Origin of the sequence: Ensifer canadensis (genome assembly GCF_017488845.2) — a bacterium.
GTDB lineage: Bacteria > Pseudomonadota > Alphaproteobacteria > Rhizobiales > Rhizobiaceae > Ensifer > Ensifer canadensis.
In genome coordinates, this window is the sequence record NZ_CP083374.1 from 905,115 (window position 1) to 946,878 (window position 41,764).

35 protein-coding genes and 6 pseudogenes (1 of these 41 running past the window's edge) are annotated in these 41,764 nt (G+C 56.1%); 28 read left to right on the forward strand and 13 right to left on the reverse strand.

The window, feature by feature from the left end:
- The 8 genes from J3R84_RS37570 to J3R84_RS37605 form a co-directional block, all read left to right on the forward strand.
- Positions 1 to 841 carry the 3' portion of an SGNH/GDSL hydrolase family protein gene (locus J3R84_RS37570; RefSeq protein WP_057224196.1) on the forward strand. Its footprint begins 491 nt before the window's first position, so 841 of the gene's 1,332 nt are visible here — the last part of the coding sequence; the start codon falls outside the window, past its left edge; its stop codon occupies positions 839 to 841.
- Between the two features lie 157 nt (positions 842 to 998).
- The gene (locus J3R84_RS37575) at positions 999 to 1,430 is read left to right on the forward strand and encodes a hypothetical protein (RefSeq protein ID WP_057224198.1); all 432 of its coding nucleotides are present in this window, start codon (positions 999 to 1,001) and stop codon (positions 1,428 to 1,430) included.
- Positions 1,431 to 1,477: 47 nt separating this feature from the next.
- Positions 1,478 to 1,627: a DUF5989 family protein gene (locus J3R84_RS37580; protein ID WP_156612953.1), complete on the forward strand. Its 150-nt coding sequence runs from the start codon at positions 1,478 to 1,480 to the stop codon at positions 1,625 to 1,627.
- 14 nt (positions 1,628 to 1,641) lie between these two features.
- Positions 1,642 to 3,474 (forward strand): carbamoyltransferase family protein, encoded by a 1,833-nt coding sequence (locus J3R84_RS37585; protein ID WP_203529081.1) that lies wholly within the window; start codon positions 1,642 to 1,644, stop codon positions 3,472 to 3,474.
- 203 nt (positions 3,475 to 3,677) lie between these two features.
- Positions 3,678 to 4,823, forward strand: a complete 1,146-nt coding sequence (locus J3R84_RS37590; protein ID WP_203529083.1) for a glycosyltransferase family 4 protein — start codon at positions 3,678 to 3,680, stop codon at positions 4,821 to 4,823.
- Positions 4,801 to 5,775 (forward strand): sulfotransferase family protein, encoded by a 975-nt coding sequence (locus J3R84_RS37595; RefSeq protein WP_057224204.1) that lies wholly within the window; start codon positions 4,801 to 4,803, stop codon positions 5,773 to 5,775. Before J3R84_RS37590 ends, J3R84_RS37595 begins: the two co-directional genes overlap by 23 nt.
- Positions 5,776 to 6,099: 324 nt before the next feature.
- A complete protein-coding gene (locus J3R84_RS37600; RefSeq protein WP_057207732.1) occupies positions 6,100 to 6,309 on the forward strand; it encodes a tautomerase family protein in 210 nt (69 codons plus the stop codon).
- Positions 6,310 to 6,572: 263 nt separating this feature from the next.
- Positions 6,573 to 7,991: a pectate lyase family protein gene (locus J3R84_RS37605; RefSeq protein ID WP_203529085.1), complete on the forward strand. Its 1,419-nt coding sequence runs from the start codon at positions 6,573 to 6,575 to the stop codon at positions 7,989 to 7,991.
- 10 nt (positions 7,992 to 8,001) lie between these two features.
- Here J3R84_RS37605 and J3R84_RS37610 read toward each other — a convergent pair whose 3' ends face one another.
- Positions 8,002 to 9,342 (reverse strand): lipopolysaccharide biosynthesis protein, encoded by a 1,341-nt coding sequence (locus J3R84_RS37610; protein WP_225968645.1) that lies wholly within the window; start codon positions 9,340 to 9,342, stop codon positions 8,002 to 8,004.
- A gap of 244 nt (positions 9,343 to 9,586) precedes the next feature.
- Here J3R84_RS37610 and J3R84_RS37615 point away from each other — a divergent pair, with 244 nt between their 5' ends.
- The 5 genes from J3R84_RS37615 (at position 9,587) to J3R84_RS37635 (ending at position 14,984) form a co-directional block, all read left to right on the forward strand.
- Complete coding sequence (locus J3R84_RS37615) at positions 9,587 to 10,831, forward strand: polysaccharide biosynthesis/export family protein (RefSeq protein ID WP_057224209.1); 1,245 nt, start codon at positions 9,587 to 9,589, stop codon at positions 10,829 to 10,831.
- Positions 10,832 to 10,887: 56 nt separating this feature from the next.
- On the forward strand, positions 10,888 to 11,580 hold the full coding sequence (locus J3R84_RS37620) for a sugar transferase (protein ID WP_225906449.1): 693 nt from the start codon (positions 10,888 to 10,890) through the stop codon (positions 11,578 to 11,580).
- Positions 11,577 to 12,311 (forward strand): PIG-L deacetylase family protein, encoded by a 735-nt coding sequence (locus J3R84_RS37625; protein WP_057224211.1) that lies wholly within the window; start codon positions 11,577 to 11,579, stop codon positions 12,309 to 12,311. The genes J3R84_RS37620 and J3R84_RS37625 overlap by 4 nt, the downstream gene beginning before the upstream one ends.
- A gap of 25 nt (positions 12,312 to 12,336) precedes the next feature.
- A complete protein-coding gene (locus J3R84_RS37630) occupies positions 12,337 to 13,497 on the forward strand; it encodes a DegT/DnrJ/EryC1/StrS aminotransferase family protein (RefSeq protein WP_203529086.1) in 1,161 nt (386 codons plus the stop codon).
- A gap of 335 nt (positions 13,498 to 13,832) precedes the next feature.
- Complete coding sequence (locus J3R84_RS37635; RefSeq protein ID WP_203529088.1) at positions 13,833 to 14,984, forward strand: glycosyltransferase family 4 protein; 1,152 nt, start codon at positions 13,833 to 13,835, stop codon at positions 14,982 to 14,984.
- 44 nt (positions 14,985 to 15,028) lie between these two features.
- Here J3R84_RS37635 and J3R84_RS37640 read toward each other — a convergent pair.
- Positions 15,029 to 15,289, reverse strand: a pseudogene (locus J3R84_RS37640) (IS21 family transposase); the annotation flags it as partial.
- A 421-nt stretch (positions 15,290 to 15,710) separates the two neighbouring features.
- On the opposite strand from J3R84_RS37640, the gene J3R84_RS37645 reads away from it, so the two are divergent.
- Complete coding sequence (locus J3R84_RS37645; protein ID WP_203529090.1) at positions 15,711 to 16,553, forward strand: glycosyl transferase; 843 nt, start codon at positions 15,711 to 15,713, stop codon at positions 16,551 to 16,553.
- Between the two features lie 20 nt (positions 16,554 to 16,573).
- On the opposite strand, the gene J3R84_RS37650 is transcribed toward J3R84_RS37645, so the two are convergent.
- A complete protein-coding gene (locus J3R84_RS37650; protein WP_203529092.1) occupies positions 16,574 to 17,542 on the reverse strand; it encodes a mitochondrial fission ELM1 family protein in 969 nt (322 codons plus the stop codon).
- Between the two features lie 74 nt (positions 17,543 to 17,616).
- Complete coding sequence (locus tag J3R84_RS37655) at positions 17,617 to 18,549, reverse strand: glycosyltransferase family 92 protein (RefSeq protein WP_203529093.1); 933 nt, start codon at positions 18,547 to 18,549, stop codon at positions 17,617 to 17,619.
- A 224-nt stretch (positions 18,550 to 18,773) separates the two neighbouring features.
- Here J3R84_RS37655 and J3R84_RS37660 point away from each other — a divergent pair, with 224 nt between their 5' ends.
- The 3 genes from J3R84_RS37660 to J3R84_RS37670 all read left to right on the forward strand — a co-directional run bounded on the left by J3R84_RS37660 (position 18,774) and on the right by J3R84_RS37670 (position 21,340).
- Positions 18,774 to 19,616 (forward strand): 3-deoxy-manno-octulosonate cytidylyltransferase, encoded by an 843-nt coding sequence (locus J3R84_RS37660; RefSeq protein ID WP_203529094.1) that lies wholly within the window; start codon positions 18,774 to 18,776, stop codon positions 19,614 to 19,616.
- Positions 19,617 to 19,646: 30 nt separating this feature from the next.
- Positions 19,647 to 20,369: a membrane-anchored protein gene (locus J3R84_RS37665; protein ID WP_203529095.1), complete on the forward strand. Its 723-nt coding sequence runs from the start codon at positions 19,647 to 19,649 to the stop codon at positions 20,367 to 20,369.
- 65 nt (positions 20,370 to 20,434) lie between these two features.
- Positions 20,435 to 21,340 carry a glycosyl transferase gene (locus J3R84_RS37670; protein ID WP_203529096.1) on the forward strand — a complete coding sequence of 302 codons (906 nt, stop codon included), beginning with the start codon at positions 20,435 to 20,437 and terminating at the stop codon, positions 21,338 to 21,340.
- A gap of 94 nt (positions 21,341 to 21,434) precedes the next feature.
- Here J3R84_RS37670 and J3R84_RS37675 read toward each other — a convergent pair whose 3' ends face one another.
- Positions 21,435 to 22,124, reverse strand: a complete 690-nt coding sequence (locus tag J3R84_RS37675; protein WP_203529097.1) for a glycosyltransferase family protein — start codon at positions 22,122 to 22,124, stop codon at positions 21,435 to 21,437.
- Positions 22,125 to 22,431: 307 nt separating this feature from the next.
- Between J3R84_RS37675 and J3R84_RS37680 the strand changes: the two genes are divergently transcribed.
- The gene (locus J3R84_RS37680; protein WP_203529098.1) at positions 22,432 to 23,925 is read left to right on the forward strand and encodes a glycosyltransferase family 39 protein; all 1,494 of its coding nucleotides are present in this window, start codon (positions 22,432 to 22,434) and stop codon (positions 23,923 to 23,925) included.
- Here the strand turns inward: J3R84_RS37680 and J3R84_RS37685 are convergent.
- On the reverse strand, positions 23,901 to 24,632 hold the full coding sequence (locus J3R84_RS37685) for a hypothetical protein (protein WP_203529099.1): 732 nt from the start codon (positions 24,630 to 24,632) through the stop codon (positions 23,901 to 23,903). The two genes, J3R84_RS37680 and J3R84_RS37685, sit on opposite strands and share 25 nt — an antisense overlap.
- Before the next feature lie 184 nt (positions 24,633 to 24,816).
- Between J3R84_RS37685 and J3R84_RS37690 the strand changes: the two genes are divergently transcribed.
- From J3R84_RS37690 to J3R84_RS37705, 4 genes are all read left to right on the forward strand, one after another.
- A complete protein-coding gene (locus J3R84_RS37690; protein ID WP_203529100.1) occupies positions 24,817 to 25,800 on the forward strand; it encodes a KpsF/GutQ family sugar-phosphate isomerase in 984 nt (327 codons plus the stop codon).
- A gap of 140 nt (positions 25,801 to 25,940) precedes the next feature.
- Entirely contained in the window at positions 25,941 to 27,974 is a 2,034-nt protein-coding gene (locus J3R84_RS37695; protein WP_203529102.1) for an acyltransferase family protein, read from the forward strand.
- A 1,013-nt stretch (positions 27,975 to 28,987) separates the two neighbouring features.
- Entirely contained in the window at positions 28,988 to 30,061 is a 1,074-nt protein-coding gene (locus tag J3R84_RS37700; protein ID WP_203529104.1) for a polysaccharide pyruvyl transferase family protein, read from the forward strand.
- A gap of 156 nt (positions 30,062 to 30,217) precedes the next feature.
- Positions 30,218 to 32,050, forward strand: coding sequence for an ABC transporter ATP-binding protein (locus J3R84_RS37705; protein ID WP_203529106.1), 1,833 nt, complete (start codon positions 30,218 to 30,220; stop codon positions 32,048 to 32,050).
- 248 nt (positions 32,051 to 32,298) lie between these two features.
- Here the strand turns inward: J3R84_RS37705 and J3R84_RS37710 are convergent, their stop codons facing one another.
- Positions 32,299 to 32,445: a hypothetical protein gene (locus J3R84_RS37710; RefSeq protein WP_203529108.1), complete on the reverse strand. Its 147-nt coding sequence runs from the start codon at positions 32,443 to 32,445 to the stop codon at positions 32,299 to 32,301.
- A gap of 485 nt (positions 32,446 to 32,930) precedes the next feature.
- Here J3R84_RS37710 and J3R84_RS37715 point away from each other — a divergent pair, with 485 nt between their 5' ends.
- Complete coding sequence (locus tag J3R84_RS37715; RefSeq protein WP_203529109.1) at positions 32,931 to 33,329, forward strand: hypothetical protein; 399 nt, start codon at positions 32,931 to 32,933, stop codon at positions 33,327 to 33,329.
- Between the two features lie 68 nt (positions 33,330 to 33,397).
- Here J3R84_RS37715 and J3R84_RS37720 read toward each other — a convergent pair whose 3' ends face one another.
- From J3R84_RS37720 to J3R84_RS38650, 4 genes and pseudogenes are all read right to left on the reverse strand, one after another.
- Positions 33,398 to 33,700, reverse strand: a complete 303-nt coding sequence (locus tag J3R84_RS37720; protein ID WP_207932877.1) for a KUP/HAK/KT family potassium transporter — start codon at positions 33,698 to 33,700, stop codon at positions 33,398 to 33,400.
- 107 nt (positions 33,701 to 33,807) lie between these two features.
- On the reverse strand, positions 33,808 to 34,758 hold the full coding sequence (locus J3R84_RS37725) for an alpha/beta hydrolase family protein (protein ID WP_203529111.1): 951 nt from the start codon (positions 34,756 to 34,758) through the stop codon (positions 33,808 to 33,810).
- Positions 34,759 to 35,144: 386 nt separating this feature from the next.
- A pseudogene (locus J3R84_RS37730) lies at positions 35,145 to 35,334 on the reverse strand (SDR family oxidoreductase); the annotation flags it as partial.
- Positions 35,334 to 35,402, reverse strand: a pseudogene (locus J3R84_RS38650) (adenosine-specific kinase); the annotation flags it as partial. The pseudogenes J3R84_RS38650 and J3R84_RS37730, both read right to left, overlap by 1 nt.
- A 566-nt stretch (positions 35,403 to 35,968) precedes the next feature.
- Between J3R84_RS38650 and J3R84_RS37735 the strand changes: the two are divergent.
- Both J3R84_RS37735 and J3R84_RS37740 read left to right on the forward strand, forming a co-directional pair.
- Complete coding sequence (locus J3R84_RS37735) at positions 35,969 to 36,970, forward strand: IS30 family transposase (protein WP_025428792.1); 1,002 nt, start codon at positions 35,969 to 35,971, stop codon at positions 36,968 to 36,970.
- Positions 36,971 to 37,095: 125 nt separating this feature from the next.
- Positions 37,096 to 37,584 (forward strand): annotated as a pseudogene (locus tag J3R84_RS37740) (helix-turn-helix domain-containing protein); the annotation flags it as partial.
- A 298-nt stretch (positions 37,585 to 37,882) separates the two neighbouring features.
- Here the strand turns inward: J3R84_RS37740 and J3R84_RS37745 are convergent.
- The gene (locus tag J3R84_RS37745) at positions 37,883 to 38,914 is read right to left on the reverse strand and encodes an IS110 family RNA-guided transposase (protein WP_113569836.1); all 1,032 of its coding nucleotides are present in this window, start codon (positions 38,912 to 38,914) and stop codon (positions 37,883 to 37,885) included.
- A gap of 109 nt (positions 38,915 to 39,023) precedes the next feature.
- On the opposite strand from J3R84_RS37745, the pseudogene J3R84_RS37750 reads away from it, so the two are divergent.
- Together J3R84_RS37750 and J3R84_RS37755 are read left to right on the forward strand one after the other, a co-directional pair.
- Positions 39,024 to 39,953 (forward strand): annotated as a pseudogene (locus tag J3R84_RS37750) (ISNCY family transposase); the annotation flags it as partial.
- Between the two features lie 288 nt (positions 39,954 to 40,241).
- A pseudogene (locus J3R84_RS37755) lies at positions 40,242 to 40,682 on the forward strand (transposase); the annotation flags it as partial.
- 170 nt (positions 40,683 to 40,852) lie between these two features.
- Here the strand turns inward: J3R84_RS37755 and J3R84_RS37760 are convergent.
- Positions 40,853 to 41,155 (reverse strand): alkylphosphonate utilization protein, encoded by a 303-nt coding sequence (locus tag J3R84_RS37760; RefSeq protein ID WP_057207743.1) that lies wholly within the window; start codon positions 41,153 to 41,155, stop codon positions 40,853 to 40,855.
- A 253-nt stretch (positions 41,156 to 41,408) separates the two neighbouring features.
- Here J3R84_RS37760 and J3R84_RS37765 point away from each other — a divergent pair, with 253 nt between their 5' ends.
- A complete protein-coding gene (locus J3R84_RS37765) occupies positions 41,409 to 41,681 on the forward strand; it encodes a helix-turn-helix domain-containing protein (protein ID WP_025430787.1) in 273 nt (90 codons plus the stop codon).
- Positions 41,682 to 41,764 lie beyond the last annotated feature (83 nt).

A 41,764-nucleotide genomic window follows, 5' to 3' on the forward strand; every position in this document is an offset into this window, starting at 1 on the left:
CTTCAACAATCCGGACGATGTTTACGACCTACCAATGGACCTGATGCTTTTGGGTGATTCCTTCGTCGAGGGATTTTGCCTCCCGCCAGGCCAGGATCTTGCGTCGCGTCTAAGGGCCAGCGGTTTTGCAACGGCGGGCGCGGGAATTCGCGGCAACGGCCCTTTGCTTGAGCTCGCGACGCTGGGCCGCTTTGGGCCACTCCTTCGACCACGCCACGTGGCGATGGTTTTCTTCGAGGGCAATGACTGGGAGAATTTCGAGAATGAGCTAGGCAAACCTTGGCTGCGCGATGCGCTTTCGCCAACCGCCCACTTTGGCACACAGTCAACCGCACAGCCGGCATCGCTTCAGGCCAGAGTCATTTTGAACCGGAACAACAGCGAGCCCATCAACTACATTGATATCCTGACAAGAACAGCGATGCTTCGAAACTTCCTGGCTCTGCAGCAAACTTTTACCAGGCTCGGATTGATTTACCCGAAGGCTGCTCGTGAAATGCCGGAATTCAGGGAGACCTTGCACCGAGCTAAAACAATAACCGCCTCATGGGGCGGCAGGTTCACCCTTGTATATGTGCCGCGGGTCGACCGCTTCGTCGGCCCATTTTCTACAGACCGCGTATACGATCAGCTCCGCACAATCGTGACCAATGCCGCGGCGGCCGAAGGAATCGAGGTCATTGATCTTCGCGAGGCGCTAGAGGGCCAACCTGACCCGGCGCGCATGTATGCCCCGGACAGCCATTTCAGCCGCGAGGGGGCAGCCTTTGCCGCTGATGTCATCAGCCGACATTTGGAAACCGTCGATAGGTCGTCCAGGATGGTAACGAATATGAGGTGACTGCGCGCAACTGCGAGAAGCAATGTGGGCGACGTCTATATCCTTTGGCATATTGACCGAGACTTTGCACACCTGTTGAATCCCCGCCAGACGTATGAAACCATAATCGAGCTACGCCGTTACCGTCTTCTGTTCCGTACTTTCTGGGCAAGAAACAGTGAGCGAATCGCACGAGCAATTAATCGAGGATATTCCGGAAGGACCATCGAATCGTAATTTTGGTTACACGGTGGGCGGTATTCTCCTTTGCCTTGTTGTGGTGAGATGGATAATCACCGGAACAATGACACCCGCCATGTTGGGCTTTGCGAGCGTCGGTGGCCTTCTGGTCTTGCTGGCTCTTATTTACCCGGCCTCTCTCACACTTCCCAATGAGATTTGGAGCAAGCTCGGCCTGCTCCTGTTCAAGGTCGTCAATCCCGTCGTGATGCTCATCATTTATGTGACAACGTTCGTGCCAATCGGGTTGCTCCTGAGAATGCGAGGTTACGACCCTCTCGCACTGAAATTTGACCGGGCGGCGGTCACCTATTGGGTCAACCATCCAATAGAAGAGGCGGAGCCGTCCACAATGCGAAATCAGTTCTGACGACGCGGTTTTTTTGCTGTGATCGAACGTCGAAGAAGGACCGAAACATGGAAATGGTACGCGAGCTTTTCCACTATATGAGCGTCCGCAAGAAGTTTTGGCTGCTGCCCGTCTTTATCATGGTCACGGTCTTTGGAGCTCTTTTGGTCCTGACCCAGGGCACCGCGGTTGCTCCCTTTATCTACACTCTGTTCTGACGCGGAGAGGGTGAGTGCGAGTTCTTGGAATCTCCGCCTTCTATCATGACAGTGCGGCGGCCTTAGTCGAGGACGGACGTATCGTCGCTGCAGCGCAGGAAGAGCGCTTCACCCGCAGGAAGCACGATGCGTCCTTTCCAATGAGGGCGGTTGAGTACTGCCTTGCCGAGGCAGGCTGCGGCATGAGCGAAATCGACCACGTGGTCTTTTACGAAAAGCCATTCTTGAAGTTCGAGCGATTGCTTGAAACTTATCTCACAACGATCCCGAGAGGCTTTCTCTCGTTCAAGACTGCGATGCCGATATGGATCAAGGAGAAATTGTTTCAAAAGAAAATACTGCGGCAGAAGCTCGGAAAACTGGCTGGTTCGAAAGAGTGGAGTGGCTCGCTCCTGTTCACCGAGCACCATATGGCGCATGCAGCGAGCTCTTACTTTCCGTCTCCTTTTTCGAGTGCAGCCGTGCTGACCATGGACGGCGTGGGCGAATGGTGCACCACATCAATAGGGCATGGTACCGCTGATCGCCTCGCCATTTTCAAGGAGATACACTTTCCCCATTCTCTGGGCCTACTCTATTCCGCTTTCACCTATTACACGGGATTCAAGGTAAACTCAGGCGAATACAAACTTATGGGCTTGGCGCCTTACGGGCAGCCGCGTTTCGCCCAAACTATTCTAGATCATCTGATCGATTTGAAAGAGGATGGCTCGTTTCGCCTTGATCAACAGTATTTCGACTACTGCACTGGCCTTACAATGACTTCCCCGGCCTTCCATCGTCTCTTTGGAGCCGAACCACGAAAGCCGGAATCCGTCTTAACCCAGCGCGAAATGGACCTAGCAGCATCCGTCCAAGCAGTGACCGAAGAGGTAGTTCTGAGGCTCGCACGCTTTGCGCAGATTGAGACGGGCGAAAGAAACCTGTGCCTTGCCGGTGGTGTCGCGCTGAACTGCGTCGCAAACGGTAAGCTCCTTAAGGCGGGCATATTTGAGAATATCTGGATCCAGCCGGCAGCCGGCGACGCCGGAGGTGCTCTTGGCGCGGCCCTTACTGTTTGGCACGGCTTCCTCGGCAATGGTCGGAAGGTCAATGGTCGCGATAGCATGGAGGGCGCCTATCTTGGCCCCGCCTACGGCCAAAAAGAGATCGAACAGCGCCTTGCAGCCGCCGGAGCCATCTACGGCGTTCTTTCAGACAGCGAGGTTACCGAGAGCACCGTCGATGCTCTTGTTCAGGAGAAGGCTGTGGGATGGATGCAAGGGCGCATGGAATTCGGACCCCGCGCGCTCGGGGCGAGATCCATATTGGGCGACCCGCGGTCGCCTACCATGCAGAGAACGCTAAATCTCAAGGTTAAATATCGCGAGAGCTTTCGCCCCTTCGCGCCCTCTGTCAGGCGCGAGGATGTATCGGACTGGTTCGATATCGATGTTGACAGTCCCTACATGTTGCTCGTTGGCGACGTATTGGAAAGTCGAAGACATCAACCGAACACTGATGAGCAGGAATTATTCGGCATCGACCGCCTGAACGTCTCACGATCGGAGATCCCAGCTGTTACTCACGTCGATTATTCGGCCCGAGTGCAGACGGTGCATAGAGAGACCAATCCCCGTTACTGGGACTTGCTGACTGCCTTTAAGGCGCGCACCGGCTGCCCGGTTCTCGTCAATACGAGCTTCAATGTGCGTGGCGAACCGATCGTCTGTACTCCAGAAGACGCTTTCCACTGCTTCATGGGCACCGAGATAGAACGGCTTGTCATTGGAAACTGTGTCCTTCGAAAGGAAGATCAGCCCGACCGCCTCAAGCAGGACTACAAGGAGCACTTTGAACTAGACTAATACCTTGGTTCACATTGCCGCGCTGAAACAGGCATAGGGCCTTTTGGATGAAAATTGGTGCCCCGCGCTCGTCTCGCTTCTGAGGCAACGGTGGAGAATTGGGAGAGCCTTGATCAAGCTGGCAGTACGCCAAAATTTAAGAACGCCCCGATCATTCCCAGCCGAGCAAAACCGACGGTAGCACTGTGCGATTGTGAGGAAGCATGCGACTTGCGTTAGTTGAAGCAGGCCTGGGCGCCGGAGGAACGGAACGGGTCGTCAGCCTCATCGTGAAAGACCGCCACGCGCGCGGCGATGAAGTGCATGTCTTCGCCTTCAGCTCCGATGAGGATGACATTTACTTTTCCTTGCCAAGCGGCGTGACTGTCCACCGATTGCCGGACGCCCGAGAGGGCCCGTTTTCAAGGAGCTCTATCAAAACCGTCAATCGGATTTTACGCCTTCGTGCAGAACTCCGGAAGCTTCGCCCGGATGTCGTGCTTTCGTTTCTGACGAAGATCAACATTGTCTCCCTGCTTTCCACGCGCGGCCTAGGCATTCCGGTGCTCGTTTCGGAACGCAACAATCCCGGTGCTCAACCCAAGCATTTTCTCTGGAACATGATCGAACCTTTGGTACTGAGCCAAGCTCACCGCTTGATCATGCAAACGGAGGCCATTTCCAAGACCCTGCCCACATCGCTGAGGACAAAGGCGGTCGTCATCGGTAATCCTTGTGACCGAAACCGTATCCGTAAACCTACCCGTAGAGCTTTACGTGTCGTGGCAGTTGGGCGGCTGGTGGATCAGAAGGGCTTTGATACGCTTATTGAAGCCTTTGCCAATGTCTGTGCGGAGGTTCCCGAATGGTGCCTGACGATTTACGGCGAAGGTCCAGACCGGCATCAATTGCAAGAGAGGATCCGGGCTCGGCACATGCAGGACAGAATCTCGCTCGCAGGGGTGACGGCAAAGGCCGGCTCCTGGATTGATGACGCCGCCCTATTCGTTCTCAGTTCGCGTTATGAAGGATTTCCCAACGTTCTGATGGAGGCGATGGCGGCAGGGCTGGCGGTTATTTCCACACGGTGCGACTTTGGTCCGGCGGAGATCATTGAGGACGGGGTGTCAGGTCTTCTTGTTCCCGTCGACGACGTCGACAGTTTAGCGGCAGCATTGAAGCTCTTGATGCTGGACGAAAGCCTGCGCGGAAGCTTTGCGGAAGCCGGCTATCAAACCGTCCTCCGCTTTTCGACCGAAACCATCATGGCAAAATGGGATTCCTGCATCAGGCAGGTGACTGCAGCCAACCGGCGGAGCCCAAAGCGCCCGCTGAGAAGGGGGCGAGATGAACTTCGATCGGGTGAATGACAGCGGAGGAACCGCACCCGCGGACGCAGATTTCGCCGACATACTTATCCATATCGGCTATCACAAGACCGGATCGACCTACCTTCAGGACCATTGCTTCCAGCCCATCAATGGCTACTCCAGCAACATAGGCGGGTCGAGAACGCGCATTGTGAAAGACATCGCGTTCCCCGACAATTTCGTCTTCGACCCCTTTGTGTGCCGAAGCCTTTACTTACCCTATATCGACACCGCGCGCGACAATGGCCTGCGCTTCGTCCTTAGCCACGAACGGCTCTCCGGATATCCGCCAAGCGGCGGTTATGATCGCATGCTCATTGCGGACCGGCTCGTGCGTACGTTCCCCGCGGCAAGAATTCTGATCGTGGTGCGAGAGCAGGTATCGCTGATCAGATCGATATATAGCCAGTACATTACCGACGGCGGGGATCTCTCGCTCCAGCGGTTTCTTGAGACGCCTGAACCACAATTAGGACGCATGCCTGGGTTCCGTCTCGAAGTCTACGAGTTCGACCGACTGATCCGGCACTATCAGGATCTCTTTGGCAGCGTTCTAGTGCTACCTTTCGAGATGATGGTGCGGGACTTGGAAAGCTTCGTGGGGCAAATCAGCCAGTTCATGGAAATGCCGCCTCCCGCCTCGATCGCAAAGGTCGTCACTAACAGCAGGCGTCCAGTCACGATGCAGTTCGTTCAACGCTTTGCAAACCGTCTCATGAGCAACAACGAACTCAGCCGCGGCGGGATAGTTCAAATCCCCCGCTTCGCGCGGCGTTTCGCACGAATGAAGCCGGTCTTCGAACGCCTAACTCCGCAATCATTTGACGAACGGCTAAACAGGAAAATTGACCGCAACATACGCGCATTCGTTGCCGGCCATTATCGTGATAGCAACTGCCGTGTTATGGAGCTAACTGGCTTGGATCTTGGAAAATTCGGTTATGCGGTCTGATCACCGTTTGTAATCCAACATTGAATGCCGTCCCAATCGACGGACAACCTCTGCCCACCTTCTATGAGCATCCTGTTTCTACAACATCGACGGGCTTGTAACATGATAATCCGGGAGTGACAGGGGAGGGATAGTTTCGGAGAGTGTAGGATACTGTGGCGTAGGTTTTTCGTAAGCGGTGTCTGCTTACACCTTGACCGAGCTGCCTATTGCAGTGCCGAGTGATGGAGGACAGGACGGGGATGGCAACCATGCGCCAAGACCAGTCATCATAAGAGGCCCCTTTTGAGACAAGAGTCGATCTGGAAACACGGAGGTTAGCCGTTGCCTTACGTAAAAGTTGAGATCGCAAAAGGGATCGCCAGCGTCGATCAGAAGCGCGCTGTCATCCGAAGGATGACAGAGGTTCTTGTCGAAGAGTTGGGCCGCAATCCCGAATATGTCTTTGTCGTGATCGATGAAATAGATACCGATAATTGGGGCAGGAAAGGCGTCACGCTGACCGACTTGTGGCAACAGGCAAAGACGGACTAGCCCGTTGCCCCTTTGGGCCAACTGCAGGCATTTACGCGGCCGGGTGGCGGCATAACTCCGATTGTTGGGTCAAATTCACGGCGCAGTGCGCACCTATGCGCCAGATCCAGTGTTCATGGAAAAAATCGTGAAACTCTTGCACGCTGCGAAAGCGAGTTCGAGGGTAGGCTGGTGCCCTTCGTTGACTTGAGTTAAAACCACTATCGTTCGCCCAGCCTTCTTGTCCCGGCGAACCGATGTGGAGCCTTAGCAGGAGATTTCACATGACAGACGCAGCGAAGGCGGTTTCGAGTTCGAATTGTTTGTTGTTTCGCCTGTCTTTCTTTCGTTGGGGCAGTGCGGTCGCCGGCGCTTTCCTTGCGCTGACGTCGGCGGCGGGACTGTCCCTGGCACAGGAACAGCCGGCATTCCCGGGCGCTGAGGGCTACGGAAAGATGGCAACGGGAGGAAGGGGCGGGGCGATCATCCCGGTCACCAACCTCAACGACGCTGGCCCCGGTAGCCTGCGCGCCTGCATCGATCTCAGTGGCCCGCGCAATTGCGTGTTCAAGGTCGGCGGAACCATCACGCTGAAAAGTTCATTGGTTGTGCGGGACCAGAACGCCAATCTGTCCATTCTCGGCCAGACGGCACCGGGTGGCGGCATCCTGCTGACTATCGACCAGACAAACAGCGAGGGTCTACACACGCCCTTCGTCGTCAAGGGATCAGTCAACGTCATCATCCGTCATCTGCGGATGCGGCCGCAGTTTTCCAATTCGATACCGAATGTTGATGGCGTGACGATCGAGGACAGTCGGCTGGTTTATGTCGATCACGTGTCGACGTCCTGGGCGACGGATGAGAACTTCAACGCCTATGCCACCACGACGGATCTAACCGTTGCCAATTCCCTGTTTGCCGAAGGCCTGAACAAGCACAGCAAATGCGCGCTTCTCGGCTCGGATCCGCGGGGCCCACAAAACATCAGCTTCTGGAAAAATGCTTGTGTTTCCAACAGGGACAGGAACCCGGACAATAACCACTATGGCGGCTCATGCATCGAGATCGTCAACAATCTCTTCTTTAACGCAGCGTCCGAGTGGGGCGAAATATTCTCGCAATTTCCCGGGGGGACGCCGATCTCCTTTGTCGGTAACTACTTCAAGGCAGGCCCGAGTACCAACGAAGTCACCTATGCGATGAACTGGAACGACACGGCCAGTGTCGACAACCCGAAGCTCTACCAAAGCGGCAATGTTACCTGGAGTTTTGGAAAAAAATCGATCGTCGCGATCGCGCCCGACACGCTCGGCTTCGTCGTCGACAAGCCGCCTTGTCCGTTGGCGATTGCTAATCCCGAGCCGGCCGAGGCGGTCTATGCCTCCGTCACGGCGACCGCGGGCGCCTTCCCGCGTGATGGCGTTGATACACGGGTGATCGCCGAAATCGGGCCCATCGGGCAAAAGGGCGGCGGCAAGATGGTCAGCGTGCCGGGTGCCCTGCCGGAAATCGCCAATGGCGAGCCTTATCTCGATTCCGATGTTGACGGCATGGCCGACGCGATCGAGCCGCAGTTTGGTGCCGCAGCGGTCAGCAATGACCCTTGGGTCGACGGCGACGGTAACGGGTGGTCGAACTTCGACGACTTCATGCAGTGGCTTTCTGAAGAGCGCATCGCCGGACGCTATCCCACAGACTGAAGATGTTCGACTAGATGAGCCGGCGATAAGCCACATACATCATCGCCAGCCACACGACTGACATGACGATATGGGCAACATTGGCGCCCATGGCGCCAATCTGCGGAATGAAGATCAACGCCGTCACGTAAAAGCCCACGACCGAAATCAACACGCTCGTGAGGACTCTGTGTTCCTCTCCTATCGCCAACAGTGCCGAGCGGAAGACGGCACCGACGAGGGTTAGTGTTACGGCAATCGACTGGACAATCACCAGTGGCGCGGCGCCGACGAATTGCGGTCCGGCTGTCCATTTCAGCAGCGGCTCGATCGAGACGTAGAATGCACCTATCATCGCGACGCCGAATGCAAGGAGCAACCACTGCGTCTGGGATACGGCGCGCCGGAATTCGGCGCTCGCGCCCGCGGCCCATGCGCGAGCGAGTTCAGGATAGAGCACCGTCTGGACCTGGCTGCCTGCTTGTTGCGCCAGGCGACCGACGCGCTTGGCGATGTGAAACAGCCCTGCTGAAGCCGGGTCGGCGAGGTAGCCGACCAGCAATGTGTCAAGTTCGTTGGCGCTTGCGCGAATGGTCAGCGAGACATTCGCCGATATCGCGAATTTCCATAGGCCGGGAAAGCGGGTCCGAAGCTGTGCCATTGACGCCGACGCCAGACCGTGAAGCAAGCCTTCGCGCTTGAGGGCAACTAAGGAAAAAGTAACCAGCGAAATGGCGCTCAGGATCTGCGCTGCCATCCAGATCAATGCGAATTCGAACAGCCCAGCACCGGTTATGTAGCCGAGAAAACAGAGGATGACGCGCAAGAGGCTCGAAATTACCTGGCCGTAGGCTAGGGAGGTGAACCTGCCAAAAAGCCTGAGGACCGCTGTCGGCATGCCGGAAAGCTGAAAAGGCAAGACGAAGCAGTAAACGAGGACCAGTTCTTTCACCGGCTCCGAGAGGTCGAAGAAGGGTGCGGCGAGAAGAACCAGCAAGATTGCGATCAGGCAACCGGCGATCGCGGCCGCGACATCGAGAAGGAGTCCAAACTTCAAGATGGCGCGCAGATCGTCGTTACGCCCGGCCTCTTTTGCCTCGCTCCCGAACTTAATGAGCGGCTGCCAGGACTGAAAGCTGACCAGCCGCTCGACCGCCCTTATGTATGCGAAGCACAGCGCTAACATGCCATAGTCGGCCGGACCGAGTGCGCGTGCGGTCAAGGCAAAACCGGCGAGCCCAATGATCGAGCCGAGGAAATTGCCCGTCATCAGATGAGCGACCGCCTGCAGCCTCTCCTTAAGGCTTTTTTCCCGCCTCGCGATGTCGCCGAACGCCTTCACGGCGCGTCGTAGTTTCTTGCGGATCGTCACGCGCGTTCCAGAAGATCATGCCGGGGGCGCCGGCGAGAGAAGGGACAGTCTAGGTAGCTCTTTCGGGGTAATCCATCGGGGTAATAAAAATCGAAATTACTCTCCCTTTGGGGATATGTATTATAATGTTACCGCATCTTTTTATTTTCAACCAAAATCCTTTGACGGCTCGGCGAACGTCAGAATATAGTCGCCGACAATACGATCTCCGAGCGTTGTCTTTTCTTTCGAGAGGCGCAATCGCATGACCGGAATCACGAGCTCATTCGACAGGAGCCTGGCGAGAAGGATTTCCAAATATCTTCTCGCAGCGATCCTGTGTTTTCTGCTCAGCGTGACGACGGGGGGAGGGCTTTCCGCCGACTATCGGCTGTCTACGGGCGATATCCTCACCTTCGACTTCCTGGACGACGCCGAGATTCCCGTGACGGTAACGATTTCGAGCGACGGCGATGCCCAATTTCCTTTGATTGGATCCGTCAAGATCGCTGGATTGACGGTGACCGCGGCCTTGGAAAAATTACGCTCCGAGTACCGTTCCCGGGAAATCCTGATTGATCCAAAGCTCTCGCTCAACATCTCCACGTTTCGTCCGATCTTCGTTCTCGGCGAAGTGCGAAGCCCCGGTTCCTTCCCCTTCTACGGCGGCCTGACGGTAGAACAGGCCGTGGGTCTCGCTGGCGGCACCCAGATCGCATCCGTCAATCCGTCCGATCGGATCGTGGCGCGCGCAAGGCTCCGCGGCGAGATTGAGGGAGCTGACGCGCAAATCGTCTATGAGGCGATTTACGCTGCCCGTCTGGTTGCGCAACTGAAGAACAGCGCGAAGATCGACCTGAAGGACGTGCCGGAAGTCGCCAGCGGATACCTCGCCGACTTACCTCTCAAAGGGGTTATCGAGGTCGAGGAAAAGATCCTGAGTGCCGATCTCGCCGCCAACAAGTCCCAGAGCGCCATTTTGTCGGAAGGAATTGTCCAGGGGCAAGGCGCGATAGACATCCTCGATCAACTTGTGGCTCAACAAAAGGAAGTGGTCGACATCAATGAAAAGGACCTGGCGCGGGTGAGCTCGCTGCGCAAGCGTGAACTCAACACCGAAAGCGACCTTTCACGCGCCAGGAGCAACGCATCGAACGAAAAGTCCCAGTTGCTTGAGACCTTCGCGACGCTTGCCCGTTCACGGCGGGAGCTGAGCGAAATGAAGCTGGAATTCGCCAAGCTCGGGGCGGATCGCGAGAAGGAAATTCTCATGCAACTGCAGGAGCGCGACGTGGAGATCAAGAAACTGATCGCCAGCAGGCAAGCTGCCCAGGAGCAAATTCTGCTGATGGCGGCGGCGAGCGCCGATGAAGCAAACAAATCCAAGATCAGTTACACCTACGAGATCCGCCGCAACCCCGTCGGCGGCAAGCCGGCGAGCATTGAGGCTTCCCCATTAACGGAAATGCTGCCGGGCGACGTCTTGGTAGTGGCAATAACGGGCATGTAAGCAAGCACGGTCACGGCGGCACCGCCGACCAAACAGACGACGTGACGGAGAGCGGATTGAGACGGAACGGCCGACATGCACTCGAGATGGGCCCTATAGCTTTACCAGCTGAAAATGGCCGGGTAGACAGCGTTCTCATCGCCGGCGTGTTGCTTATCCTCTGCCTGCCGCTGATGCTGTTGGCGGCCGCGATTGTATTCGCCACACTCGGTCGGCCACTCATTTTTCGACAATTGCGTGCCGGTCTCGGGGCTAAGCCATTTTCCATCGTCAAGTTTCGCACCATGCGCGAAGGTCGCGATGCGAACGGACACCTGTTGCCCGACCAACTGCGCGCGACGAGACTGACATGGTTTCTGCGACGCACGCGCCTCGACGAATTGCCGCAATTCCTTTCCGTTGCGCGGGGTGAGATGGCCTTCGTCGGACCGCGCCCGCTTGGTCCCACAACCATCGCGGAATTCGGTGAACTCGGCCGGGTCCGATGCCGGGTACTGCCCGGCATCACCGGATGGGCGCAGGTCAACGGCAATACACGCCTGTCGAACGAGGAGAAACTGGCGCTCGACATCTGGTATGTCGATCATGCTGGTCGATGGCTCGACACGCGCATCCTCGTCATGACCGTACTCACGCTTGTCGCCGGCGAGAAGCGAAACGACAGGCACTTGGCAGAGGCACGGCGTCATGTCGCCGAACGATACGGCGCCGCCGCGCCTTTCGCACCACTAGGAGAAAGCCATCGATGAGCAAGCGAGCCAAGGCAAAGAGGGGTCCCGCGTTGCCTGTTCCGCTCTCGTTTGGCCGAACCCTGGTGATCGCGCCACACCCGGATGACGAGGTGTTGGGAGCGGGCGGAACGATCGCTCGACTGACCGCGGAAGGCGAGCGGGTGTTCGTGGCGATCGTAACCGAGGGGCGGCCTCCCGCCTTCACTTCGGAAAGCATCGCTCTAGTCAGAGCGGAGGCCAATCAGGCCCACGCATTGCTAGGCGTGGAGGAAACATTCTGGCTCGGTTTCGAAGCAGCCGGTCTCGACCTGGCCGGGCATTCCGCCGTCAACAGCGCGCTCTCGGATCTCGTTCGTCTCCTATCTCCCGAGACAGTTCTTCTGCCATTTCCCGGCGACATTCATCGAGATCATCAGCTAGCGTTCCTTTCGGCGTTGGTGGCAAGTCGACCCCACCAGGAAAGCTTCCCTCATCGCATACTGGCCTATGAAACACTGTCCGAGACCAACTGGAACGCGCCCTATCTGACCCCAGGCTTCACGCCAAACGTCTTCGTCGACATCTCGAGCTATTTCGAAAAAAAGCTCGAAGCAATGCAGTGTTTTGCGTCCCAGATCCGCTCGCCGCCACACGAGCGATCGACGAGAACGCTGTCGGCGCTGGCGCAATTGCGCGGCGCGACGGTGATGAGCGAAGCGGCCGAAGCGTTCGTCCTTGTTCGTTGGATGCTGCCACAGACGCGCTCATGACAGGATGGAGTTCGGGGGGACACAGATGCATCGATGGCCCATCTACGATGAACAGCAGATCGCAGACGTCTGCAACGTGCTGCGAACCGGCGAGGTCAACGCCTGGACTGGACCTCACGTTCGCGCCTTTGAAGCGGCCTATGAACATTATCTGGACATGCGGCATGCGATCGCGCTTGCAAACGGAACCGTCGCGCTTGACTTGGCACTTCATGCACTCGACCTGCAGCCCGACGACGAGGTCGTCGTTACACCCAGGAGCTTTATAGCTTCCGCATCCTGCGTGGTCATGGCCGGGGGTAGGGCGGTGTTCGCCGATGTCGACGAGGAGAGCCAGAACATCACGGTAGAGACGATCGGCCGCTGCCTGTCAAAAAAGACCAGAGGCATTATAGCGGTTCATCTCGCCGGCTGGCCCTGCGACATGCCGGCAATCATGGCGCTGGCGGCCGAAAACGATCTCTGGGTGATCGAGGACTGCGCCCAGGCGCACGGAGCCTCCATAGCAGGCCACCCCGTCGGAACGTTCGGCGAGATCGCCGCATTTTCGTTTTGCCAGGACAAGATAATTTCGACGGGCGGCGAAGGTGGCCTGGTCGCACTAAACGACGAGGCCATGTGGAAACGCGCCTGGAGCCGCAAGGACCACGGCAAGAGCTACGATGCCGTGTTCAAGACGGAGCATCCCCCGGGGTTCCGTTGGCTGCATGAGACGATCGGCACCAACTGGCGCATGACGTCGATACAGGCAGTGCTCGGGACGGCGCAGCTCGCCACGCTTGCCAACACTCACGATATCCGTGCGGTCAACGCAGCAATCCTTCACGACGCCATCAAGGATCTGTCGGCGCTTCGCACCCCAATGCCGCCGCCGGATTTCGTCCATGCGTGGTATCGCTTCTACAGTTTCGTGAAGCCAGAAATGCTGCGCGACGGATGGAACCGGGATCGGCTTGTGGCGGAGATCAATGGCCGCGGCGTGCCGTGTTTTAGTGGCAGTTGCTCGGAAATCTATCGGGAACAGGCATTCATCAACGTCGGCATGGTGCCGGCGCACCGACTTCCAGTCGCCCGGTCTCTCGGAGAAACGAGCCTGGCCTTTCTGGTGGATCCCAGTTTCGACGAGCAGGCAATGAGGACGATCGCGGACGTCGTCAGGAACGTCGTCGTGGGCGCTACGAAGTGACCGCGTGAACAGCAGCTCGTTCGCGCATGCAGTGAGCTGCGATCGGTTCGAGCATACGGTCTGCTCGGGACAGAATGGACCGAAACCAGGTTCTGCCGGATTTTCGGCGAGAAACGAGGAACGCGTCCGCCAACGCAGCATGAGAGGTCACCCGAACACGCTTGAGCATGCCCCTGTGACACCCTGCAAATGCTGCTCATCGGCACCCCCTGACGGCGCACTGAAGCCGTCGCGGCAGCGGGTAAAACAGAATACACTGCAACTGCGATCCGGAATGTAACAACCATCATCTAATTGACCGAGGACGTGTGGAACGCGAAGGGGAACATCAAGGAATGGCAACGAGCCCGTATCGTGGCGCGTACGACCATCCGGACCAAAAAACGACCAGAACCACGATTGTCGTCCCGGCACTCGGCGCCGGCGGCACCGAGCACGTCGTCAGCCTGGTAGCAAATCACTGGTCACGGCAAGGGCATGAGGTAACCATCATTACTTTCGAGGCACCAACTTCGGAGGCCTATTATCCGATCGATCCGCATATCGATATCTGGCGGCTCGGTGGGGCAGGGCGGCCTCGATCGAACCTTCATTCCGGTCTGATGGCGTTTCGCAGGATGCGAAAGCTTGCCGCCGCGCTTCGAGCGTCGCGCCCGACCTTCATCCTCAGCTTCCTCACGCGTACAAACGTTCTCACGCTGCTCGCAGGCTGGCGGCTTGGTGTGCCGATCATCGTTTCCGAGCGCAACAATCCCGAACTGCAGCCCGTTGGACGCGGCTGGAAGCGAATGCAGCGATGGCTCTACCCGCGCGCCTTCGGCTTGGTAACGATGACGCGCGGGGCGCTCGAAGCCTTTCCACCCGCCATGCGCAAGCGGGGCTGGGTCGTTCCCAATGCATCCGATCTGCCGCCGGGTTGGAACAGGAGACGTGAGGATAACACGCTGACTGCCGTCGGACGCCTGACCCACCAAAAAGGCTTCGACCTGTTGCTCGAGGCATTCGCCAAAATCGCGCCGGATTTGCCGGAGTGGCATTTGCGCATATGGGGGGAAGGGGAGGAGCGGGCAAACCTTGAGGCGCAAAGGAACCGCCTGGGTCTTGCCGACCGGGTGAGCATGCCGGGCGTCACGAAGCGGCCAGGAGAATGGGTGGAGACGGCCGACGTGTTCGTACTCTCATCGCGCTATGAGGGATGGGGGATCGTGCTTCTGGAGGCGATGGCCGCCGGGATTCCCACCGTGTCGTTCCGGTGCCAATGGGGCCCCGAAGAAATGATCAGCGATGGCGATGATGGAATCCTGGTCGATAGGGAAGATGTCGACGCCTTGGCCGCGGCCCTCGTAAGGGTTCTGCGCGATCCGCTGCTCAGATATCATCTTGGACGCACTGCGGAACAAAGTGCACGGCGCTTCACCCAGGAACGGGTGCTGGCAGAGTGGGACGCGGTCGCGGCAGCAACACGCGTGGTGCTCCACAGCGAGTAACGCGGCGTCGCGACCAGCATAGAAATCCCATGCCTTGCGGCAACCGTCGCAGATGCCGCGCGTGCAGGTGCCACGGAAGAAGGCGAAGACCTTGTCATGGGCGTCGAAGACCATCTCCTGGCTCTCGCGCACATCTGGCCGGACGAACATCATCCGGCTGTGGCAGGCCGGACATGGGCAACCTTGACGCTCGTCCTCACGCCGTTGCTCAAAATGATCTCGTGGCTCCAGTCGGATAGGTGAGCCTCACCTGGGGCGTAATAGTGGGGTGCATAGGCTTCCGCCGTCCCAGCTCCCCGGTTCTTCGATCTCGATGAGGTTCCGCAAAGCAACGGAGCAGTTGCGCAGGGAGTGCCAACAATCAGCGACCTGCTGCGCTTTCGGCGCTCCCTCCGGAGTCAAATCCTATTATGCCCTTTGTCGACCATTAGACCATTGCTGCAGGACAAGCCCTGGAGGATTATATCCATAGGCCGCATCAAAAGGACGCATGCGTTCTGGACCATTGCGGGTGGGCATGCCGGTCTGAAATGCTTGCGGCAGGTTTAAGGTGAGTGAACGACAATCACTCGGTCCGGGACTTGGCGAAAGGGCCGCTGACAAGTATCTACGACAGTCATCGCTCGCTCATACTCGCTCGCAGCGGTCCAAAAACGAACCAAGCGGTTTGGGGCCTAGAGACGGCTTGAGAGTGGTGCGGTTGGAAGCGGGCGAGGAACGAGCACTATGAGTTCGAGTATTTTGGCAGCAAGCGGTGGCGTGAAACAGATCATCTGTATCAATTGGGGCACAAAGTATGGGGCGCGCTTCATTAACAGGCTGTACGCGATGGTTGCTCGCAACATCACGCCTCCTTTCACGTTCACCTGTTTCACCGACAATCGAGGCGGCCTCAACCCAGAGATACTCTGCGAAGACCTGCCTCCTCTGAACATTGACATGCCCACAAATACCAGAGGCATTTGGCCAAAAGCTCGGCTCTGGGGGCCAACCTTGGGGAAACTAAAAGGCCCGGTGCTTTTTCTAGATTTGGACCTCGTGATTGTGTCGTCGCTGGATAGCTTCTTCGAGGTCGGTGAGGCCGATGATGTTGTGATGGCAAGAAATCAAACTACGCCCTTTGAGCGGCTTGGCCAAACGTCGCTCTTCCGGTTTCCAGTCGGCAAGCTCTTGCCGCTGCAGGAAAAGTTTCGATCTAATCCGCAGGGTGTTGCCGACGAGTATCGGTATGAGCAGCGCTTCGTGAGTCGAAATGCGCCAGGGGGCATCAAGTTTTTTCCCAGGAAATGGGTCCTCCATTTTCGCCAGGACTGCCGTTGGCCATTTCCGCTTAACTATTTCCTTGCCCCGCGTCTGCCACGTAACGCACGCGTAGTAATTTTTCCGCGTGGTCTTCACCCGCAACACGCGATCGAAGGGCGGTATGGATCGAAGGGATCCCGTAAAGCAGCATTCGAACACATAGCAGGCGTATTCCAAACGCAGCAACGGAAAAACAAAGGCACATTTCAATACCTGAGACACTATATTCGCCCGACGCCTTGGGTCGATGAGCACTGGCGCGAATAAGGGTGATGCGGCCCTCGGCTCTACATGCGGTTCATCTTCGATCGGATTATCGAGGCGATACGACGCGTTTCATCGAGCGGCTCGTAAATGTAGGATTCAATCTTTCCTTCGAATGGCCGGGTCAGTTGCAGGCTCTCATGAAGATCTCGATGATAGCGCACGAACTTGTCCAGTCGCGGGCCTTCGACCGGCGTTATATCAAGCGTGAATACCGGCTTGCCGGTTGCTAAAGCTTCGCAAGGCATTGTGATCGAATCTTTGGCGATAAGGAAAGCGTCGGCCGCGGCCATGTAGGCCAGATAGGGGTTCTCGGTTTGACGATCCCACACTGCAATATTTTCTCCGTTGAGTTCTAAGAGGGCCTGCTGCGTGTTATCTTCTGATCTTCGCGAGACCGACGCTACAACGCGCCAGCCTTCCCGCTCTAATTGCCTAGCGGCGTGTCTTATCGTCTCGTGCGTGGTTTCGTCGTAGACATACGCGCCGTTCGAGCCCCCGACAAAAATCGCCGCAATCGGGCGTCCATCCGGCGAAAAACGCCGGCGTGCGGCATCTCTAAGAGGCGCGAGGCGCGCCCATGTGATCTGATGCGGGACCCCGACCATTTGATGATAATTCGGCCGATTGGCTAATTCATCGACCCAATCATGGCGCGACACGAAAACCAGATCATAGCCTTCAATCCGCGGACGCTGAAGGTGCACCGTGAAAGGCAGTCCACCATAGGCCGATTTTATGTCCAGAACCGTTGGCTCGGCGCGAAAACCGCAGGAGATTACAAGTTCAGGGCGCTCCTCTGTTCTGCGAAAGAGCGGTGGTTCGAACAGTCTTTTTATTCCGCGAGCCCGACTGATCAGTTTGACCGCAGGTTCCAGGACGAATTGTTTTCCGACGCCAAGACATTGCGTAAGCGTTCCTGCCTTGCTTTCAGCTACCGCCCACACGCAACGCGCGTCCAACGATTTGTCTTCGTCGTAGTGCACTTGCAAGTATTTACTCCGATCTGATCGCTTTGGGACAACGGAACATGTATTACGACGATCGAAAATCCCTGTTAGAACTTCTATAGCCGAGTTGCGGTATCTTGATTGAGCTCGATCTCATACTGGCTGATGAATTCCAACATACTTCGGTCTTCTACCACGTTCTCTTCTATGTATCTTATTGTTGTAGCGACTTTGTTCCTGTACTTATCAACGGCCCCGTCGAAGGACCAACCCCTTTCTGTTTTTTCTTTCAGTTCTTGTACCGACTTTGCGTAATAATGATTGAGCTGAATGAACTCTGCCGAGTAAAAAGCGGGAGCCTTCCTCTGTTTTCTAGTAACTGACTTTCCGCCGTCGTTCGCAGTTTTATCGCCGTGAGAACGTGTTTGGAAGTGATGCACGGCAACCTTGGTCACCTCGACCGGGTCGACGATGCACTTGAAATTGCTGGCGTCAAGATGCTGCCGCAACGGGTCTGCCACGCGCATGGTGTACGCAAGGCAAACGGGTCCTGCGGGCCGGGAAACATGACCGCTATGGCCAAACATGTGCCACGGCAGGGAAATGTTCGGAAAACCTCCTGAACCGCGCAGGGCTTCTTGCAGGGTTCGTCCTTTCTTAGGTAGCAAAAATTCGTCGACGTCGATGAAAGCCATACGATCGTATTTGCCCCCGAAATTCAGGATTGCATGGGCGAAAGCAACCGTCTGGCCATTCAGAAGTTCGCCGCTTTCTTCATCCCGCATGCGCAAATTCCAAGGAACAACGGTGAGTTCTTCCTCGGTCAAGATCCGCCGCAATACATCGAACGTTCCATCACTGGAGGCGTCGTCGTAGAGGTGAAAATGACGAACACCCACAGCTTTATGAAAGCGTACCCACTCCTCAACATAGTTGCTTTCGTTCTTTACGCAGGCCACAATAGCAATGCCATTCCGGCCCGCCTCTGCCGTTGGAGGTGTGATCTCGAGTTCTCGTGTAAGATGCCGATTAGCCTTCAGTCCAAACATCGAAGCGCCTTAGATTCTGAGCAGTTAAACAGTCGTTTTTCTATCCTTGCCACTGGTGGGAGCGGAAGGTGTGGACTTGAGCGCTTCGTTGAACATGCATTGGGATGATTTATCAATAGCGCTTGCTTTGATTTAGCGAGGACCATCTTTACAAAATAGTAAGCCGAATCCCAAAGCATCGAAGTACGTCGAGGTACGGCTCATCAGTAAGGACTTATTCGATAATGGATTTCCCCGCTTCTGCAACGACGGCAAATTTAGTGGCGGCGGAGCAATGGCGCGCCCTATTCGCGGACTTCTCACACATCGTCCTTGTGGCTAATAGCGACCAGGTAGATATCGAGGAGCTTCAGGCCGAATACCCGTCAACTACGCTCTTCATCTTTTTCAATAAGGTCTACAAGGTTCTTGATAAAAAATTTACTGGGCACTCCTTGCTGATATCGCGTGCTCAACCGCGCGGCGCCAACATTGTGTATCGACAGGAGGTCGCCGATGTCGTCAAGCTGTTCGCGCCTGAAAAATTCCTCGGCATTATGAATATCCGCCTAGGGGCGGGCGAACGTCTCAACACCACCTCCGACTACTTGGGAACCCCGACCGGGCACTTGGATCTGACCGGGTATTGCGCCGAGTTCTATCCTGCGAACAAGACCCCAACTAGCGGCTTTGCAGTGGCGCTTTGGCTGATTGACCAGCAGCTCCCGGCTAAAACCATATTGGCGGGTTTCTCGGCCAAGCGGAGCGAAAAATGGCGGGTCGTCGCAGTTCACGATTGGACATTTGAACAGGTCTTTTTGCGCCTCTTTGCAAGGGTGGGAAAATTGTCTATGCGCGGAGGTGTTTCGACAAACAGCTACGCATCGCTAGCCTCTCGCTTCCCCGAGTTACCGGCTGCCGAAATCTCCTTAACGATCGCTGAAGTTCTGTCGACCCGCCTCAGTCAAACTGATGCGCAGGTTGACAAATTAGTCTCTCTAACGAACGTGTTGCGATCGGTAGATGAACTTCTACGCGGACTTAAGCCGAAATTTCTGAAGCGTACGAAGCTTCAGAAAGAAGAATGACTACCAGTGCATCACCAATATGAGGTTCGTATGGGTTCTTGGATCTCGGATACGCGCAAGCGCATTTACCGAAATGTCAAATACTGCCTCACACGCCCGGCTCCTCCTGTCGCGCCTTTCGAATTCAAGGGGCCGGTTGTAGTCGTTGGTTCAGCGCCAGTTTCTCACAAGCCGACGGGATTAAACGACGAATTCTCGATCATTACGGTGAACGGTTCTCAGTCCGTTATAACCAGCTGGGGGGTAGATGTGCCCCACATAACGATGATGATGTTCAATCAGGTCGATGGGACCACGCCCAATGCCGTTGAGGTCAGACGTGTACTAAAAGGTCAACGTACCGGTGCGCTTTATGTCTTCCTGTGGAGAAAGGATGCCCGCGGGAGGCTGGAGGATGGTCTCAGGGCGTTTGAATACAGCTACGAGCACCTGCATATAGTCGATCGTTATGAGCGCATGGCGCTGCTGGACCGTGTTGCCGGTCTGCGTTCGCTCGAACTAGATGCGGACTCGAAATGTTCCAATGGCATGAACGCCGTCCTTTTTGCCCTTTATAACGGGGCGCCCGCTGTTATTATAACAGGGATAAATCCGAACTCAGCTGGCCATGTTTACAACGAGGCGGGTCTTAAACGTCAGCATGCTCACATGGACAAGATGCTGGTCGAAAGGTTGATCAAAGCCGGTCGGCCGATCTACACGGCCGACCCGGCGGTATCGAATGAATTAGGCATCCCTTTGTGGAACCGATAGAATCAGTAGTTGCAGGAAAGGCGTTTTCGTATTATTCCGGTTGCACATTCGCCGTAGAGGAACCAATGAGTTCAAACCGCCCGTTCCTCCGTTCACTGATCAAAATCGCGACCCGTCTTGCGTTAGGCCGTTCAAGAGCACATGTGCAGGATTGGTTTCCCGGCCTCAAACTTCAGCGCGCTAGCGAAACTCAAGACGGCTCGATATGGTATCAAGGCGAACTTGTGGGAAATCTTCTGTCAACATCTCGCACTTTGCGGTTCGCTCCAAGAAGTGTTTTGATCATCGGGTCGGGGCCCTCCATTGAACAAAATGATCTTACCCGGATCGATGGATCTTCCTGCATACTCCTGAATGGCGCCTTGACCCTAGTCCCAAGCGTCATCGCCCAACCTTTGGCCGTGGCGATCGAAGACGAGCGTTTCGTATGGAGGCACTTCGATCTTATTCAGCGAATCCCGGTTGATAGCCTGTGCTTGGCCTCCGTGAGTACCATAAGGGCGATCTGCGAACTTGACCGGACCTGGTTCAAGGACAGGGCGATCGCGTTGATCGATAACGTGCGAAAGCCGTACGCGAAGAAACGCAGATCTGTCCCAGAGTTGCGAGCGCTCTCCTATGTGAGACTGAGTGAGGACGGCGCTACCGGGTTTTCCGAGAACCCGACTTCTGGGGTATTTCAGGCGGGCTCGGTTGTTATTTCAGCGATGCAATTTGCCATTCGCTGGAAACCTCGTGAGATCGGTCTCTTGGGGATCGATCTCGGCAACGCCGACATGTCCAGGTTCTACGAGACGACGGAAAAAGCCTATTCAGGCATCCGGAAGGCTCAACCGCGTATCATCGATCATCTCAACATGGCAAGGAACGTAGCCGCCGAAAACGGCATCGAAATCGCAAATCACTCGTCCGTCTCGCCTCTTGTTGATTGCGGGTTCGGCTACGATGAAAAATTTTCAAGACCCGGCTGAAGATCAGCCAAATGTGCGGGGCTCAACATCAGACCGCGGCGACGTTTGATCGCCACGGCCCGTAGTGAAAACTATGTTGGCGCGCTTTCCACGCTTAGCTGGCGCGTTGCGTCACGTGCAAGACGCGATCTCGTGCGGCAAACCATTCATCGGCGTAATCGTCCCCTTTATATTCTTCGAAATAGGGGCCGCCGTCGGTGAAATGAACGAGATTCGCCTCTGGCGAATATTCATACTCGTTGACAAGCCAATTCCAGCTCGCCGGCAGTTCGCCAATGTGATCGTCGGACTCAAGCCACTTGAACTGATGCAACTCAAGGCCGGTTGCAGAATTGACGAAGTCAAGATCAAGCTTTCGGCATTTGGCATTATTGAACAGGATCACGCTGGACCAGTTCTTTTTTTCATACTTCGTTTGAACTTGTCCCAGAAACTTAGTTTCAACTTTCGGAACATAATCGTGTTTTACGCACATGGCGGCGTAGCGATCATCTCTCAACTCCCAAAGCTTCGCGATGTCAGTCCGCATGAGCATGTCGCAGTCGGCAAAAAGTGACCATCCCTCATAGTTGCTGAGATACGGAACGAGAAATCGCGAAAAGGAGAATTCCGTTGACTGTAGCGCGTTGCGCTCACGAGTGAAGATCTTTTCGACGTTGTTCAGGGATATGGGCGTGAACGCCACAGGGATGGAGCTCTTTTCCAGAATACTTTGGCAAAGAACGTGGTAGGCAACGACTTCCTTGCTGTCGAAACCGATATAAATATTAGCGCTTTGCGTCATGACACTTCCGATTCAAGTTGGCTTCAAAATGTCCCAGGCGTGCTTCTAATAACGATCAAGAATACTGGATTAAGCGACTACTTGTGGATTCCCGGTCGTTGGAGCCGGTTTAGCCAAAAATGTTGGCCACGTGAAGCCTGGGACAACGCAGAATGGCGATTTCTTTTCGCAATCGACATTTCCAATACAAATGATCCCAACTGAATTGTGTGAACTGATGGGCCGCATCTGGCGAATCCCTCGGTCCTATCTTAGTAGCTGTTCGTGAGACGAAGCGAACATTACGGCTGCTGGGACGGTAGAAAGAATGAAAAGGCGCAATCTTTTAGCAAAAAGAGCGGATGCCATTTACGTCCTGGTCGCTGGTTACTGCCTTTTGAGCCTTGTTCTCAAAATTCTGAGGCCCGATTCGCTCGAAATCGACGAATCCGAACAAGCTTTCCTTTCCCAATTTCTGATGCTCGGATATGGAGCGCAGCCGCCCTTTTACAATTGGCTTCAATATGGAGCCGCAGCGGTTATCGGGATCTCTGTTACGTCGGTGGCAATCGTAAAAAACGCCCTTCTGCTGCTCTTCCTACTATTGTACGGCCTTACTGCCAGAATACTGACCAAAGACCGGCTCCTACAGACGGTTGCCATTCTCGGTGTACTGACGCTTCCGCCAGTGTTCCTTCTGGCACAGCGCGACCTTTCTCACACCGTTGCCGCATTATTTTCCGTGTCGCTTTTCCTATACGGCTTCTTCCGTCTTCTTAAGAATCCTCCCAATCTGGCCAGTTACTTAATCGTCGGCGCGGCGGTAGGAATTGGTGCGATCTCCAAGTACAATTTTGTGATTATCCCGGTGTCCGCACTACTCGCCATCCTGCCAGAAGCCTCACTACGAGAACGCTTATTTGACTGGCGTGTACTAGCTTCAGCTGCGATTTGTGCACTCGTCATAGGACCCCATGCCTACTGGGTAATCAACAACATAGGCCATGCCACAAGTGTGACTGTCGCTGAAATGCGGGAAGGGTCAGACGCCACGTTGCTGCCGCACGCCATTGAAGGGATGATTTCCCTCGCAATCGCGAGTTCCAAGGGCGTTGCGCTCACTCTTGCGGTCTTCGGTGGGATCTTCTATTCGGACATAGGTAAGATCGCGCGCGCAGAAAGCCTGTGGACGCGTGTCGTGGGGAGGATGCTCGTGGCCTCCTTTCTGATGGTAGCGCTTATCGTCGTTGCGATGGGAGCGACTCACATCCGCCCGAAGTGGCTGGCACTTTTTACCGCGCTGCTGCCACTTTACCTGGTGCTGAAGATCGATGCGGCCAACATTGATCCGGCCCCGCGCCTTCCCGCGCTTCTTTCGATAGCAGGCATCCTTTCTGTTGGCGTTGTACTGATGCTATGGGTGCGGGTCTACATCGGCCCAGCCATAGGTGACTATTCATTTGCTCACACGCCATACAATGGCTTTGCCCGCGCCGTGAGCTCGGAAGCGCCTCCGGCCGCGATCGTGGTTGACGACGCGATCTTAGCGGGCAATCTTAGAATACAGTTCCCAGACGCCCCAATCATTCTGATCGGGTTTTTTCCGGATGCGCAGGTCCATCTTCCTTCTGGACGAATTCTGGCTGCTTGGTCTTCCCAAGGTCAGACCCCAAAGAAGGTTCCTCCGCGTATCGCTAAGCTATTGGTAGGCGAGGACGTCAGTATCGCAGATAGGGAGCCGGAAATTGTTTCCATTCCTTACAATGCCGGGCGTCCCGGTGATCTGTACGAATTTGGCTATATATGGGTGGAATCCAGATGATCGGCGCAGCGTCGGCGAGACATGTAATCCGTGATATCGCCACGGTTTCGAACGAAAGGTAGGCCCGTCTCTTCAGACAGCTCTGACTCTGTTGTGAAAATGTTGCCGCGATCTCTCAGCCGCGTCAGAACGAAAGTGTCTTCAGCAATTTGGCGCCGCACTTTGCCTTTGTCGTTGTAGGAATGCCCCATCTGGGTCAATGAAAAACCTGTAAGAGTTACGGATGGGACGCCCACGAAAAGTCCATAGCAGAGAGCAGCAACTCCGTTCGTGACCTTGCCGACGTCGCCCACATCACCGGGAACGCCGCCACTGACAAAGTTCACGATCGCCTCACGCTCAGCCTTGGTGGCACGCATGAGGCTCTTGTAGCGGACGCTTGGTTTCAGAAGGAGTTTCATGTGCATCACCCAAAGCGGTCTCCTATGCAGCCATAGCAGACCTCTGGTCCTCACGTACGGATGTTCACCCCACGACTTCTTCCGCTTGCGAAATGTCAAATCTGCGGGTGGGAGGCCTAGGGCGTTTGCCGTCTTGCCAGAATTATTGACATCGACGCGCGCGCAATATTCGATTAAATCCGGCGGCAACGTCGGGCCGGGGGCCGAACCAAATATCAGCCACGGGGTGTCGAGAATCCCCAGTGAGGACAGCCAGTGGCGGTGACTTTCACGCAGGGTCTCAATCGTTGCAATTTCACTGGTCATTGCCACATTCCCGCTGATCAGGCAAAGAGGAGGTCGCGACTACTTGCGGCTACCACCTAGGTGGCTGCTTCGGTCGACATTAACGCAAATATGTATGCCGCCAATTGAGAATAAGGGCAAAATTGCTTGATTTTGTCAGATTTCCGGTCTCCGTTGAATTTTTGAAGCAATTTAGGAAAAGAAGATGACCGCTCGTGACGCGATGTTAGCCTCGGTTACTCGCACGATCGCTACAGCTTACGACGCCATCAGTGTGCTCGCAGCCGGATTGGCAACGCAAGCGGAATTGTCTGACCGATTCGTCGATGCCGTCGATTTGCTTTCCTCGCGGGCCGGACGGGTCGTTGTCGCAGGCGTGGGCAAGAGCGGACATATCGGGCGTAAAATCGCCGCGACGCTGGCTTCGACCGGTACTTCTTCCTATTTCGTGCATCCGACAGAAGCAAGTCACGGCGATCTTGGCATGATCACCGCGCAAGATTTGGTTGTCCTACTTTCATGGTCTGGCGAGACCGTCGAACTTGGCAACATCCTCACCTATTCGCAGCGCTTCAATGTGCCGGTGATTTCTATCACGTCGAATGCCGATAGCACCATCGCGCGCAACTCAACGATCGCGCTCGTCCTTCCAAAGGTGCGCGAGGCTTGCCCACACGGACTTGCGCCGACAACGTCTGCAATTTTGCAATTGGCGGTGGGCGATGCTCTTGCCATAGCACTGCTGGAAAGACGAGGGTTTTCGCCCGAGGATTTCAAGACCTTTCATCCCGGCGGCAAGCTAGGTTCCCAGCTATTGCTCGCTCAGGAACTAGCTCACTGTGGTGATGCCGTGCCGTTATTGCCGATTGGCACTCTCATGGGCGAAGCGATCATTCAGATGTCTTCAAAAGGATTCGGCGTTGTCGGCATCGTCGATGCTGATGGTATGTTGGCTGGCATAATAACCGACGGAGATCTGAGGCGGCATATGGCGAAGGAACTATTGGGCCTGACAGTCGACTTGGTGATGTCGCATCGCCCTCGAGTCATTCAAGGCAACCTGCTGGCCAGTGCGGCAATGGAATTAATGCAATCGCAAAAAATCACGGTTGTGTTTTTGACAAACGATCAAGGTCAACCAACGGGGATCCTGCACGTTCATGACCTGCTGCGTGCCGGCGTCGCCTAGGCATTTTCCCAAGCGCCGATGACGCCAGGTACCAGTTAGATAAAGACGACCTAAGCCTGGAAATGACCGGTCTGGTAGCGTCGCCACTTACTAATGAGAGTGCCGCACCGGTTTCATGATGAGAATCGTAGGGGGCCAGATTGGCGGTATCTCAGCACCATAACGGCTATCGGCCCGATCTGGACGGCCTTAGGGCTGTGGCAATCTTGCCGGTGCTTCTGTTTCATGCCGGTTTTGAGGTATTCCGCGGCGGCTTCGTCGGAGTAGACGTCTTTTTCGTCCTCTCCGGTTTTTTCATGGCGAGGATTATTCTAGGCGACCTCGAGCGAGGCAGCTTCAGTTTTGTGGAATTCTACCTACGTCGTGCGCGACGCATATTCCCTGCACTATTCGTGATGATGGCTGCTTCTGCCCTAGCCGCGTGGCTGCTATTTATGCCCCAGGAATTCGAGTATTTTGCCTCCAGCCTGAGTTCTTCGGCGCTATTCGTTTCAAATGTGTTGTTTCAACGAGAGAGTGGTTATTTTGATATAGCGTCAGATTTGAAGCCTTTGCTTCACACTTGGTCACTTTCCGTTGAAGAACAATTCTATATTGTATTTCCCGCTGCCGCTTACATTTCGTACAAATATGCGAGAAAGAGAATACTGTGGGTTGTCTTTGCAGCTCTGACGATGTCATTCGTCCTGAGTGTATTTGAGGTATATCACAAACCCGAAAAAGCTTTTTACCTGCTGCATTTCCGCGTTTGGGAGTTACTGATTGGAGTTGTTGTGGCGCTTTCGCCGCGGCCCTGCTATTCAGCTCGAACCAGCCAAGCGCTGACCGCAATCGGTCTCTTATTGGTGTTCGGGGCTGCCTTTCTGTACTCCTCTAATACCCCGTTTCCGGGAATTGCTGCAGCGGTCCCTTGCGTCGGCACGGCACTCGTAATTCACTCTCATTGCACAAGCGGGTGGATAGCACGCTTTCTCGACAATCCCGTCTGCATTTTTGTCGGTCGGATCTCATATTCGCTCTACCTTTGGCATTGGCCCCTTATCGTTTTTTCCCGCAACTATCTTGGCAGTGATCTCACCACCGAGCAGGCCCTCATCGTCGTTGCGCTGTCGTTTGCGACGGCTTACCTTTCCTGGAGATTTGTTGAGCAGCCTGCGCGATACGGGCGGCTAGCCATATCGGGCGCGGCCACAGCCGGCCTGAGCAGCGTAGCGATCGCCTCGGCGATCGCCTTTGGAATTTTGGTCAACAGTCTGAACGGTGTCCCGCAGAGATTACCTGAAGAGGCGCGCAGACTTTACGAAGCCACTTATGATGACGGCCCTTTCATCGCCGCTGAGTGTTTCGCCGATTCCAACGGAAATGGTCTAACGCCGGTTCAGATTAGGAAAGGCGAGCTTTGTACTCTTGGGGTAGAAACCAAGAGTGAGCCGCAGTTCCTCGTGTGGGGAGATTCTCACGCAGCGGCGATTGCTCCAGCGATCGACGTCGCGGCTCGCGAAGCGGGGCTATCGGGCATGTTTGTTGGGCGAGGATCGTGCCCGCCACTCCCGAACTCGGATTTCGGGCCAAGTTGGGCAGTTAAGCGTTGTGTCGAACACAATTCTGCGGTGATGGCTCTCATCCAACAAAGGAAATTCCCTTATGTTTTTATGGTTGGCTACTGGCCGAAGTACGTCCACAGGGCAGAGCTGCCGCGTCAAGGCGGCGTTTTCGATCCCAGCATCGAGCCTTCTACGGTAGACTGGTCCGCCCCTGTCCGCGAAAGTCTCAATACGACGATCGCCACTTTTACCCAGCAGGGGACCAAGACTGTGTTGGTGATGGATGTACCGGAAATGGGTCATGAGGTTCCGGAAGCCCTTGCACAGGCCGTGGTTTCAGGTAGCACTCTCGATGTGGCTCCACCTCTTGAATATACTCATAAGCGTCAGGCATTAGCGCGTAAGGTTTTGGAAGAGGTCGCGAAGTCGAGTGGATCTTTGGTTGTCGATCCGCTGAGTACTCTTTGCGATAAATTTCGCTGCCATGCTATGCGAGGGGCAACTGTGTTATATAAGGACGAAGATCATCTGTCCGCAAAAGGAGCAGAAAGCCTCGCCGCAGTGTTCCGTCCGGTGCTAAATGTAATCGAAGCAAAGGAGCAATCTTCCAACAGGTTACCACGTTCCTGATGGCATAGCGTCACGAGAGGCTGCCCCATAGGTTCTCTGTTGGTTTGGCCCCTTGTCCCTCAAAATGCGAGTTCGAATTGCGTCTGCTAGATTTTGATCGGCGCATGGCTTCGGCGGTACGATGGTTTACAAGAGCGTTGTCGATTGCGCGCCATCAGATTGGCTACCCGTATTGGCCGATACAAGTAGTGACCTTTTGCCGTTGTAGTGGGGCCAAAACTTTCGCCCGGTCGGAATGAAAGCTTGCAGCTGAAGCGATGGCGGCGAAAATATAACCACCGATCCGCGGTGACTTTCATACGGCAACTTCGATCCTTCATAGTCCGACATTCAGGGTCACGGCTCCTGCGGCGACCTGAGCGCCGGGAAGCTCCTTGCGCCCCGGGGCTTGCGTCAGATTGTAAATCTAGCGGTAATTCGTTCTTGGCCGGAGAATGGCATTGGAGGCTTAAAGGTTACCGGTTCACGCTATTCAAATTGAAAATGGTATCTTCTCCTGCTAAAAAAACCTGTCGCGATTAAAGTTTCTGGGAGGGAAAAATCGTGCGGATCGATGATGAACGATTGAGAGTTGCGACTCTCCACTTTGTGGTGAAACAACTTGTTGCGAGAATACTTAAAGACAATCCTACCGCCGACCTAAAATACGATGTTCTGAGCGCACTTGAACAAATCACCCCGTGCTTCGGGTCCGATGACGTCGAGCGAGGTGTAATTAGGGTAAGCATGCATAGCGAGGCGAATGCAATCTTGGATTGGGCGATCGAAGGAAAAGGATCGTCGACCTCGCTGATCGAAGGTCTGCCCTTACCGACGACTAGCCACTATCGCGAGTGGCGCTAGTTCGCGTTGATTGGACCTACCAGGGCAGAGCCTATTCAATGGGCGCCTCGCGTCAGCGAAGATGGCATACCTTGCACGGGCGGATTTTTCATCAACAGTGTTGCCGATTATTCTCCCAAATTCCCCGTTAATTCAACCTCTGACAAGATCGGTTTGCCGGGATGAAGGGCTTGAAAACTGCAGTTCTCATCAATGACACGTCCACGAAAGCCCATCTCGGATGTCGAGTGGTCGTCGGTCAAATAGCTCGTTTGGCGAAATCGGCCGGAATTCGGATCGTTGCGTCCGCTTCAGTTCATACTGATTGGCGAGAGCATCAGAGCCTTATTGCCACCATGCGGTCTGTCGATCTTGTGATCGTCAACGGCGAGGGAACTTTGCATGATGCTACTAGGCAGGCGAGGGCGCTCGCTGAAGTGGGCCCGTTCTGTCGGGCTGCCGGCGTTCCGAGCGTGCTCATCAATAGCGTATACGAACGAAACAACGCAGAGATAGCCGCGGCATGCCAGGCCTTTAACAGAGTGTATGTCAGAGAGTCCATCAGCGCTCTTGAAGCGCGAAGGGTGGGACTGAGGGCTGAAGTTGTGCCGGATCTCACCTTGTCTAGCGATGTCATGGATGCTTTCGTCGGGATGCCAAGAGTATCCACAATCGTTGTAACAGACAACGCGAACAGAGATGTCGCACGGAATGCACTGGAGGAAGCGTTGAAGAGGGACGATATCTCTTTTCTTCATCTCGACACGTCAGAGCCGAGCAATCCATTTTTGGATGCAGGGGATATGCCAGAATTCGTATTCATGAACTCTGGAATGGTGACCGAGCCGCCGCCACCTTCTCAGCGACGACAAAGCACAGCAATTCGCTCGTTTCGAAAGTCGCTGCTCAAGCCCAATGTGTTTCGGCGCATGAAAATGATCCGTCAGTTAAGCGAGCCTCTAGCGTCCAAACAAATCCTCTCCCGAATTGCTGGCATGCGAGGTGTTGTGGCTGGGCGCTTCCACGCGGCGTGCATGTCGATGTTGTCCGAGACGCCATTTGTCGCCATGTCGTCGAATACTTCCAAAATGTACGGTATGCTAAGTGATGCGGGTATCGGACAATTTCTAACTGATGACCCGAAAGTAGCATTCGAAAAAATAGAGTACTGGAAGGAAGCCGATAGCTTCGCTGTTGCGGCATATATTCAGAAGGCCCGGCGAGACGCCAAAGCCATGTTCGAAGAAATCGGAAACCTTCGTTAAGCAGGGATCTGCGTTAGAGAACTTTCCGCTTACCCGAGTATGTCTGCCACAGCGGGATACTTGTGCCTGGCCGAAGGACTCGCCAAATGAGCAGCAAAGCTTTATAGAGCCGATTGAATGGAAGGGCGCTCCTGATGCGGACAAGGAACCATCTTATTGAAGGTGAAGGATCGAAAACAGCCGGCAATTGATTCCGAAGCAATCACTGGAGTTCTCCGGCGCGTCATGGCCGAAAACGGCCGCGACCACATTCGGGGCTATGCATTTGCTATAGGGTGTCTGCTAGTCGTCGCCGCAACGACCGCCTTCACCGCATGGATCATGGAGACCGTGATCAATGAAGCCTTTGCCAACAAGCGTGGAGATGTGGTCCTCCTCATCTGCGTTTCACTTTTTGGCGCCTTCGTATTACGAGGTTTGGCAACTTACGGACAAGCAGTTGCACTCTCTACAATCGGAAACAATATCGTTGCTACCTACAAGCGACGGCTTTATTCCCACCTAATGGCGCTTAGTGTTAGTTACTATCACGAGCAACGCTCGGCGCGGCTACTCGCCAAAATCAACCAAAATATCGGCGGCATCCGCGACGTGCTGAATATGACGGTTACTTCGATTGCCAGAGATCTCCTAACGCTGGTCGGACTGATCGGCGTAATGTTCAACAAAGACTGGCTCCTTTCGCTTATAATTTTCCTCCTCGCACCTTCCCTGGTTCTCGGTCTGCGTTACGTTTCGAAGCGCCTTCGTTCGGCGACGCGCGACGCGGTAGAGGCAAACAGCCGCGTCCTCGGCGCGATGCAGGAGACGATACAGGGCATCTCCATCGTCAAGGCCTTCACAATGGAGAACGAATTGTGCCGCAAGGTTGATGCGACCATCGAAAAGGCCGAGGGTCGGGCAAACCGCATTGCGCGCCTGAGCGAACGCACCGCACCAATGACTGAGGCTTTTGCAGGTTTGGCGATCTCGAGCGTGCTTGCCTATGCCGCCTTCCGCACCATTTACGCCAATGTACCGCCCGGCGCGTTTTTCGCGTTCGTTACCGCGTTGCTTTTGGCATACGATCCGGCACGCCGCCTGGCGCGTCTGCAGGTGTCGCTGGAACGTGCGGCCGTCAATGCTCGCATGCTCTACGAAATCCTCGACACGGTTCCGCATCAGCGCGACCGCCCCGACGCGACCGAGCTGAAACTCGGCGAAGCGACGGTCGAGCTGCGCAACGTGCGCTTTGCCTACGGCAACGGGGAGGAGGTCCTCAAAGGTGTAAGTTTCCGCGCCGAAGGCGGCAAGACTACCGCGTTGGTGGGCCCCTCGGGGGCGGGCAAGTCGACGATTATCAGCCTCATCCCGCGCTTCTACGATCCAGCGTCCGGCCAGATCCTGGTCGATGGTCAGGACATTGCAGGCGTGACGAAGCAGTCGCTGCGCGATGGCCTCGCCTATGTCTCGCAGCAGCCATATCTCTTCGAAGGCTCGATCCGGGACAATATCCGATACGGTCGATCGGGGGCCACCGACGCGGAGATCGAGGAGGCGGCGCGCCTCGCCTATGCGCACGATTTCATCCTGGCACAGCCGCAAGGGTACGATACGCCGGTCGGTGAACAGGGCATGACGCTTTCGGGTGGTCAACGCCAACGCCTGTCCATTGCACGTGCACTCGTGCGCAACGCACCAATTCTCCTGCTCGACGAGGCGACCTCGGCACTCGACGCCGAATCAGAGGCCGCGGTTCAGAAAGCGCTTGACCAGGCGATGAGGGGACGAACTGTCATCGTTATCGCCCACCGGCTCTCCACGGTCCTCAATGCCGACAAGATCGTCGTAATGAGGGACGGGCAGGTCGTGGAGGAGGGCACCCATCTCGAGCTCGCGCAGCGAGATGGAGTTTACGCACGGCTTCATAACCTAAACAGTGGCGTTACGGAAAAATCACTTTCGACAGAACCTCAATCTGCCGGCCATCACGATCACTCGTCGCAATAACATGCTCCAGGACGTTATCCGCTGATAAGCTCTATGGCCTGCCCCCAAGCGCAACCTTGTCGACGGGATGCTGGTGGACTGGGGCATGTCGATCCGACTGGCCTGCAAGCCTGGGTGGGAGTGGTGGTGTCGTCACCAAAAAGGCGCTTGGCCGCGAAGACATGCGCCTCGATCAGTTCAAAGATCGGCAGGAGCGCGGCCGCCGTTCCATAACCGACTTGGTCCGCCCGCACGAGAACTGGCGATGCTCAATCCTCGTCGATAACAGCCAGGTAGCCGTTGCCAACCAGCCAGTCGCGAAGGATGCGCTTGATTGCTTCTTCGCGGCTTACCGCATGTTCAGCCATGAACAGCTGAATGCCGCCTTCAATTTCATCGTCGATCTCGATCGCCATCACTATCCCTCGGTTTTCCCGAGACGATGAAACCGAAAACCCGATGAATTTGCAAGGCTCCCGAACGGGAGAATGCCCATGCCCAGGACTAGCGGCGTCATAGCCCATCGGCCGGCACCAAAGGTGTGCCGAACACGACCATTCAGAGCGTGCCTTACAACACGCTGATCGACGATCCGACGGCCGATGCGAACGGAGCTCGTCCGATCACGGCAGGAGGTACCGGGCCGAACTAAGCCCCGTTCGATCCCGGCAAATATCCCATGACGCGCAAGCAGTGGGACGCCCTGACCAGCGTGCGCACAAAGTGCGTTGACCCTAGGAGGCATTCGCAGTTTCGAGAGGAACAGGCCGGCTGCCTTAACAATGAAACTGGAAATTCTCTCTTTCGATCCGTTTCATGAAGCAACCCACCGATCCGAGCCCTGAATCATTGAACTTAGGCGGTTGCAGGCAGGGGCGTGCGATTCTACCTTGAACGTATGATGGCTTCAAAGATAAACCATGTGATCAAACCAGCATTGGCTTGCCTGCTAAGCGCGGTGACGTGTGGCCACGTACAGGCCCAGGGTCATGACATGGCGCTGCGGGGACTACTGCGAGCAGCCTACCAAAACATGGCAACGACTCATGAGTGTCGCGACATCATCGGTCCGTCCGGTTACGTACTGGCCCGAGCGAAGGCAGCGAATGCTTTTCGTCTGACCGGCATGCCAACGGATGTTGCATTTCGGGCGGTGGAGAAGATGGTGCGCAAGATCGAAAAGAACGCCACCAAGAAGACCGCCTCGTCATCCCTGAGCGAATGCATCGCAATGACGCGGCAGTCGGAGGGGAACCTTCGCTTGTGGCAATCGAAAATAGACGGTTCGACTTGGCGATAAGTTACGGGTGTGTCGGTTGACACGGCTTTGACATTGGCTGTCTGGAGGGCCGAGTTGGTTTCAGATTGTCATCTGTTCACCGATTTCACGACGCGATTTGCCGTCCTGGTAGCCGGACAGGCCCGCGGATCGCTTATCAGCGTCCCGCGCCCAAGGTAAAATGACGTTTGCATGATCTCGGACTGGAAACCGGCTCGCTCACAAAATGTGAGAGCCTTTGAGACGTTCGGCTCGTCCATGAAGCCAAAAGTGATGTCGATGCGCGCAAACCGCTCCGATAGCTTTCTCATCTGCAAGCGCCCTGGCTCCGGCACATACGGTCGCTTCGACGTCTTCACCGTCAGGATGACGTCGTTTTCGTGCAGCAGCACCGCTGGGGTCTTGTCTCCCACTCTCGTCAAGAGACGGCACGTCAACAGAGTGGGCCGACTCTCTTCGATCGTGGCGACGACTACCTGAGGGGTTCCAGTTCTTATCCTTATCCAGAAATTGCCACGTCGCGGGCTCGGGCTATACGGCTATCAAGCTCCTCGAGCCGGCGAACAAAACCGATATTGGCAGGCTGAAGTGCCACGGCCTCGGCAAGCATTTCCCGCGCTGTTGCGAGTTTACTGTCGCGGATATGACGGTTGGCCCGATGATACAGGAAATTCACGCGCTCCACGGGCGAGAAACCCTCGCCAAAGCGAGCCTGCAACCGGTCGGCGCAAGCGGGATGGCGAGCGATTGCCGAGACCGCGATTTGGTAGGGCCTCATGGGTGCGGCGACACGAACCACGCGGGCAAGTTCCCGTAGGCCCGTGACGTTGTCCGCTCGGCAAGAGTCGATGAGCGAAAGAGCCCGCTCTGTTCCAATGAAGGCACGGACGGTGCCATGTCCGGTCATATGGACCGGAACGAGCCGCGTCTCTGCTTGGAGCGCCGCGATCTGCTCCGCGTGCCGGCGATCGACCGAATGGAACGGATCGAAAAAGACATAGCCGCGGCCGGCCGCTTGGTCGGGGGCGATCCCCATATTGGTGTGAAGCTTGGGCGAGAAATGTCGCGTGAACCGGCGATCGAACGGTACTGCATTCGGGTCAATCGAGGCTTGCGGGCAGAAGGCGATGGCGACGGTCGCATCGAAGCGCCGACGATAACGCAGCGCCGCATAGCCGCCCTGTGAATGACCGTAGAGGACACGCTCCGGCGCGGCACGCAAAATGGGTTGCGCCGCGTCGACCGCCTTAACGATGCTCGCTGCCGGAAACCAGTTGGGCCGCCTGCTGATGAAGCCGAGCGCGGCAATGTCGGCTTTTTCGCAAAACCGTTGCGCCCAGAACCGACTGCCGTTGGCCTGCATCTCCATCTCATTAAAGGTGACAAGAAGATAACGCGAGGATCCCGCGCGGTGAATTACCTCAATATTCTCGTCGGAATAGATGAGCATGCAGTCACTCCCATAGATGTACTCAGTATACTTCTAATTTTGAACCAATTTGTCTTGTCGGGCGAGCCAGAGAATATTTGAACTCTTTGAAAACTCAATCCACAGGGCATTACGCGCGCGATGAATCGCACCGAAAAAAATACCAAACAGCGGTACACCAGAGTTGGCTTCGAGATGATAACTGAAGGGAAAGGGCGAGAATGGGCATTACGACACAGCGGCTCACTCTGCGACCTTGGGTCGAGCGGACGGAGAGTGAGCGTCGCCGTGATCGGTTCAAAGCATCATTCGAATAGGGTCATCGAGCGTGGAGCGATTTGGACTGCCTGCATGAAAGTTTCTACGCCCTTCAGGACGATGTGGCCTCAACCGGAACGAGGCGCGCCTCAGAGTGAAGCCGTGATACCGCCGTCGACATGACAAAGGAGGAGGCGTCCGAAGACAAAAAGATGCAGGCGCCGACGAGTTCTTCGATCTTGCCCCAGCGGCCGGCGGGCGTGCGCTTTTCCAGCCAGGCGAAAAGGTCGGATCAGCGACGAGTGCGGCGTTCAGCGGCGTGTCGAAATAGCCCGGTGCAGCGGTGAGCCTCCATCCACCACGCCGAGCACGCCGCGGCCCAGCTCAGTTTGCGCGACGATCACCTGCGGGGAGACTAATGAGGATGGCGCTCGAAGCAGGCAAGTATCACGAGTTGCGCTGGCGCGGGCTGTTCACGTTTGTGAATGGCATTCGTTGACGACGTCCATATGTAGGGATGTCGAACGGGAAGACGCAGGCCCTCATAACGCAGGGCGAAGACAAGATGCGCCTTTAGGACGGTGTCCGGCTGATGACTTGGAGTATACAGATTCCACCCATCCGCCTGATAGACTTTGTGGCGCTGGTCGATCACCGTGAGCGTGATCGACACGTTTAGATCATAGGCGTCGATCAGCGCGGCATAACCAATGGCAGCCAGCGGCCATGAAAAACGGTTACGTCTCGTGAAAAAGGCTTCTGCTACCCAAACACCATGAAATCCGATTCTTGCTCATGAAAAATCATTCCTAAGAGACAATTTCATGAAAAACGATAACATCCAACCTGTCTCGAGACCATGCTTGTAAGTTCCATAACAAGTCTTACGCGATCTTATCGTGTAGCCGAGTACATTCTATTTTCAAGTGCGACATGCCAATGATTTCAATGGTTTCCCCTTGGAGATTTTGGGATGTCACGAAGCTATTCGCAGCTGAATCTGGCGGATCGCCGCCGCCTCTATCACTTTGTCGAACGCAAGGTGCCGATCAATGAAATGGCGCGCCAACTCGGTCGTCACCGTTCCACCATCTATCGCGAGATCAGGCGCAATACATTCCACGATCGCGAACTGCCCGAATACAGCGGCTACTTCCCAACGGTTGCCGACGACATCCGCAAAGAGCGGCGGCGGCGTTTGAGGAAGCTGATGCGGCACCCGCAATTGCGCGCACTGGTCATCGAGCAGCTGGAGGCGCTGTGGTCACCGGAACAGATCGCCGGTCGCCTGTTCGCCGATGGCGTGAGCGCCGTCCGCGTCTGCACCGAGACGATCTATCGCTTCATCTATGGCAAGGAAGATCAGGCGCTGGAGCTCTATCAGCATCTGCCAGAAGGCCGTCGCAAGCGCCGCCCGCGCCGCTCCCGCAAACCCCGCGACGGCTCGATCCCGTTGGACTGCAGGATCAGCCAACGCCCTGATTTCATTGCCGATCGGTCTCAGTTCGGCCACTGGGAGGGTGATCTGCTGATCTTCCGGCGCGACCTCGGTGAAGCCAATGTCACCTCGCTGGTCGAGCGCAAGAGCCGCTACACGGTGATGATCAAGAATGGCAGCCGTCACTCTCGTCCGCTCATCGACAAGATCATCGATGCCTTCTCACCGCTACCCGCCTTTGCCCGGCAGAGCTTCACCTTCGACCGTGGTACCGAGTTTCGCGGTTTCAAGGCTTTGGAAGATGGACTCGGCGCCAGGAGCTGGTTTTGCGATCCGAATTCACCGTGGCAGAAAGGCGCGGTCGAGAACACCAACAAGCGCATCCGTCGCTTTGTGCCGAGCGATACGGACCTGTCTGCCGTCAACCAGCCGCAACTGGTCGCCCTCGCCCACCATCTCAATTCACTGCCGAGGAAGTGCCTTGGTTACCGCACGCCCGCCGAAGTCTTCATGGCCCATTTGCGCGAAAGTGGCTAACCCTCTACGCTTCACACGTCATTGTTGCACTTGGATTAGATTCTCCACCGCAAAGTTGAAGTGTCCTGATCCTGCAAAGTAAGAATGTCACTCTCCCCGGGTTTTGATGACCTGGGAGATTGCGGATGGGATTGATTGCGATGAGCGAGCGTGACCTGCAGCGGATTGAGGTCTTGTCGAAAGTGATTGCCGGGCGGATGACGCTGGTGTCGGCGGCCCATGTGCTTGGCTTGAGTACCCGCCAGGTGCGTCGTCTGTTGGACCGGATCGGCGCTGGCGGTGCGGCGTCGATCCGGCACCAGGCGATCGGCCGGCCATCGAACAACCGGATCTGCGACGGCGTACGCGATTACGCCATGGCGATCGTGCGCGAGCGCTATGCGGACTTTGGTCCGACGCTGGCGGCCGAGAAGCTTGCGGAGCGTGATGGTCTGACGGTGTCGCGCGAGACCTTGCGCCAATGGATGTCGGAGGCCGGCCTGTGGCTGTCGCGCAAGCAGCGACGGACGTTCCATCAGCCGCGGCTGCGGCGCGAGGCCTACGGCGAGCTGGTTCAGATCGACGGTTCCGAGCATCGCTGGTTGTCTAATCGCACTCCATCCGTCAAGCTGGTTTGAGCACGCAATTCCCTTGCCGGCTTGCGAGAGAGGCAACACGGCTGGAACGGATTGAATGGACTGCCCTCACCGGCCATGTCCTTCAGAGCTATCCAGTGCTGGGAGCAGGGTTGTCTCCGCGGTCGACAAATGTCGCCGCACAATGGTCTTCGCAGGTGGGATCTTCCTAATGTTCGAAACGCAGTCTCAACGAGCTGCAGCCAGCGATAGCGGAATGATCCTGCCCACGTCCGCAGCAGGGACGCTCAGCACGCAAAGTTACATGGCGCGCTGAGGGACGAAGGCTGAGCGTCTCCTATATGGTCGCGCCAGCCGATGCGTTGAACACTTCTCCCGTCTTGAGCATGCTGTGCATGATGACCGCGAGTTTCCGGGCGACGGCCACAGCGGCCCGCTTGAAGCCAAGTCGCTCCCGCAGCTTAAGTCCCCAACTCTTGAGACTGCTCTCGGTCCTGGCACTGGTTCTCGTCAGCAGCGCTGTCGCCGCTTCATAAAGCAGCCCACGTAAACGATTGTCACCCCTTCGCGAGATATGGCCGTCACAATCGACTTCGCCTGATTGGTAGCGCCGGGTTGTCAACCCAAGCCAGGCGCCAACCGACCGCGACGTTCGAAAGTTTCCTGGGTCTTCAATTGCCGTAACGTAGGATACCGCCGTGACTGCGCCGATGCCCGGGATTGTCATCAACAGCTTCGTGGCTTCGCTCTCACGTGCCACTATCAGCAACTGGCGACCAAGATCGGCTGCGCGCTTGCGGATATCGTGCCACGCCTCCAAAAGAGGCAAGATAATCTTCGCAAGCTCGTTGTTCCCATCCAAAAGCTTCCGCACATCGCCATCAAACACTCGCCCCTTCGTTTTCGGGATGATCAGACCGAAGGTCTTCATCAGGCCGCGGATTTGATTGCCAAGTTGTGTCGAGATGTTCAGGAGTTGTTCGCGGGCAGCCACCAATGTGCGGGTCATCATAGCGTCAAACGACTTGACGCGAACCGCTTTGTAAAAGCCCGCTTCAGCGAGTTGCGCTAAACCATCCGCATCGTTGGCATCAGTTTTGTTGAGCGTCTCGTTCAGTACCTTTTGCGCGTGTCGCGCTTCAATGCAGATCGCCGGCAACCCCTCGCTCGTCAGCGCGTGATAGAACCACGTCGACAGCGGTCCCGTTTCGAATACCACGCGCTGGGCGCGCGGAGCTTTTTTGCGGATCATCTGTGCGAGAAGATTGGGATCCGAAGGACATTTCCCCCGCCAGATCCGCTTCCCGTCTTCCCGGATCGAGATTGCGGTGTCTTTCAATGAAACATCAAGCCCAATATATTGGTTCATGGTTGCCTCCATCCGATGTTTGGGCCCGGTTCCAATCGAGAGCCCGTTTTTTCATCCTATCGGGGGCAACCACCCTCGCCAGCCAAAAAGCCAGAGACGGTCGCGCCGCGATTACTCCATGTTCGAAGATCGCGGTGATCCATGTTCATTACTGGTGTTCATCGATGATGCGACCGGCAAGCTGATGCAGTTGCGGTTTGTACGATCGGAAAGTGCGTTCAGCTACTTCGAGGCGCTGGAACTCTATCTGAAGGCGCATGGTGCTCCAGTCGCCTTCTATTCCGACAAGCATTCGGTGTTCCGGGTTGCGAAGAAGGATGCCAAGGGCGGCCAGGGCATGACCCAGTTCGGGCGTGCACTTTGCGAGTTAAACATCGAGATTCTTTGCGCAAACTCGAGCCAGGCCAAGGGCCGCGTCGAGCGGATGAACCGGACGCTACAGGACCGGTTGATTAAGGATCTGCGCCTGGAGGGCGTCTGCGGCATGGACGACGGCAACGCTTTCCTGCCTCGGTTCATGGAGCGCTATAACCGCCAGTTTGCCATTACCCCTGCCAGATCTGATGATCTGCATCGGCCGCTGAACCTTGCCCCGGATCGGCTGCGCGACGTGCTATGCAAACGTGAGCAGCGTTATGTCGGTGCCCAGTTGACGTTTTCGTTCGAGCGCCAGCGGATCATGCTGGAAGAGAACGAGGTGACGCGCGGGCTGGTCGGTCGCTATGTCGAGACCTACGCGCCTGCCGACGGCAGGCTGGATGTGCGTTGGAAGGGGCATTCCCTACCCTACCGGGTGTTCGACAAGGACCAGCGGGTGACGCATGCGGCGATCACCGAGAACAAGCGGCTCGGTGAACTCCTGACCTACATCAAGGAACGTCAGGAGCAGCAGACGAAGCCCGCCGTGAAGACGAACAGCGAGAAGAACGGCTACGTTCGACGCGCGCGCGGCCCGGGACGTCGGAAGGATTTCATGAACGATCCTGCGGTCATTGCCCGGCGGCGACAGGCGCTCTCTGACCTCGATGCGGCGGAATGACCGGCTGCTTCAACTGTCCAAGCTAAAGCCGAAGGGGAGCGTCTCATCCGCCCCCTCCCTTCCCTTGCAACCCGGCCCAGCCGGTCCGCTCGGGGGCTTGCCTCAGCGCAAGTGGACATGCCGAGTGTCCTATTTCTAAATGGCTGAAGACGTATCCAAAGTGACATTCCAACTTTGCACAACCGCGGACAGTTCAACCTGGCCGCCACATATCGTGTAGCCGGGTACATTCTATTTTCAAGTGCGACATGCCAATGATTTCAATGGTTTCCCCTTGGAGATTTTGGGATGTCACGAAGCTATTCGCAGCTGAATCTGGCGGATCGCCGCCGCCTCTATCACTTTGTCGAACGCAAGGTGCCGATCAATGAAATGGCGCGCCAACTCGGTCGTCACCGTTCCACCATCTATCGCGAGACCAGGCGCAATACCTTCCACGATCGCGAACTGCCCGAATACAGCGGCTACTTCCCAACGGTTGCCGACGACATCCGCAAAGAGCGGCGGCGGCGTTTGAGGAAGCTGATGCGGCACCCGCAATTGCGCGCACTGGTCATCGAGCAGCTGGAGGCGCTGTGGTCACCGGAACAGATCGCCGGTCGCCTGTTCGCCGATGGCGTGAGCGCCGTGCGTGTCTGCACCGAGACGATCTATCGCTTCATCTATGGCAAGGAAGATCAGGCGCTGGAGCTCTATCAGCATCTTCCGGAAGGCCGCCGCAAACGCCGCCCCCGTGGCTCAGCCACGGGTGGCTCTTGAAGAGCGTTCTGAGCTGCTTCTAGTGGGAAGTCGTCCATCTAGAAGACGGCCCATCAGCGTGCCCGCGCGACCGACGCCGGAGGCTGAGGTAATTCGGACACTGCGCAAGGACTGCAAGTGCGGCCAACTGATGTTGTCGGTCACCGCTTGCGGACGAACTCGGTGCGCAGGACCAGACCCTTGATCGCGTCGTGCCGGCAGTCGATCTCGTCCGGGTTGTTGGTGAGCCGGATCGACCTGATGACTGTGCCCTGTTTGAGGGTCTGGCCGGCACCCTTCACCTTGAGGTCTTTGATCAGGACCACAGAGTCTCCGTCGGTAAGAGGATTACCCGACGCATCGCGAACCTCCGCAGCCTGCGCGGCCTCCGCGGCGATTTCCGAAACCGGCCGCCATTCGCCGGTCGCCTCGTCATAAACGTAGTCATCGCTCTGGTCGCTCATGTTCGCTCCGCTGTAGTAGCCTGCTTGTCTTTATCGGATCGCCGCGATGCTCTCGGCATCGGCTGCTAACCCATAAGTGCCTCTATCCCTATCACCCCGCGAAATCAAATCGCGGTTTAGCGCCGGAGGCGAACCCAGCGAACGAGCAGTTGAGATCGATCTCCGGCGCATCGTCGGTGACTCAAGATTTAGGCTTGAAACATGAACTTCAATGCGTCACTAGTTTAGATTAACAGCTATGGAATAAATCTGAATGATCACAGCTGCACAGATGCGTGCCGCTCGTGCCCTTGCCGGCATCGACCAGAAGATGCTTGCAGAGAAGGCCGGCGTGTCAGTACCGACGATCCAGCGCATGGAGGCCAGCGAAGGTATTGTGCGTGGCGTGGTCGAAACGTTGACGCGAGTGATCGAAGCGCTCAATGCCTGCGGCGTAGAGCTGATCGGCGACAACCAGCCGAGCGAGCGCGGTGGGCGCGGTGTCCGTCTAGTCCAGCCGGGTCCATCCGTCGATGCGAAGAGGTGAAACGCGGAGTTCTCTCCAACGGCGGCAATCGCCGACCGTGACGTCGACGTCCCGTCGCCTATAACGAAGGGCCGGAATAACAA

Coding starts and splice junctions, on each gene's coding strand:
- J3R84_RS37660 (WP_203529094.1), top strand. CDS start 18,774: ATGGATTTCCCCGCTTCTGCAACGACGGCAAATTTAGTGGCGGCGGAG.
- J3R84_RS37630 (WP_203529086.1), top strand. CDS start 12,337: ATGCATCGATGGCCCATCTACGATGAACAGCAGATCGCAGACGTCTGC.
- J3R84_RS37665 (WP_203529095.1), top strand. CDS start 19,647: ATGGGTTCTTGGATCTCGGATACGCGCAAGCGCATTTACCGAAATGTC.
- J3R84_RS37710 (WP_203529108.1), bottom strand. CDS start 32,445: ATGGCGATCGAGATCGACGATGAAATTGAAGGCGGCATTCAGCTGTTC.
- J3R84_RS37655 (WP_203529093.1), bottom strand. CDS start 18,549: ATGTTTGGACTGAAGGCTAATCGGCATCTTACACGAGAACTCGAGATC.
- J3R84_RS37765 (WP_025430787.1), top strand. CDS start 41,409: ATGATCACAGCTGCACAGATGCGTGCCGCTCGTGCCCTTGCCGGCATC.
- J3R84_RS37690 (WP_203529100.1), top strand. CDS start 24,817: ATGACCGCTCGTGACGCGATGTTAGCCTCGGTTACTCGCACGATCGCT.
- J3R84_RS37670 (WP_203529096.1), top strand. CDS start 20,435: ATGAGTTCAAACCGCCCGTTCCTCCGTTCACTGATCAAAATCGCGACC.
- J3R84_RS37645 (WP_203529090.1), top strand. CDS start 15,711: ATGAGTTCGAGTATTTTGGCAGCAAGCGGTGGCGTGAAACAGATCATC.
- J3R84_RS37580 (WP_156612953.1), top strand. CDS start 1,478: ATGGAAATGGTACGCGAGCTTTTCCACTATATGAGCGTCCGCAAGAAG.
- J3R84_RS37595 (WP_057224204.1), top strand. CDS start 4,801: ATGAACTTCGATCGGGTGAATGACAGCGGAGGAACCGCACCCGCGGAC.
- J3R84_RS37590 (WP_203529083.1), top strand. CDS start 3,678: ATGCGACTTGCGTTAGTTGAAGCAGGCCTGGGCGCCGGAGGAACGGAA.
- J3R84_RS37605 (WP_203529085.1), top strand. CDS start 6,573: ATGACAGACGCAGCGAAGGCGGTTTCGAGTTCGAATTGTTTGTTGTTT.
- J3R84_RS37625 (WP_057224211.1), top strand. CDS start 11,577: ATGAGCAAGCGAGCCAAGGCAAAGAGGGGTCCCGCGTTGCCTGTTCCG.
- J3R84_RS37675 (WP_203529097.1), bottom strand. CDS start 22,124: ATGACGCAAAGCGCTAATATTTATATCGGTTTCGACAGCAAGGAAGTC.
- J3R84_RS37615 (WP_057224209.1), top strand. CDS start 9,587: ATGACCGGAATCACGAGCTCATTCGACAGGAGCCTGGCGAGAAGGATT.
- J3R84_RS37725 (WP_203529111.1), bottom strand. CDS start 34,758: ATGCTCATCTATTCCGACGAGAATATTGAGGTAATTCACCGCGCGGGA.
- J3R84_RS37760 (WP_057207743.1), bottom strand. CDS start 41,155: ATGAGCGACCAGAGCGATGACTACGTTTATGACGAGGCGACCGGCGAA.
- J3R84_RS37685 (WP_203529099.1), bottom strand. CDS start 24,632: ATGACCAGTGAAATTGCAACGATTGAGACCCTGCGTGAAAGTCACCGC.
- J3R84_RS37635 (WP_203529088.1), top strand. CDS start 13,833: ATGGCAACGAGCCCGTATCGTGGCGCGTACGACCATCCGGACCAAAAA.
- J3R84_RS37680 (WP_203529098.1), top strand. CDS start 22,432: ATGAAAAGGCGCAATCTTTTAGCAAAAAGAGCGGATGCCATTTACGTC.
- J3R84_RS37745 (WP_113569836.1), bottom strand. CDS start 38,914: ATGAACCAATATATTGGGCTTGATGTTTCATTGAAAGACACCGCAATC.
- J3R84_RS37735 (WP_025428792.1), top strand. CDS start 35,969: ATGTCACGAAGCTATTCGCAGCTGAATCTGGCGGATCGCCGCCGCCTC.
- J3R84_RS37715 (WP_203529109.1), top strand. CDS start 32,931: ATGGCTTCAAAGATAAACCATGTGATCAAACCAGCATTGGCTTGCCTG.